Genomic DNA, 45,438 nt, shown 5'->3' on the forward strand with positions numbered 1-45,438 from the left:
AAGGCGGGCAGAGATACTGGCACGCGCCAGACAGGACTGGTCGGAACAAAGCTCACGCCGCATTCCATCACGGGTTCATATGGGCGCGATCCCACAGCATCGCCAGCCCCTGAATGGTCAGATCAGGCTCGATCGCGTCGAAAGCGTTGGTGTTGCGCTCGAACAGCGTCGCGAGGCCACCGGTTGCAATCACCGTCGCAGGTCTGCCGATCTCGACCTTCATCCGGCCGACCAGCCCCTCGATCATCGCAACATAGCCCCAGTAGATACCGATGTGCATCTGGCTGACGGTGTCCCGCCCGATCACGCTCGGTGACGGTGGCGCCTCGATCGCGATGCGTGGCAGCTTCGCCGCGGCGGTGACGAGCGCGTCGAGCGAGAGATTGATGCCCGGCGCGATGATGCCGCCTTTATACGCGCCGCGATAATCCGCCACATCGAACGTGGTCGCGGTACCGAAATCGATGATGATGAGATCGCCGGGGTGACGCGCGTGCGCCGCCATCACGTTCAACGCACGGTCGGCACCCACCGACTGCGGCTCCTCGACGTCAAGCGGGATTGGCCACGCCGCCTTGCCTTGCCCCGCGATCAGCGGATCGGAGCCGAAATACTTTTGCGCGAGCACCTGGAGATTGTGGAGCGCGCGCGGCACCACGGTGGCGATGATGACACCACCGACGTGGCTGCGCTCATATCCCTCGAGAACAAGCAACTGGCTCAGCCAAACCGCATATTCATCGGCGGTGCGGCGCGCATCGGTGGCGATCCGCCAGCGCGCGCGGATCGTGCCTGAATCGAGCAGTGCAAAAACGACATTGGTGTTGCCAGCGTCAATCGCGAGCAGCATTGGCGTCCCCCTTCATCTTCGCGGACCGACACCCTAGCTTCACAGCAGGAGCCTCACAGCAGGAAAATATCCGCCGCGTGAATGACACGTCGACTGCCGTCCGCCAAGCGCAGCACGAGCGCGCCGCTACTGTCGAGGCCGTCGAACAATCCCTCGACGGTGCTGTCGTCGGGCAAACGCGCGGTCAACGCAGTACCAATGGGATGGGCCCGATCAAGCCAGCGCGCGCGCACCGGCCCCAGCCCCTGCCCCCGCCAAACCCCAAGCCAGCGCGTGAACGTGTCCGCCAACGTCTCAAGGAAGCGCGCTGGATCGACCGTGGCGCCATGAGCCGCTAGGCTGGTCGTCGCCCGTTCGAGACTTTCGGGATGGTGCGCGAGATTGATGCCGATCCCCACCACCACCGCGTCGCCTGCCCGCTCAAGCAAGATACCCGACAGCTTGGCACCATTAACCAGCAAATCGTTCGGCCACTTGAGAACTGCAGTAGCTGCGGTGCTCAGATAGACCCGCACCACGTCCTCGACCGCCACGGCAGCGACCAGCGCGAGCGATGCTGCCTCAGGATCGCTGGGACGCAGTCTCACCAGCGTACTCGCATACAGATTGCCCGGCGGCGAGACCCACGCCCGCCCTTGCCGGCCGCGCCCGCCGGTTTGCTGCTCCGCCCGCAGCCACACCCCGTCCGGCCCGCCGTTCCGCGCCAAGACGAGCAGATCGGCATTGGTGGAACCGGTTTCCGCAACGGTGCGGATCGTCACTGACCGGCACCGTCGCGGCGATTGAGGTACGGAGTGGGGCGAACGTCCATGGCCGGGCTTGGTAGACCGAATAAACGCGGACGTAAGCGCCTAAGAGTGGCGCGCTCTAGGCTCCATAATCGGGTTGGGCCGGACACAGATCGTGCGGCGACCAAACCGCAGATGCTCAGAACAGCGCCTTTGCCGCTGCCATGGTCGCCAGCCCGAGCGGCGCAAGCAGCACCCACCCAACGGGTGACACGAACACCGCCGCCGCCGTTATAAGGCCGCCTTCGACGACGTCGCCGCTCTTGCCAAAGCCGTCGCCGACCGGCTCATCGAAATACATGACCTTGATGACGCGCAGATAGTAATATGCGCCAATCACCGAAGCCACGAAGCCGACCACCGCGAGCGGGTAAAGACCCGCCTGTACCGCGGCGTTGAAGACCGCAAGCTTCGCGTTGAAGCCGAGCAGCGGCGGAATACCCGCGAGACTGAACATGAAGATAGCCATCGCCAGCGCCAAACCCGGCCGCGTGCGCGACATGCCCGACAGGCTGCTGATCGTCTCTACCGGCTGCCCATCCGCACCGCGCATCTGCAGCACGACCAGAAAGCCACCAAGCGTCATGACGACATACACTGTCAGATAGAACAACACCGCCGCGACACCCGCCTGCGTCCCCGCAGCAAGGCCGACCAGCACAAAGCCGACGTTGTTGATCGACGAATAGGCCAGCAGCCGCTTGATGTTCGACTGACCGATCGCCGCGACCGCGCCGAAGATGATCGATGCGAGGCTCGCAAAGATTACGATCTGCCGCCACTGATCGACCGCCGGACCCATCGCCTCGACGGCGACACGCACTGCCAGCCCCATTGCGGCGACTTTCGGCGCGGACGCAAAGAACGCGGTTACCGGGGTCGGCGCACCTTCGTACACGTCCGGCGTCCACATATGGAACGGCACCGCACTCATCTTGAACGCCAGCCCTGCGAACACAAAGACGAGACCGAACATCAGCCCGTAATTGTGCGTGCCCGGCACGATCCCGGCATAGGCCTCGGCGATCCCGGAGAACAGCGTCGTGCCGCTGAAGCCATAAACGAGGCTGATGCCGTACAGCAGGATGCCGCTCGCCAGCGCGCCGAGCACAAAATATTTGAGGCCAGCCTCTGCCGAACGCGTGTCCCGCCGCATGAAGCTTGCCAGCACATAAGCGGCCAGGCTCTGCAATTCGAGGCCGACGTACAGCACCAGCAGGTCGCCCGCCGAAACCATCATGCCCATGCCGCACGCGGACAACAGGATCAGCACCGGATATTCAGGCCGCAGATTGTCGCCACTCGTCTGCTGGAAGAACCGCGGCGCCATCAGGATTGCCACCGCGCTCGCGCCGTAGATCAACACTTTAGAGAATGCAGCAAAAGCGTCGGCGCGGAACAGCCCGTCAAACGCAACCCCGCCGCTCGACGCCGGGCCCAGCAACGCGATCGATGCGCCAGCCAGTACCGCCACCGAAACCCATGAAATCAGCCGCGTAGAGCCCTGTCCACCCCAGGCTGCTACCAGCATCAGCACGATCGAACCTATCGACAGCACCTCCTCCGGCATCACCATCATGAGCGAGGCGCTCGGAAGCGACGGGTGCACCACGGTCATCGCGGCAGCGAGCATCATCGACGGGCTCATTGATGCGCCTCCACCTGCGAGGACGCCAAGGCCGCATGCCCGGTCACCGGCTGCGAATCCCCTACAGGCGCAGCACGATCGACCCGTGCAACCAACGTACCGACATCCTTTCGCATCGGAGCAAGGAAGCTTTCCGGATAAACACCCATCCACAGCGCAACCGCCGCGACTGGCGCCAGCAATGCAATTTCACGAACCGATAGATCGGGCATCACCCGGACATCATCCTTGGTCAAATCACCGAACACGACCCGGCGATAGAGGTAAAGCATGTAAGCGGCGCCGAGGATGATACCGGTCGTGCACACCGCAGTCGCCACGGTCGACACCTGATACGCGCCGTCGAGGCTGAGGAACTCGGCGACGAAACCGCTCGTGCCGGGCAGACCAATCGATGCCATGGTAAAGAACAGAAACAGCACCGCATATTTCGGCATATTGATGGCGAGACCGCCGTAGCGACTGATCTCACGGGTATGCAGGCGATCGTAGATCACGCCCACGCACAGGAACAGCGCGCCAGACACGAGCCCGTGGCTCAGCATCATGATCATCGCGCCCTCGAGCCCTTGCCGGTTGAAGGCGAACAATCCGATCGTCACGATCGCCATATGCGCGACCGATGAATAAGCGATGAGCTTCTTCATATCCGACTGCACCAAGGCAACCAGGCTGGTGTAAACCACCGCGATCCCGGACAGCGCAAGGATCAGCCATGTCAGTTGCGAAGACGCTTCCGGGAACATCGGCACCGAGAAGCGGAGGAACCCATAGCCGCCAAGCTTGAGGAGGACGCCGGCCAGGATCACCGAACCTGCCGTCGGCGCCTGCACGTGCGCATCCGGGAGCCAGGTATGGACCGGCCACATCGGCATCTTGACCGCGAAGGAGGCGAAGAAGGCCAGCCACAACCATGTCTGAGCAGTGCGCGGGAAGTCGGTCTTCAGCAACGTCGGGATGTCAGTCGTTCCGGTGTAATGGATCATCCACAGCATCGCGACCAGCATGAGCAGCGAGCCGAGCAAGGTGTACAGGAAGAATTTGTACGACGCGTAGATCCGGTTCGCCCCACCCCAAATGCCGATGATCAGATACATCGGGATCAGGCCGGCTTCAAAGAAGATGTAGAACAGCAGGAGATCCTGCGCCGCAAAGGTGCCGATCATCAGCACCTCCGTGAACAGGAACAGCGCCATATATTCCTGAACGCGCTTTTCGATCGCGACCCAGCTGGCCCCGATGCAGATCGGCATGAGGAATACGCTCAGCATGATGAGCATCAGCGCGAAACCGTCGATGCCAAGCTTCCAGTCGAATACGCCGATGCTGCCGGCGTTCTCGACGAACTGCCACTGGGCGCCGCCGATGTCGAAATTCGCCCAGAGCGCGATCCCGAGTATGAAATCGACCAGGGTTGCAGCCAGCGCGAGCCAACGGGCGCCGGCCGGGCTGAGGAACAGACACCCGATTGCGGCGAGTGCCGGTACTGCAAGCATCAGGGAAAGAATGGGGAAACCGCTCATCGTGTGATCGCCCAGGTCATCGCTGTGGTCAGCCCGATAAGCATGACGAACGCATAGGTGTAGAGATAGCCGGTCTGAAGGCGTCCTGCCGCGCGGCTGCTGAGCGAGACGAGCCAGGCCGAGCCGTCAGGCCCAAACCGGTTGATCGTCTTCTCGTCGCCACGGTGCCAGAACCAACGACCGATCGCGAACGCGGGCCTGACGAAGATCAGGTCGTACAGCTCGTCGAAATACCACTTGTGCAGCAGGAAATCGTATAGGACGCTGAACTGTTTGGCCATTGCGGAGGGCAGGCCCGGCTTTGCGATATAGGCGTACCAGGCGCTGACCAACCCGATCAACATAGCGATCGAAGCCGAAAGTTTGACCAGGGTCGGCAGTTCCTCGACCGCTTCGGAGAGTTCGGCGTGGAACGCGACTGCCCCGTGCCAATAGCTGTTGCCCGCGCCAGCATCCGAAAAGAACGGATGGAACACATAACCCGCGAACACCGCGCCCACCGATAGCAGGATCAGCGGGATCAGCATCGGGAACGGGCTTTCGTGGGGATGGTACCCACCCGTGCCTGCCGGCAATTCATGTGCCCCCGGCGCATGCGGATCCGGAGACGACCCCTGCCCCTCCTCGGCATCCCCACCGTGGTGAGCATGCGCCGCCTGCGTGCCGTGATCATCGTGGCCATGCGCATGATCGTCATGGCCGTGACCGTGCGCATCATGGACGGCATGCTGAATATGCTCGGACGCTGCCCAGCGCGGTTTGCCCCAGAAGGTCAGGAACATGAGACGCCAGGAGTAGAAACTGGTCAGCAACGCGACGATGATGCCGACGATCGAAGCGCCCTGCTGGTTGGCAGCCCAGGCCGAGAGGATGATCGCGTCCTTCGAATAGAAGCCTGCGAACCCGAACACGCCTTCGATACCGACGCCGGTGATCGCGAGCGTGCCCGCCATCATCGCCCAGAAGGTGATCGGGATACTTTTCCGCAGCCCACCATAATAGCGCATGTCCTGCTCGTGATGCATCGCATGGATCACCGAGCCGGCACCAAGGAATAGCAGCGCTTTAAAGAAGGCATGCGTGAACAGATGGAACATCGCGGCGCCATAAGCACCACAACCCGCCGCGAAGAACATGTAACCGAGCTGCGAACAGGTCGAATAGGCGATCACACGCTTGATGTCGGTTTGGACGAGACCACAGGTCGCCGCGAAGAAGCACGTGGCCGCACCGACCGTCATCACGACGTGCATCGCGAACGGCGACATCTCGAACATCGGCGACAGACGGCACACCATGAACACGCCGGCCGTAACCATCGTCGCCGCATGGATCAGCGCCGATACCGGAGTGGGGCCTTCCATCGCGTCCGGCAACCAAGTGTGCAGGCCGAGTTGCGCGGACTTGCCGCACGCGCCGACGAACAGCAGCAGGCAGAGGACTGTCATCGTATCTAAACGATAGCCGAAAAAGCCGATCGTCGACCCTGCCATGTGCGGCGCGGCCGCGAGGATCTCCGGGATCGAAACCGTCTTGAAGACTAGGAACGTGCCGAAGATGCCGAGCATGAAGCCAAGGTCACCGACGCGGTTGACGACGAACGCCTTGATCGCGGCGGCATTGGCCGACGGTTTGCGGAACCAGAATCCGATCAGCAGGTACGATGCAAGACCGACCCCCTCCCAGCCGAAGAACATCTGGACGAGGTTATCCGCCGTCACCAGCATCAGCATGGCGAACGTGAACAGCGACAAATAGGCGAAGAAGCGCGGCTGGTCGGGATCTTCCGACATATAGCCCCAGCTATAAAGGTGAACCAGCGCGGAGACGCTCGTCACCACCACCAGCATGACCGCCGTAAGCGCATCGACGCGCAACGACCACGAAACGTGCATGTCGCCGGATTCGATGAACTTCAGCACCGGCGTAATGACAGGCTCGCCGCCGCCGAGATAATGAATGAACACCGGCCAGGACAGTGCGCAAGCCAGGAACAAGGCGCCTGTCGTCACCGCCTTGGGGAAGGCTGCGCCGAACGACTTGTTCGAGAAGCCCGCGAGGATAGCCGCCGCGAGCGGCAAGAAAACGATGAAGAGGATCGAAGTCACGCCGGTGTTACCCCTTCATCCGGTTGACGTCGTCGACCGCGATCGTACCCCGGCCACGGAAATAGATGACGAGGATCGCCAGACCGATCGCCGCCTCGCCCGCCGCCACCGTCAACACGAACATCGCAAAGATCTGACCAACCAGATCATGCAGGAACGCTGAGAAGGCGACGAGATTGAGGTTCACCGCAAGCAGGATCAGCTCGATAGCCATCAGCATGACGATCAGGTTCTTGCGGTTGGCGATCAGGCCAAGCACGCCGAGCGCGAACAGGATCGCCGCGACGACGAGATAATGCGTAAGGCCGATCACAGTTCGATCCCCTGTCCTACGGTCGGCCGCGTGTTGCGCGTCGCATCCTGTGGACGGCGTGCGTTCTGGCGGCTGATGTTCTGCGGGCGGACACCACTGCGCTCACGGTGCGTCAAGACAATCGCGCCGATCATCGCGACGAGCAGCACCAGACCGGCACCCTCGAACACGAACAGATACCGTGAATACAGCAGCAACCCGAGCGCCTCGATGTTCGGCACGGCCGCGGAGGTTGGTGCAGCGCGACGCGCAAGTTCGATCGTCCCCGCGCTCCAGGCGCCGAAAGCGATCATGATCTCGGCCGCCAGCGCGACGGCAAAGGCCAGTCCGATCAGCGCGTAACGAACGAAACCGGCCCGCACTTCGGCGAAATCGATGTTGAGCATCATCACCACGAAGAGGAACAGCACAGCGACCGCACCCACGTACACAATGACAAGCAGCATCGCGATGAACTCAGCGCCGACAAGCACCATCAGCCCAGCGGCATTGAAAAAGGCGAGGATCAGCCACAACACGGCGTGTACCGGGTTGCGCGCAGTGATCGTCAGCACGGCTGACGCAATCACGATGACCGCGAAAAGATAGAAGGCGAAGGCCTGGATCACGATGTTACTTCGAACCCCCGTTCGCCTGAGTTTGGGTTATGGCCGTTGCAGCGCCTGGTGGCGTCTGCGCGTGCGGGCACACGAGCGGCGTTGAATCGATGTGGCTGCGCATTAACGGTACGGCGCGTCGGCGGCAAGGTTCGCTGCGACCGCACTTTCCCAACGATCGCCGTTTTCCAGCAATTTCGCCTTATCGTAGATCAGCTCCTCGCGCGTTTCCGTCGCGAACTCGAGGTTCGGCCCTTCGACGATCGCGTCGACCGGACACGCCTCCTGACAGAAACCGCAATAGATGCACTTGGTCATGTCGATATCGTAGCGAGTCGTACGACGGCTGCCGTCGTCGCGTGGTTCGGCCTCGATCGTGATCGCCTGGGCGGGGCATACCGCCTCGCAAAGCTTGCACGCGATACACCGCTCCTCACCATTCGGATAACGCCGCAACACATGCTCGCCGCGGAAGCGGGGCGAGAGCGGATTCTTCTCGAACGGATAGTTGATCGTCGCTTTGGCCTTGAAGAAATACTTCAAGGTCAGCGCATGCGCCTTCACGAACTCCCACAAGGTGTAGGATTTGATAAGCTGGCCGATGGTCATGCCGGTACTCCAACCCGCACGAGCATGAGGTAGCCCGACACGAGGAAAACGAAGATCAGCGACAGCGGCAGGAAAATCTTCCAGCCCAGCCGCATCAACTGGTCATAACGGTAACGCGGCACCGTCGCCTTGACCCAGCTGAACAGGAAGAAGAACCCGGCCATCTTGAGCAGCAGCCAGATGATGCCCGGCACCATGTAGAGGAACCCAATGTTCAGCGGCGGCAGATACCCACCCCAGAACAACGTCGCGTTCAGCGCGCACATCAGAATGACGTTGGCGTATTCGCCCAGCCAGAACAATGCGAAGCTCATCGAGGAATATTCGGTCTGGTAGCCGGCGACGAGTTCGCTCTCCGCCTCGGTCAGATCGAACGGCGCACGCTGCGTCTCGGCAAGCGATGAGATGAAGAACACCACCGCCATCGGGAACAGCAGCGGGTTGATCCAGTTGCCGTTGACCCAACCGAACAGATAGCCTTTTTGTGCCTCGACGATCGTGCCGAGGTTGAAGCTGCCCGCCCACAACACGACCGAGATCAGCACAAAACCGATCGCGACCTCGTAACTCACCATCTGCGCCGCCGCGCGGATCGCCGAGTAGAACGGGTATTTTGAGTTGGACGACCAGCCCGCGAGGATGATGCCGTACACGCCTAGCGATGACGCCGCGAGGACATAGAGCAACGCCACGTTGATGTTGGCGACCGACGCATTCTCGGCGAACGGTACCACCGCCCACACGATGAGCGCGACGGTGAAGGTGATGATCGGTGCGAGCAGGAACAGCGTCTTGTTCGCCGCGATCGGGATGATCGTCTCTTGCAGGAAAACCTTAAGACCGTCTGCGAACGACTGGAGCAAGCCGAATGGGCCGACCACGTTCGGGCCACGGCGCAGCGCCATCGACGCCCAGATCTTGCGGTCGACGTAGATGATCATCGCGACCGCAAGCATCAGCGGCAGCGCGATGATAAGGATATCGATCAACGTGGCGACGAACCACGATATGCCGAAGCCCCAGCCAAAACGATAGGTGAAAAACGAGGTCATTCCGCCGCCTCCGCGAAGTCCTGGCCATGCAGGATTTCCGACGAACAGCGCTGCATTGTCGGGCTGGCCCGGCAGATCGCGTTGGTCAAGTAGAAGTCCTTGATCGGATAAGCGACTTCGCCCTGCCCTGCCGCGTCGAGCGACGGCGGGTTCCAGGCGAAGGTCTTGAGGCCAAGCGTCGCGAGTTCGGGCGTATCCACGGCCATCGCCGCGCGCAGTTCGTCAAGCGTGTCGAACGGCAGCGTGTACCCAAGCACGGCCGACAGCGCGCGCAGGATCGTCCAATCCTCTCGAGCGTCGCCCGGCGGGAACACCGCGCGGTCGCCACGTTGCACGCGCCCTTCGAGGTTCACATAGGTGCCCGACTTTTCGGCATAGCTTGCGCCCGGCAGCACGACGTCGGCCGCCGCAGCGCCCTTATCGCCATGGTGGCCGATATACACTTTGAACGTGCCGGCGAATGCGGAGAAATCAACCTCGTCCGCACCAAGGAAGAACGCCAGCTTCGGTGTGGCCGCCGCGATATCGGCGATGCCACCCTTCTGCGCATAGCCGAGCATCAGCCCGCCGTTGCGCGCCGCCGCCGCGTGCAGCACGTTGTAGCCGTTCCAGCCTTCGCGCACCAGATTGAGCGTCTTGGCGAGCGCCAGCGTCGCGCCATGGCCGCCCTTCAGCGCCGCACCACCAACGATCACCATCGGTCGCGCCGCGCCCTCGAACGCCGACAGCACGGCGTCCGGCAGCTTGCCGAGCAGCGAAAGATCGTTGCCGAGCCACTCGACCTTATAGGTCAGGTCGAGTTCCGGCCCGATCGCAAACACCTTCGCGCCGCGCTTGATCGCCTTGCGGATGCGCGTGTTCACCAGCGGCGCTTCCCAGCGCAGATTGGTGCCGACCAGCAGGATCGCATCAGCCATTTCTGCGCCGGCGATCGTGGTGTTGAACGTCACCGCCGCGAGGCTAGACGTATCATAGTCCATGCCGGTCTGACGACCTTCGAGCAGGCTAGACCCCATGGCCGTGACCAGCGCCTTGGCGGCGTACATCGTCTCGCAGTCGACGAGATCGCCGTGAATTGCCGCTACGCTCGACCCGGCGTTCACCGCCTTGATCGTCGCAAACGCCTCGTCCCATTCGACCGCGACCAGCTTGTCGTTCTTACGTACGTACGGCCGATCGAGCCGGCGCCGCACCAGGCCATCGACGACATAGCGCGTCTTGTCCGACGCCCACTCCTCGTTGACGTCTTCGTTGATGACGGGAAGCGAACGCAGCACCTGGCGGCCGCGCGAATCGAGCCGGATGTTGGTGCCGACCGCGTCCGTCACGTCGATCGACAGCGTCTTGCGCAACTCCCACGGGCGCGCTTCGAAGGCATACGGCTTCGAGGTAAGCGCCCCGACCGGGCAAAGATCGATAACGTTGCCCGACAGCTCGCTCGACACGGCGTTTTCAAGATACGAGGTGATCTGCATGTTCTCGCCGCGGTACAGCGCGCCGATCTCTTCCACGCCGGCGACTTCCTCGGCGAAACGGATGCAGCGCGTGCACTGGATGCACCGCGTCATCACCGTCTTGACGATCGGCCCCATGTACTTTTCGGTAACCGCGCGCTTGTTTTCATCGTAGCGCGAGTGACCGCGCCCATAAGCGAGGCTCTGGTCCTGCAAGTCGCACTCGCCACCCTGATCGCAGATCGGGCAATCAAGCGGATGGTTGATGAGCAGGAACTCCATCACGCCTTCGCGCGCGTTCTTCACCATGGGGGAATTGGTGAAAATTTCCTGCTTATCCGCAGCCGGCAACGCGCACGACGCCTGCGGCTTGGGCGGGCCGGGCTTTACCTCGACCAGGCACATCCGGCAGTTGCCGGCGATGCTGAGGCGCTCATGATAACAGAAACGCGGGATTTCCTTGCCCGCGATTTCGCACGCCTGAAGCACGGTCGCGCCCTGCGGCACCTCTACTTCGACGCCATCGACTTTGACTATCGGCATTATTCGGCAGCTTCCATCATCGGCGCCTCGCCGCCGCCGTTCTTGGCGACGATGCGGCGCTCCATCTCGGGGCGGAAATGCTTGATGAGACCCTGGATCGGCCACGCGGCGGCATCACCGAGCGCGCAGATCGTGTGCCCCTCGACCTGTTTGGTGACCTGATACAGCGTATCGATCTCGGAGATATCGGCATCGCCGGTACGCATCCGCTCCATCACGCGCCACATCCAACCGGTGCCTTCGCGACACGGCGTGCACTGACCGCAGCTCTCATGCTTGTAGAAATAGGACAGCCGGCTGATCGCGCGGACGATGTCGGTCGACTTGTCCATGACGATGATAGCAGCGGTGCCGAGGCCCGAACCGACCTTCTTCAGCCCGTCGAAATCCATCGGGCAATCCATGATCTCGGCGGCCGGCACAAGCGGGACCGACGAACCGCCCGGGATCACCGCAAGGAGGTTATCCCAACCGCCGCGAATGCCGCCGCAATGTTCGTCGATGAGCTGGCGGAACGGGATGCTCATCGCCTCCTCGACCACGCAGGGCTTGTTCACATGGCCGCTGATCTGGAACAGCTTGGTGCCCTTGTTACCTTCGGCGCCGAAGCTGGAGAACCACGCCGCGCCACGCCGCAGGATCGTCGGCGCGACCGCGATGGACTCGACGTTGTTGACCGTGGTCGGACAGCCATACAGCCCCGCACCCGCCGGGAACGGCGGCTTGAGGCGCGGCTGGCCCTTCTTACCCTCAAGGCTTTCGAGCATCGCGGTCTCTTCGCCGCAGATGTACGCGCCCGCGCCGCGGTGCACGAACACGTCGAAATCGTAGCCCGAGCCGCTCGCGTTCTTGCCGATCAAGCCCTTGTCATAGGCCTCCGCAACGGCGGCGAACAGCACTTCGGCCTCGCGGATATACTCGCCGCGAATGTAGATATATGCGGCCCGCGCGCGCATCGCATAACCCGCGACCAGCGCGCCCTCGATCAGCTTATGCGGATCGTGGCGGATGATCTCGCGGTCCTTGCAGCTACCCGGCTCGGACTCGTCGGCATTGATGACGAGGAAGTTCGGCCGACCGTCCTTCGACTCCTTGGGCATGAAGCTCCACTTCATGCCGGTCGGGAAGCCAGCGCCGCCGCGCCCGCGCAGGCCCGACGCCTTGATGATGTCGATGATGGCATCCTGCCCCAGCGCCATCAGGTCCTTGGTATTGTCCCAATCGCCGCGCATGATCGCGGCGTCTAGGTTCCACGGCTGAAAACCGTAGACGTTGGTAAAGATCCGGTCCTTGTCGGCGAGCATCAGGCCCACTCCCCGCGATAATCGTGGTTTTCATCGACCATCGCGACAAGACTGGTCGGGCCGCCTGCCGGACAGGAATCGCGACGGCCGGTCTGTGAACCCGGCGTCAGCGGCCTGCCCTCGGCGAGCGCCTCCAGAATCGCAGTGGTCTTGTCGTAATCGAGATCTTCGAAATTGTCGTCGTTGATCTGCACCATCGGTGCATTCGCGCATGCCCCGAGGCATTCGACCTCGGTCAACGTGAACAGACCGTCCGGCGTGGTATGACCCTTGGACAAGCCCTTGTTCTTGCACGCCGCCAGCACGTCGTCCGACCCGCCAAGCAGGCACGGCGTCGTGCCGCAGACCTGCACGTGATACTTGCCGACCGGAGCAAGATTGAACATCGTGTAGAAGGTCGCGACTTCATACACGCGCATGTACGGCACGCCGATCTGGCGCGCGACGTACTCGATCACCGGCACCGGCAACCAGCCTTGCGTGTTCGTGTCCGCACCGACCTGACGCTGCGCGAGATCCAGAAACGGGATCGAAGCGGATTGCTCGCGCCCTTTCGGATACCTGCCCAGGATCTCATCGGCCTTCGCCTGATTCTCTGGCGTCCACGCAAACGCGCCCCAGCGCGCACGGGTCTCGGCTTCGTCTGGGATCTTCGGGGCGTCGGCCATTAGCGGATGAACTCCACGCGGTCGACCTTGTCGCCCACGAACGAATAGATGGACATGACTTCAAACGTCTCGCCGTCTGGCGCGCGCGAAACGTCCTCATGCAACACGACGGCTTCGCCGAGCACGTAGGATCGCAGGATCTCGGCCTTGTTCTGCGGGAACTGCGCGAACATCGCCTTCAGCCCCGAGCGCACACCTTCCTTGCCGTCCCGTATCACCGCACCACGGTAGGTCGCCTCGCAAGCAGCATCGGTCATATGTTCGCCATAACCGTCCGCGTCCTGCGCGTTGTAGAGCGCGATCATGCGATGCGAGGTTTTCAGACGGTCACCGCTCAACGGTCGCACTCACCGAACACGATATCCATCGCGCCGAGGATCGCGGTGGTGTCGGCAAGCATATGACCTTTCGAAATGAAATCCGCCGCCTGAAGATGCGAGAACGCGGTCGGGCGGATCTTGCACCGATACGGCTTGTTGGTGCCGTCTGCGACCAAATACACGCCGAACTCGCCCTTAGGGCTCTCGGTTGCCACGTACACGTCGCCTGCCGGCACGTGGAAGCCCTCGGTGTACAGCTTGAAGTGATGGATCAGCGCTTCCATCGACCGCTTCATCTCACCACGCTTGGGCGGCACGACCTTACGATCGAAGCTCGCGATCGGGCCATCCGGCATCTCGTTGAGACACTGGCGCATGATCCGCGCCGACTGCCGAACTTCCTCGACGCGCACCATGAACCGGTCATAGCAGTCGCCGCGCGTGCCGACCGGCACGTCGAAGTCCATCATAGCGTACGCGTCATACGGCTGCGACTTGCGCAGATCCCACGCCAAACCCGAACCACGGATCATCGGGCCGGAAAAGCCCCACTTGATCGCGTCTTCACGGCTGACCGTGGCGATGTCGACGTTACGCTGCTTGAAGATGCGGTTGTCCGCAACCAGGCTGATCGCGTCCTCAAACAGACGCGGCAGACGCGTGTCGAGCCACTCACCGATATCGGCGAGCAATTTCAGCGGCACGTCCTGATGCACACCACCGGGTCGGAAGTAGGCCGCATGCATACGCGCGCCCGATGCCCGCTCGAAGAAGCCCATGCAGTCTTCGCGGATCTCGAACAACCACAGGTTCGGCGTCATCGCGCCGACGTCCATGATATGCGAACCGAGGTTAAGCATATGGTTCGAGATACGGGTCAATTCGGCGAAGAACGTCCGCAGATACTGCGCGCGGATCGGCACTTCCAGATCGAGCAGCTTCTCGACCGCGAGCACGTAAGTGTGCTCCATGCACATCGGCGAGCAGTAATCGAGCCGGTCGAAATACGGCAGCGCCTGCATGTAGGTCTTGTGCTCGATCAGCTTTTCGGTGCCGCGATGGAGCAGACCGACGTGCGGATCGACCCGCTCGATGATCTCGCCGTCAAGCTCCAGCACCAGCCGCAACACGCCGTGCGCAGCCGGATGCTGCGGCCCGAAGTTGATCGTGTAGTTCTGGATGTCGATGTCGCCAACCGTCGGATCGGCGGCGTCCGTCACACCTTCGAGTTCCTGGAGGTAATCACTCATTGGTTCTGCCCCTCGCCCGGCGTGGGAACCACCGCCGGGTTCTGCGGCTTCGGCACCGCGTCTGGCTCGCTCTTGCCGGCGCCGGTTTGCGCCGGGCCTTCCGTGGTCTTCGCCTCGGTCGGCGCGACCTTGGCGGATTGCGCGGCATCAGCTTTTTGGATCTCGTCCGCCTTCAGTGGCGTCGGCGCACCTTTGGCTTCCGGCAACGCCGCCTTCTCGTCACCCGGCAAGATGTATTCGGCACCCTCCCACGGACTCATGAAGTCGAAATTGCGGAAATCCTGCGCCAGCTGAACCGGCTCATACACGACGCGCTTGGCCTCTTCCGAATAGCGCATCTCGACATAGCCGGTCAGCGGGAAGTCCTTGCGCTGCGGGTGACCGCGAAAACCATAGTCGGTCAGGATACGGCGCAGATCAGAGTTACCCGAGAACAGCACGCCGTACATGTCGTACACCTCGCGCTCAAGCCAACCGGCGACCGGCCAGATCCCCGTGACCGACGGCACCGGCTGCGTATCGTCGCTGCGGACATGAACGCGGATGCGGTGATTGCGCGTCAGCGACAACAGGCAATACACCACCTCGAAGCGTTCGACACCGCGATCCGGATAATCGACACCCGCGATTTCCATCAGCTGCTGGTATTCGAGACCCGGCGTGTCGCGCAGCGCGATCATCGTCTCCACCAAACTGTCGCGCGCAACATGCAGCGACACCTCACCGACCAGATCGGTCGCGAGATCGAGCTTGCCGCCGAGCACAGCAGTAGCCGCGTCGATCACGCCATCGTTGGCGCTATAAGCGGGTGCGGGCGCCCTCACCGTTCCACCGTTCCCGAGCGGCGAATCTTCCGCTGCAACTGCATAATCCCGTACAGCAACGCCTCGGCAGTCGGCGGACAGCCAGGCACATAGATATCGACCGGCACGACCCGATCACAGCCGCGCACGACCGAATAGCTATAGTGATAATAGCCACCGCCATTGGCGCACGAACCCATCGAGATCACGTATTTGGGCTCGCTCATCTGGTCGTAAACACGACGCAGCGCCGGAGCCATCTTGTTGCACAACGTGCCCGCCACGATCATCACGTCCGACTGGCGCGGCGAGGCGCGCGGCGCCGCGCCGAAGCGCTCAAGATCGTAGCGCGGCATGTTGACGTGAATCATCTCGACCGCGCAGCAGGCGAGACCAAACGTCATCCACCACAGCGAACCGGTGCGCGCCCACTGGAACAGCTCTTCGGTCGAGGTGACAAGAAAGCCCTTGTCGGTCAGCTCGCCATTCAGCCCGTCGAAGAACGTCTGATCGGGCTGCACGACCGGATTCGGTCCAGCGTCGCGGGTGAGTTCTACTCCCATTCGAGAGCTCCCTTCTTCCAGGCATAGACGAGGCCGAGCGCGAGTTCGCCGATGAACAACATCATCGCGAACCATGCCGTCCAGCCCAGCGTGAAAACGCTGACCGCCCAGGGGTAAATGAATGCCGCCTCCAGATCGAAGACGATGAACAGGATCGCAACCAGGTAGAAGCGCACGTCGAACTGACTGCGCGGGTCCTCGAAGGCGGGGAAGCCGCACTCATATTCGCTGAGCTTTTCCGGGCTCGGCTTGTGCGTTCCCGTCAGCCGCCCGACGATGATGGGCAACACGACGAAGGCAGTGGAAAGCGCCAGAGCCACGCCGAGGAACAACAGGATCGGCAGATATTGCAGCGGATCGAACAATGGGTTTCTCGCAAGTGCGAAGTGGGATGCCTTGGGCTTTAGGCCGATGGTCCGCATCGGGCAAGGGTCGAGCGCTTGAGAATGAATCGCAACTTAACGGAAATCAGCCACTTTTTCCCACAAATAGAAGGGCCGCACCGGGCGCAAAGCCTGATGCGGACATGCCCTCCGGAAGCGGCGATGCCGGCCGATACCGATCAGCGCAGCGCGCCGGCAATCAGCTTGTGGAGGCGGGATTGCAGCGCGTCGTTGGCGGCGAGGAACTCGTTACGTTCCATCATCTTGTCGCCACCACGGAAGTCGGTGACGAAGCCGCCCGCTTCCTTGACCAGCAACAGCCCTGCCGCCACATCCCACGGCTTCAGGCTCGATTCCCAGAAACCGTCGAACCGGCCTGCCGCCACCCAGGCAAGGTCGAGTGCGGCGGAGCCGAGCCGGCGGATGCCGGCCACTTCAGGCGCGACCGCACCGAAGATACGGCTCCACTGCACGAAGTCGCCATGACCGAGGAAGGGAATGCCGGTCGCGATCACCGAGTCGGCGAGATCACGCCGCGCCGAGACCCGCAGCCGCTGCTCCTGCACCCAGGCGCCGCGCCCCTTCTCCGCCCAGAAACTCTCGTCGGTGAGCGGCTGATAGACGATCCCCGATGTCACCTCGCGCTTACCGTTCGCGAGCGGCTCCTCGACGGCGATGGAGATCGAGAAATGCGGGATCCCGTGCAGGAAGTTGGTCGTACCATCGAGCGGATCGACGATGAAGCGCGGCTTGGACGGGTCGCCCGCGATCTCGCCGCGCTCCTCCATCAGGAAGCCCCAGTCCGGCCGCGCCTTGCTCAGCTCCTCGTAGATCGTCTGCTCGGCACGCTGATCCGCCATCGAGACGAAGTCGGCCGGACCCTTGCGGCTGACCTGAAGATGCTGGACCTCGTTGAAGTCCCGACGGAGCCGCGGCGCGGCTTTCCGCGCGGCGCGGTCCATGACGGTAAGGAGTCCGGAATGGGATGGCATGGTGGTTCCTTTAACAACGCAACGCGAGCAAAGAGTATCAGGTCGATCATGCCCTCGGCATGATCTGCGAGATGCGGGGCATCTCGCACCTGCTACTCGTCGTCGGCCGAACTGCGTTCGCCGGCCGAGCGGCAGCCTGGCGAATAGCTACGCTATCCGACTCAATCTGCGCGCTTGACGTAAGTCTGCTCGTACACGTCGACAACGATCCGCGTGCCCGCGCCGATATGTGGCGGCACCATGACGCGTACGCCATTGTCGAGCACGGCCGGCTTGTAGCTTGACGAGGCGGTCTGCCCCTTCACCACTGCGTCCGCCTCGACGATGGTCGCTTCGATCTGCGACGGCAGCTCGACCGAGATCGGGCGCTCGTCGTAGAGCTCCATCACCACGTCCATGCCGTCCTGAAGGAAGGCCGCGGCATCGCCGAGGATGCCGGCATCGAGCGTGATCTGCTCGTAATTGTCCTTGTCCATGAAGGTCAGCGCATCGCCGTCGCGGAACAGGAACTGGAAATCCTTGGTATCGAGCCGGATCCGCTCCACCGTTTCCGCCGAGCGGAAGCGCACGTTGTTCTTGCGGCCGTCGATGAGGTTCTTCATCTCGACCTGCATGTACGCGCCACCCTTGCCGGGCTGGGTGTGCTGAATCTTGACGGCTTTCCAGATGCCGCCTTCATATTCGATGATGTTGCCGGGACGAATGTCCACGCCGCTGATCTTCATGCCATGTACCTGTGGAAAGAGCGAAGGCGCGGTCTTTAGCCTCCACCGCCCGATCCGGCAACCCGCAGGCCGGTCAGATAGGGGAACGCGTTGACATCGGTGCCCTCGTACCAGTGTTGATCCGGCGTTGTACGGGTCAGGCCGAAGTGGAGGTGATAGTTGCCCGCCCCCGCATCGCCGGTATCGCCGACATAGCCGAGTGGATCGCCAGTATGCACCACCTGCCCCTCGTGCAACCCCGGCGCGTAGCCAGACAGATGCGCGTAATAGAATGTCCATTTGCGCGCTGGCGAGCGGACGTAGATGGTCATGCCTCCCTTGTCGCTTTGGAACAGCTTCTCGACCGTTCCCGGCGCGGCGGCGGTTACCAGCGTACCGGCAGCGGCGGGGATGTCGGTGCCGTGATGTTCGCGCACACCATTCTCGCGCGGATCACCCCACGTATCCGTGATCGCATCACGGGTCACACCCGCCACCGGAACGGCAAGCAGCCCGGACGCTCCACCCTGACGCGGACGCGGCATCCGCGTTTCCGAGACCACCTCGACCACTTGGGTCGTCGGCTTCCGGGTCGGAGCAGACCTGTGCGGAGCGTCGGGGAGGTTGAGCAACGCCAACCACCCCGCCACCGCCAAGGCTACCAGCAGGATCAGGATCAGCCAGGCCGTCCGCATGTTATTCCTGGAAGATCGCCGGCGTCCCCGGCTTGACCATCATTGCCAGCCGCGCGACGTTCCAGTTGGCAAGGCGGATGCAGCCATGGCTTTCCGCACGGCCGATTGTGGTCGGCTCGGGCGTGCCGTGAATACCGTAATGCTCCTTGGACAGATCAAGCCATACCACCCCGACCGGGCCGTTGGGGCCGGGCGGCAGCGTCGCCTTCTTCTCCCCCTTCTTGGCGTCCCAGAACAGCTTGGGATTGTAGTGGAACGGCGGGTTGTAAGCCGGGCCAAGAATTTTCCAGGTGCCGATCGGCAGCGGATCGTGCTTGCTGCCCATCGTCGCCTGGAATTGCGCGATGAGTTTGCCGTTGGCATCGTACGCGCGCAGCACCGAGTCCGACTTGTCGACGACAACCTTGGCGGCCTGCGGCTGCTGCGCGTCAACATTGAGGGTGCTCAGCGTCTGCCGCCATTTTTCTGGCAGTTTCGGATCGTAGTTGCGATTCACGGCCACCACCGCCGGCACGGTGATCTTCACCCCCGGCGTGAGCCTGGTATCGCCGCTGTTGAGCGCGACGAGAACCGCCGGCGTGGTGTGGAACATCTCACCCATCTTCTCCATCGCATTGCGATAGCCGAGTTGGGGCAGCTTCGCCTGTTCCGCCGGCTGCTTCGGCAATGGGTTGGTGAACGGACCGCCAAGAATTGCCGGCGTCAACGTGATCGTCTGCGTCGCGGGCATGTTGGCATACTGCTTGAGGGCCGCTTGCGTCGGCTTGTCCAACTTGCCGCTCGCGCTCAATCCGCGCGATTGCTGAAACCCCTTCAACGCTGCGGTAAGCGACATGCCGGGCTTGCCGTCGAGCACGCCGGGCGAAAAACCGAGACGGTCGAGGATCACCTGTACGTGCAGAACCGCCTGATCCAGAGCGGACGGAGCTTGCGGCTGAGCCGGAGCCGCCACGAGCGGAGAGGAAGCGCCAAATGCGAGGCAAGCTGCCAGCAAGATCGATTTGCGTGTCATTCGAGCGTCCTGAATCGTTATCAGCGTAACAACGACGAACAGCGCTGTTGTTTCCGCGCCGCAACGATTGCTGCCGCCCGAGCTTCACTGACGAGCCATGCACGCCTGGAGCCATCAGGCTGCATCTGCGCGGTTGTCACACTCCCGAATAAATACGTCTGATCAGCGCCAGCGGGTCGTTTCGTGCAAACAACGATCGCTATTTTCGATATGACAAGATAACGAAGCTTGAGCTGCATCGATCGCAGTGCAAGTGCCGCGATGCGGCGGCGGAACTGGCAGCGAAATGATTGCGTTTTAATTCCATGACAGAAGGCACGGCCAGGTATGAAGTGCTGTTCGCGCTCGATTCTGTTGCCTCCTCCGAACCGCGTGGCACCTTCCGGTGGTCCTGGGTACAGATTCGCACGGATGGGTTGGTGGCCGTGCGCGGGAAGGACTACCCGTCGTTAAGCGCAGCGTTGGACGCGGCGGCACAATTTAGACGTTCGCACGGTGGCGGTCCGATCCAGGTCAACATTCAAGAGACACATCATCGGGATGCGAACGACGCCATCCACCTGTCTTGACGCAGACTGACCGCGCCTCAGCCCCGTAGGATTACCCCAGCAGCGCGGCGAACGCCTTGACCGCAGCATCCTCGTCCCCGCCCCACACCGCGCCGGATACCGCTAGGAAATCCGCCCCGGCCGCCACCAGCGGAGCCGCGTTGGCAGGCGTGATGCCGCCGATGGCGACACAGGGCACTTCGAACATCGTTGCCCACCAGCTCAGGATGATCGGCTCGGCATGGTGTTTCACAACTTTGGTCGTGGTCGGATAGAAGCTGCCGAACGCGACGTAATCGGCACCCGCCTCGCCAGCCTCCATCGCAAGATGACGACTGTCATGGCAGGTCACGCCGATCTGCGCGGTGGGGCCGAGCACACGGCGCGCCTCCTGCGGATCACCATCCTCCTGCCCCAGATGCACGCCATCGGCACCGATGCGCTTCGCGAGCGAAATGCTGTCGTTGACGATAAACGCAACTTCGCGATCCGCGCAGATCCGCAGCAGCGGCTCCGCCAGTCGCGCAGCCTCGTGCTGATCCATGTCCTTCACCCGGAACTGAAATGCCGCGACCGGGCCGGCATCGAGCGCACGTGCAAGCCGGTCCGCGAATACACCCGCCACGTCCAGCGGCGAGATAAGATACAGCTGGCAAGGTGGGCGCCGGTCATCGCGACGGAACTGCTTTGCGAAATCGGGGTCGAGCGGGCCGAGCGGATCGTCTTCTGTCATACCGGCGCCCTAGCGCGGTTGATCCTGCTTCGCCAGTTCCGCTTCGATCGCCGCAACCAGCGCGGGATCGTCGGGAGCGGTCGACGGAGCGAACCGTGCCGCGACCGTCCCATCGCGGGCGATGAGGAACTTCTCAAAATTCCACAGCACTTCAGGTGCTTCGGTCGGTTGCATGCCATAACCTCGCAAGCGCTGACGGAACGCCGCGGGGTCACCCGCCGCCTCCGGCGCGGCGGCGATCAGCGCGGCGTAGAGCGGGTGTTTGCCCGGGCCGGACACGATGATCTTCGCAAACATCGGGAAGTCGACATCATAGGTGGAAGTGCAGAAATCCGCGATTTCAGCGTCACCACCAGGCTCTTGCCCGCCGAAATCATTGGCGGGAAAGCCCAGCACCTTGAAACCATGATCGCGATACTGCCGGTAAAGCGCCTCCAAAGCTTCGTATTGCGGGGTCAGTCCGCATTTGGAAGCGACGTTGACGACCAGCAGAACGTCGCCAGTATAGTCGGCTAGGCTGGTGTGGCGGCCGTCGATCGTTCTGACTGGAGTGTCGAGCAACGTGGTCATCGGGCTTCCCTCATGGCGTAATCACACGATGCCGACGCGCGCTATCAGGCGGGGAGCGGGCGGCAACGCGCCCTCCCCGCCTCGCTGACGTCAGGCTACAACCGGCTGCGCGACTTTATGAACCGACGCTTCGTAGATCTCATCGATCGCGGCGGACAACGCGGCGTCAAATTCAGCGTCGCTCATCTGGTGGCGCAGGTCCGACAGCAGCGCGCGGCTGAAGCTGGCGATCATGCCGGGATTCTTGGCAAGCTCCGCGCACGCCTCGGTACGGGCATAGCCGCCCGACAGCGCGACAACGCGCAACACGCGGGGGTGATCGACCAGCGCGCCGTACAGACCGGCCTGCTCGGGCAGCGACAGCTTGAGCATCACCTTATCCTCGCCCGGGAACGCATCGAGCGCTTTCAGCAGTTCCTCGACCAGCATCACCTCGGCCTCGGCGCGCTCCGGGCTCTTGATGTTGAGTTCGGGTTCGAGGATCGGCATCAGCCCGCCGGCGATGACCTGCGCGCCGATCTCGAACTGCTGCTTGACGATCGCGGCGATGCCCTTGCGGTTGGCGAGGTTCACCACCGAGCGCTCCTTGGTGCCGAACACGTTCAGCGCCTTGGATCGCGCCAGCAGCGCGTCGAGATCGGGCATCGGCTTCATCAACTGCACGCCGTTGGCCTCGTCCTCAAGCCCCTTGTCGATCTTGATGAAGGGGACGATGCCGCGTTCGATCAGCGCGGCGGGCGCGGTCTTGCCGTCGATCTGGCCGTCCATCGTGCGTTCGAACAGGATCGCGCCGATCACCTTGTCGCCGGTGAAGCTCGGCGCGGTGATGATGCGGCTGCGCATGTCGTGGATCAGCGCGTACATCGCGTCATCGCCGGAATACGACCCCTCGGCGATGCCGTAGCCGGCGAGCGCCTTGGGCGTTGACCCGCCGCTCTGGTCAAGGGCGGCGAGGAAGCCGTGGCCGGCGGCGATCTTGGCGGTCATGTCGGCGGTGTTCATGGCTGTTCCACTCCCAGTTCGTATTGCAGCGCACCGGCGCCGGATAAGTCGGTCGCGTCAGCGCGCGAGCGCGGCGACGCCGGGCAGATCCTTGCCTTCCATCCATTCCAGGAAGGCGCCGCCGGCGGTCGAGACGAAGGTGAAATCATCGCCTGCCCCGGCCTGGTTGAGCGCAGCGACGGTATCGCCGCCGCCCGCCACCGAGACGAGCGAGCCGCCAACCGTTAGCGCCGCCGCCGTCTTGGCGAGTGCGACCGTGGCGGCATCGAATGGCGGCGTCTCGAACGCGCCGAGCGGGCCGTTCCACACCAGTGTCCGGCAATTCTTGAGCACATCGGCGAGCGCCTCGACCGCCGCCGGGCCGATGTCGAGGATCATCTCGTCGGCGGCGACTTCGTGGACGTTGCAGGTCCGCAAGCTTGGCGGGTTGGCGGCGAACTCCTTCGACACCACCACGTCGTAGGGCAAATGGATCGTGCAGTTCGCGCCCTCGGCGGTTGCGAAGATCTCCTCGGCGGTGCCGACCAGGTCGTGCTCGCACAGCGACTTGCCGACATCGACTCCGCGCGCGGCGAGGAAGGTGTTGGCCATGCCGCCGCCGATGATGAGATGATCGACCTGGGTGACGAGGTGCTTGAGCACGTCAAGCTTGGACGACACCTTGGCGCCGCCGACCACCGCCGCGACCGGATGCTCAGGCGAGCCGAGCGCCTTGTCGAGCGCGTCGAGTTCGGCCTCCATCGCGCGACCGGCGAACGCGGGCAGCACATGCGCCAGCCCCTCGGTCGAGGCGTGCGCGCGGTGCGCGGCGGAGAAGGCGTCATTGACGTAGACATCGCCGAGCTTGGCGATCATCGCGACGGTTTGCGCGTCATTCTTTTCCTCACCTGCGAAGAAGCGGGTGTTCTCCAGCACCGCGATATCGCCGGGCTGCATCATCGCGACCGCATCTTCCGCGCCGTCCCAGTCGACGAAACGCACCGGACGGCCGAGCACCTGCGAATAGGGCCGCACCACCATCGCCAGCGACATGTCCGGGTTGCGCTGCCCTTTGGGGCGGCCGAAATGCGCAAGGATGAGGACGATGGCGCCCTTGTCCGCCAGTTCGCTGACCGTCGCGAGCGTTGCGCGCAGGCGGGTATCGTCGGTGACGGCACCATCCGCCATCGGCACGTTGAGATCCTCGCGCACCAGCACGCGCTTGCCGTGCACGTCGCCGATATCGTCGAGCGTCTTGAAGTTTCTCGCCATTATCGCACCACCTCGATTGTATCGCCTATCGTGATCCGCCCCTCGGCGACGACGCGGGCGCAGACGCCGCCGCGCCAGTCGGGCAGCAGCGCCGCCTTCAATCCGGGGGCCAAAGCTTCCATCCGTTCGCACGGGTCGGTCTCGCGCGTGATCTCCAGCACCACGTCGGCGCCGATCCTGAGCAACGTACCCGGCACCTGCGGCAGATCGAGATCGTCGACCAGCAGGTTGGAGCGCCGCGCCGTCCAGTCGTGGCTGTGATCGACCTCGGCCATTGCCGCCGCCCAGTCGATCCGCTCGATCAGCGTGACCTGCCGCCGGTAGGGCTTGCCCTTCATCGCGCCGCGAAAATCGCCGACGATGCCGCCCGCCAGCGTGACGTCGGCATGGTCGATCGCCTCCATCGCGCCCTTTGGAAAGGCATGGCGGGCGATCCCGGCGAGCGTACCCGTCGCCCCGATGGCGACCGTAGACACCATCGGGGCGACGCGGCTCATCAGATGAACTTCGCCATCGCGCCAGCGGTGTCGATCATCCGGTTCGAGAAGCCCCATTCGTTATCGTACCAGCTCACCACACGGACGAGCTTGCCGTCCATCACCGTCGTCTCCAGGCTGTCGATGGTCGACGAATACGGCGTGTGGACGATATCGATCGACACCAACGGCTCGTCCGAGAAGGCGAGGATGCCCTTGAGCGGGCCGTTCTCCGACGCGTCCTTGAGGATCTGGTTGATCTCCTCCTTCGTCGTGTCACGGCTCGGCATGAAGCTGAGGTCGACGAGGCTGCCGTCCGGCACCGGCACGCGGATCGCCGAACCGTCGAGCTTGCCCTTCAGTTCGGGGAGAACCTCGCCCACCGCGCGGGCGGCGCCGGTGGTGGTGGGGATCATCGACATCGCGGCGGCGCGGGCGCGGCGCAAATCGGGGTGGATCTGGTCGAGGATCTTCTGGTCGTTGGTATAGGCGTGGACCGTCGTCATCAGGCCGCGCTCGATACCGACCGTGTCGTTGAGCACCTTGGCGACCGGGGCGAGGCAGTTGGTGGTGCACGATGCGTTCGAGACGATGGTGTGGCCCGCCTCCAGCTTGTCGTGGTTGACGCCGTAGACGACCGTCAGGTCGACGTTCTTGCCAGGTGCGGAGATCAGCACCTTCTTCGCGCCCGCATCGATGTGCTTCTGGCAGCTTGCCTTGTCGGTGAAGAAGCCGGTGCATTCGAGCACGATGTCGACGCCCAACTCGGCGTGCGGCAGGTTGGCGGGGTCACGCTCGGCCGTCACGCGGATGTGCTTGCCGTCGATGATGATGTCGTTGCCCTGCGCCTCGACCGAGCCGGGGTATTTGCCGTGCACGCTGTCGCGGCTGAACAGCCACGCGTTTGACTTGGCATCGGCGAGATCGTTGATCGCGACGAGTTCGAGCCCGGTGTCGGCACGTTCCATCAAAGCGCGCGCCACGAGGCGGCCGATCCGCCCGAAACCGTTGATCGCAACCTTAACCGTCATAGCCGTGCTCCTCGTCGCCGGGGCGGAGGCGTCCTGCCAGTGCAGCAGGCGGTCGCGCCCGATTCCCGTGTTTCGCGGCGGTCTTTGCGGTGGGCGGAGGCTGGCGTCAACCGGGGCGCGGCAATTCCAATATTGTCCGACCGGCCATGCGTGCTATCGCCGCCCCATGGCAGATGAAACCACCCCTGCCGCGATCGAACGGATCGAACGCGCCATCGCCCGTATCGAAACCGCGGTCTCGGATCGCGAACGCGCAAACGCCGCGCTCGCCGAACGTCACGAAGCGCTGCGTGAGCGCATCGAGAACGCGATTCGTGATCTCGATGCGGTGATCGCGGGCGAATCCGTCCTCGATGAGTCGAGCGTCGACGACGATGCCGCTCACGAGAACACGGTAGACTGATGGCGGAGGTTTCGCTGTCGATCGGCGGTCGCAACCACATCGTCGCATGCCGCGAGGGCGAGGAAGCGCACCTGCGCAAGCTGGGCGCATTGCTGGATTCACAATGGCCCGACGCATCACGCGCGTCGGGCGGGATGAGCAACGAGCGTACCATGATGTTCGTGGCACTCCTGCTCGCCGACGCGCTGGATGAGGCGGAACGGCGGCCGCCGGCGGGGTTCACCGAATCGCAAGCGCTGACCGGCGTCGCCGAATGGCTTGAGGAGCTTGCCGATGCTCTTGAGAAACCCGCGCGGAACGCCTAAATTGCTTCGTGGCGGGCACTGCCCGGTACGAGCCTTACCGAACATCCCTGAGGCGATTATACTTCCTAGGGGGTTGTCCCTGCGCTGGCCCTGGCCTGTCGTACATGATCCCCACCTGATGCTAACGGCGTCAGAGGATATTCAGGCAAACGGCCACGGCGGTCCCGCCACCTTCCGCCCGGTTTGCCCATGACGCTCGAGAAGCGCGCGCTGCGGGCGCGGATGCGGTCTGCGCGGGATGCGTTCTTCGCCACCTCGCCGCCCCGGATCGAACCCGGCGAGGCGTTCACCGCCCTGCTCTCCCATGCCGCCACCGTCGCTTCCTATGTGCCGATCGGTAGCGAGGCCGACCCGATGTTTCTCGCGCGCGCCGCCGTTGAGCGGGGCTGCGCGATCGTACTGCCGCACGTCACCACCCGCGCCGAGCCGATGCGGTTCCTCGCTTACGATGCGGAGGACGATCTCGCGCCCGGCCCGTTCGGGTTGCATCAGCCGCACCACGCCTCCCCCGCACTGGCGCCCGACATCGTGCTGACGCCGCTGGTCGCGTTCGACCGCGCCCTCAACCGGCTCGGCCAGGGCGCGGGCTATTACGATCGCGCTTTTGCCGCGTTTCCGCACGCGGTGCGAATCGGCGTGGCGTGGAGCGTCCAGCAAGTCGATGTGCTGCCCGCCGACCCGTGGGACATGCCGCTTCACGCGGTCGCCACCGAACAGGAATGGATCACACGATGACACCGACGTGGCGCAAACCCTTCGGCATGTTCGTGATCCTGGCGCTGATCCTGGTGTGGGTGGTGATCGTTGCGAGTTTCTCGGGCGTGGTGGCGCGGTGGAACCCGCTGCTCCAGCTGGGCTTCTACGGCGTGACGGGGATGATCTGGATCGCGCCCTTGAAGCCACTGCTCGCGTGGATGGAAACCGGACGCTGGCGCTAGTCGCAGCGCCGTTCGAGCGTGCGCAAGAACGATCGCGAAAGAGGCTAATTGCGGCGATTACGAGACCCCGCTTCGATGCGCCATCCCTGATACATCAAAGGGATGGCGCGAGTGACGGGGCTCGAACCCGCGACCTCCGGCGTGACAGGCCGGCGCTCTAACCAACTGAGCTACACCCGCTTGAGAAGCGTGAGGCGCGCCAACTAGGTCAGCGCTTCGGGGCTGTCAACCGACTTTCCCATGACTTTCTTCGTCAGCGTCTTTTTTGTTGTTCGGCGCATGCGCCATCGCGCCGTGTTCGAACAGGAAACCAGCGATATCCGGCTTGCCGACCGCGCCCAGCACGGTCTGCAGGATGATGAGCAGCGGCACCGCCAGCAGCGCGCCCGGCGTGCCCCACACCCAGCTCCAGAAACTGATCGAGATGAGGATCAGGATCGGGCTGATCGTCAGCCGCCGCCCGACGATCATCGGCGTGATCGCATTCGCCTCGACGAGATGGCAGCCCAGCATCAGGATCGCGGGGAACACCGCCGCCCAGATATCGCGAAACGTCATCAAGCCGCCCAGCCCGAGCAGCAGCACCGCCGCGATCGGCCCGAAATATGGCACATAATTGAGCAAGGCGACGATGCCGCCCCACATCAGCGGGTACGGCATGCCCATCACCCACAACACGCCGGACACGACCAGCCCGAGCGTTAGGTTGATGAGCGTGATCGTGCCGAGATAGGCGGCGGTATCGTCGACGACATGCTGGATCACCCGTGCGGTCGCCATCGCGCCGCCGAAGCTGGTGCGGCTGGTGATCGTGCGCCGCCGCAGCCGGGTCCAGCCCGCCAAGAAGAAAAAGATCACCAGGATGCCGAAGAACACCTGCACGATCGCACCCGGCGCGGAGGTGGCGGCGAATTCGAGGATCGAGCTCGGCGGGGTCACCGCGGCGGTCTGCGCGGTACGCACCGGCCCCGGCGCGGCGAGATGCCGCACGGCGCGGTTGAGGTAGCTCTCCAGGCTCGAATACAGGTCGATCAGCGGCGCGATGTTCATCTGAATGCGGTCGATCCGCTCGGGCAGCTTGCGGAAGAACTCCACCGCCGGCACCACGATCGCCGCCAGCGCGATATTGGCGGCGAGCACGAACAACACGATGCAGATCAGCGCCGCCACCGCCGAGGGCATGCGGCGCCGCTCCAGCCATTCCAGCACCGGCACCAGCGCGATGGCAATCACCAGCGCGGCGGTGGTCGGCAGGAAGAACTCCGCCCCTGCCTTCAACGCAAACGGCAGCGACACTGCAAGACCGATGCCGGCGAACAAGGTCAGCGTGGCGAGGATGCGGTCACGCCGCATCGCCAGCACCAGCATCATCTCGTCCGGATCGGAGACGGCGGGTATCGGTGAGAAGCCGCCAACCGGCAGCGACACGCGCGGCTCGTTAGCTGACAGATCCACGCCCGTGTCGTTCACCCGCAAAGCTCCTGTACCGAGAAGAGCGGACCCTAGCGGCATTCCCCCTGCTTGCAATCGGCGCTACGGGGCGAAATGGCCGATTACACCGAAGCGATGCTCCTGCCCTGCGCTGACGCACCCCGCGCTGTCGGCGTGCGTGGCTGATGTCGCTGCGGCATCGTCTCGTTCGCCCTGCCAACTGGCTGCGACGGCGGCTGCGGGCGAGCGAGGCGGCATTCGTGGTGCTCGCCATCGGCATCGGCGGCGCGGCCGGCGCGCTGAGCGTTGTGCAAGGCGCGATCGCGCGGACGCTGCAACACTGGTTTTTCGCGCTCCCCGGCACGTCGCGGCTCAGCGCGCAACCCGGCCTGTCGCTCGGCACGCTGATCGTGCTGCCGATCGGCGGTGCGGTGCTGGCGCTGTTCACGCTAGCGACAAGGGCGCGCAGGCGGGCGATGGTCGATACGGTGGAAGCGAACGCGTTGCACGGCGGGCGGATGGGAATCGCCGATAGTTTCGTGATCTCCGGCCAGACGATCCTGTCCAACGGTTTCGGGGCGTCGGTTGGGCTGGAGGCGGCCTATGCGCAGCTTGGCGGCGCTGTCGCCTCAATGACCGGCGGATTGCTCAATCTGCGGCGGCCGGACCTGCGCAATCTGGTCGGCGCGGGCGCGGGCGCGGCGATCGCGGCGGCGTTCGGCGCGCCGCTTGCCGGTGCGTTCTACGCGTTCGAAATCGTGATCGGTGCCTACACCCCGTCCGCGATCGCGCCAATCGCGGCGGCGACCTTGTCGGCGGTGCTCGTGTCGCAGACGCTCGGCGCCCATCCTTACGTCGTCGAGGCGGCATCGGGCGCCGCAACCGAGACGCATCACTACATCGCATATGCCGCGCTCGGCGCCACCTGTGCGGGGATCGGCATTGCGCTGATGCGCTCGGTCGCGTCGCTGGAACAGGGCGTGCGGCGGCTGCGCATCCCCGATTGGGCGCGGCCCGCGATCGGCGGCGCGCTGCTGGTGCCGATCGCGCTGATCTCGCCGCAGGTGCTGTCGGCCGGACACGGCGCGCTGCACAACGATCTGATGGCGTGCACCAGCATCCGGTTCATCGCGATGATCTTCATCTGCAAATGCCTCGCCTCGATCGTGTCGCTTGGCTTCGGATTCCGCGGCGGGCTGTTCTTCGCCTCGCTGTTCCTCGGCACGCTCGCCGGTACGCTGTTCGCGACCGCGCTGACGGCGGTGGCCGGGTACCAGATCATCGACCCGCACAATGCCGCGATCGTCGGGATGGCGGCGTTAGGCGTCGCGGTGATCGGCGGACCGATGACGATGGCGATGCTGGTACTGGAGGCGACGCACGATTTCGGGCTGACCGGCGCCGCCATCGCCGCGTCGCTAGTCTCCTCCACGATCGTGCGCGAACTGTTCGGCTATTCGTTCTCGACGTGGCGGCTCCACCTGCGCGGTGAGACGATCAAGAGCGCGCGCGACGTCGGCTGGGTCAAGACGCTCACCGCCGGACGGATGATGCGCGGCGAAACGCGCGAGACGCCCACCACCACGACCATCGCCGAGTTCCGCCGCCGCTTTCCACTGGGATCGGCGAGCAAGGTGGTGCTGATCGACGGGAAGACGCACTACGCCGGCATTGTGCGCACACCTGACGCATATGGCGAGGCGCTCGACCCGGCGGCGTGCGTGGCAAGCGTGGCGGTCAACACCGATGCTGCGCTGAAACCCGACATGGACATCAAGCAGGTGATGACCGCGTTTGACGCAAGCGGCGCGGACGAACTCGCCGTGCTGGCGGCGGACCGCACCGTACTGGGCGTGCTGTCGGAGACCTACGTGCGGCGGCGCTACGCAGAGGAGCTGGAGAAAGCGCAGCGCGAGCTGTTCGGCGAGCGGTGATGAGGCGATGTCGGGTGAAAGTGGCTGGTTCTCGGCCCGGTTTAAGCGCAATGCGTTATGTAGCTGCCGGCGGCGGCGGGGGCGCAAATGGATGTCGAACGCAGAACCAGCTCGGACACCCTCCGATCTCGTAATTAACAGAAATGATGGCCCTGCTACTTCCGGAAACGCCAGGCCGTAAACGAACGGCCTCAGCAAGTTTCATCGCGATAGCTAAACCACGGCTTGCTCCATAAGGCTCATCTACGACGCGGCAGGATTTGAGCCGCGTGCGCGACACGACGCAATCCAATGTCACGCCCCAGTCGGTTTCAGTTTTCTCGGCGCGTTCGAAAACGCCATGACTAGACCTTTGTGAAAATAGCAATGCCGCCTCGAGATGGCGCGGAGTTGCTTTGCAACCGTCACCACCGCAAAGCCATCCCGTTACCGGGAAGCTGCTGTCCTGAAGAGATTCAAATCCCTCCGGTACTTGAGACGGAACGGCTATCAAGAGCGCAAGTGCTGGCAGACTCAACAAGGTTTGCACTCCTCCAAAGCTGTCAGACACGCTGAACGAAGCGCTGCTTTCCAGCAAGCATGCAAAATCAGTAACGGGCGCGAACTTGGCGACAGCAGACAAACATAATGCGCACATCGCGTAAGCCACAGCGATTTGGCCTATCGCGCGTGAGGCTGTAGAGGCGCCACGATGATCCGTCTCTCCGGCCTGTACCTTCCGCTCGACCACGCACCCGAGGCGATCGCGCCGGCGATCTGTGCACGGCTCGGCATCGCGGCCGCCGATCTGCGTGGCTATACGCTGTACCGGCGTGGCAACGATGCGCGGCGGCGGAATGCCGTGCAGCTTGTCTACACGTTCGACGTTGACCTCGATGGCGAGGACGCGGTGCTGGCGCGGCTGGTCGGCGACAAGGACGTGCGGCCGACGCCGGACATGGCCTATCGCCCGCCCGTCACCGCGCCGGTGGCGTGGAGCGGCACGCGGCCGGTGGTGATCGGCGCGGGGCCGTGCGGGCTGTTCGCCGGCCTGATCCTCGCGCAGGCCGGGTTTCGCCCGATCATCCTCGATCGCGGAAAACCGGTGCGCGAACGCACCAAGGATACCTGGGGCCTCTGGCGGCGCGGGCAGCTCGACCCCGATTCCAACGTCCAGTTCGGCGAGGGCGGCGCCGGCACTTTTTCCGACGGCAAATTGTATTGCCGGGTGAAGGATCCGCGCTTTCTTGGGCGAAAAGTGCTGGAGGAGTTCGTCGCCGCCGGCGCGCCCGACGATATCCTGTGGGAAGCGCACCCGCATATCGGCACCTTCCGCCTCGTCACAATGGTGGAGAGCATGCGGCGGCAGATCGAGGCGCTGGGCGGCGAATATCGCTGGCAGACGCGCGTCGACAGGCTGGAGGTGGAACGCACCAGCGACACGCACCAGCGCATCCGTGGCCTGCACCTCCATGACGGCAGCTTTCTGGAGGCGGATCATGTCGTGCTCGCGGTCGGCCACAGCGCGCGGCCGACGTTCGAGATGCTGCACACCAGCGGCGTGCATATCGAGGCCAAGCCGTTCTCGATCGGCGTGCGGATCGAGCATCCGCAAAGCTGGATCGACCGGGCGCGGTTCGGCGCGTGCGCAGGCCACCCGGACCTTGGCGCGGCCGCGTACAGCCTGTCGCACCACTGCGCCAACGGGCGTACCGTCTACAGCTTCTGCATGTGTCCGGGCGGGCGCGTGGTGGCCGCGACATCCGAGGAAGGCCGCGTCGTCACCAACGGCATGAGCCAATATTCGCGTGCCGAGTTCAACGCCAATTCCGGCCTCGTCGTCGCGATCGACCCAGCGCGCGATTACCCTGGCGGTCCGCTCGCCGGGATAGACTTCCAGCGGCACTGGGAGTCGCTCGCCTATGTGGCGGGCGGATCATCGTACCATGCGCCGGGGCAGCGCGTCGGCGATTTCCTCGCCAAGCGCGCTTCAACCGCGTTGGGTACGGTAACACCCTCCTATCAGCCGGGCGTGACGCCGACCGATCTCGCCGCCTGCCTGCCCGATTACGCGATCGAGGCGATGCGCGAGGCGCTGCCGGTATTCGGCCGCCAGATCGCGCGCTATGACGACCCCGATGCGGTGATGACCGGGGTGGAGACGCGCACTTCCTCGCCGATCCGCATCACGCGCGGCAAGGATTTCCAGAGCATCAACACCGAGCGGCTGTATCCAGCCGGCGAAGGTGCCGGTTATGCCGGCGGCATCCTGTCGGCGGCGATCGATGGTATCAAGGTGGCGGAAGCGGTCGCGGCGAGCATCGCGGCGGGTTAAGCGCTTAGGTGCGTAGATTGGCGAGAGCGGCGACAGTGGTCGAAAACTGACACAGCCCCCCCCAAAAAATCCTCAAAGAGAGACAGTTAAGACCGTGTCCCAAAGTCATCACTGATGTCTGTAAGCAAACAACACTAATAGAGGGCGAACACCACTGCCGCGCGACAGCTATCATCCTGATATTTCATGATTCTTAAAATCCCGCGCGAGTCTAATTACTGAACGACCGCATAGCCGATTACATTACCGCCGTTGAACATCAGCGCCAGCTCCCTTCCACCCGGGCCGTAGAAAGCTCCTTCGAAGGTTCCGGTCACGTTCTGGTTAAGCGTTCCATACACCCGCCCGGTCAGCGGATCGATTGTCCCAGTGAAGCCAATCATCATGGTGCCATAGTCGCCAGATATCGATGTCGTTCCCTCGACAGTGTGACGATCGAAGTCAATAGTAAAAGTAGTGGCTTTCCCCGAGTCGGAGGTGCTTAATGCTGCTTTGCTGGCACCAAGATAGTACACTGTCGACAATCCCGAACGCGTAGCTTTACCGGATGTCTGCAGATCACTTTGGATAGTTCGTGCCCCGAACAAATAATAATGAACAAAACCTCGTGTGTTATTGGAAGTATAAGAGAATTTTTTCCAGAGGGCAAAACCTGAGTAAACTGACGGCACGTAATTACCACTGCTGTTAATACTAACGCGCAACGGAGATCGATCAAATGAAGAGTTTGTCGAGTATACGGCCGTGCCGTTAGCGTCGTAGGATATCGGGATCAATCCGCCTTGGTAGGAGCCGTCATCCCAATGATCGTAAACAAAAGGATCCGTCTTCTGAACGGCAGGTTGTGCCGTTAATAAGCTACCATTGTATCTGACTTTGTAGCCTCTGTCAGCAGAAGTGTACTCAAACCCAACTGACGAATTTTCCTGCTGGGGAGAGTCGACGGTGAAGACGGCTCCACCGACTGAATAGGTCTGCGTCATGCCAATCGCGTCGAAGCTGCGATCCCGGCTAAAGTCAGAGGCAGCGGTGTAAGCCACAGTTGATGTAGGCGTGGGCGTGGGCGTGGGCATGGGCGTGGGCGTGGGCGTGGGCGTGGGCGTGGGCGTTACCACCGCAGTTGGAGCGCCCGCGTCTGACAAAGAACTATCGCCACCGCATGATGCCAACGCCATCAACGGGATGATCAAGGAGTCTTGCAGTCGTAAACCTAGGCCGTGTTGACATAGTCTGTTATCCAGAGCTTGGCGGCCGCGAGCGAGAGGAAGCCGAGGAAGGATGAGGCGGTCTTATCGTAGCGGGTGGCGATACGCCGGGATTGCTTCAGTCGGTTGAAGAGGCGCTCAGCCTGGTTGCGATCGCGGTAGCGCCGGAAGTCGCAGGCGGCGGGTTCGCGGCGGTTCGCCTTGGGCGGGATGATTGGCAGGATGCCGCGCCAGAGCAGGTCTTCGCGCACGGCGTCCCCGTCGTATCCTTTGTCGGCGAGCAGGGCCTTGGGCTTGGCCACAGGCATGTTGAGCAGCGCGGGCACGGCCCGGTAATCCGACACCTCGCCGCCTGTCAGGACGAAGCCAAGAGGGCGTCCCTGACCGTCACAGCGGGCGTGGATTTTGCTCGTAAAGCCGCCGCGGCTTCGACCAAAGCCTTCCTTACAGGTCCCCCTTTAGCGCCCGCTGCCTGAGAATGGCCACGGACGATCGTGCTGTCGATCATGTGCTGCCAGTCATCGGTCAGCCCGAGATCGACCAGCGTGGCGAGCATCGCGTCCCACACACCATGCTCGGCCCAACGCCGGAAGCGGACGTAGACCGAGTTCCACTTCCCGTAGCGCTCATGCATGTCGCGCCAGGGGCAACCGACGCGCAACACATGCAGCATGCCGTTCAAGAACCGGCGGTTGTCGTGCGATGGGCGGGCTTTGCGACCGCGCTCTGAGGGCAGCAGCACCCCAATGATTGCCCACTCCTCGTCCGACACGTCCCCTCGATCCACCGCCGCCTCCAAAAGGCAGTCTTGAATCAGAGATCACGCCGTTTGGGAATCCACTATGTCAACACGGCCTAAAACTCGTTGCATGGCCTGCCCCATTGTTGCTCAATAGTAAAACATGACCTTGGCGAGTTAAATGCAGCATTTCAAGTTACTGTTTCACGTTCCTTGATGGACCTGCTGGGCAAAAGCGTCCATCCGCCTAAGCAACATTTACGCTAGGCATCTTCCAGTCACGCCGCAGCAGCAGCGCGATCGACCAGCCTGCCAGCAGGATCAGGAACGGCATCGCTGGGTAATGATAGCGAACCTGCCCGGTGAAGCCGAATGCGGTGAGCGTCACGAACGCCGGCATACAACCGAGCAGCAGCAGCGGCGCGCGCGCATCGCCGCGCCGCCACAACGCCGGCGCCGCGAAAGCGAGTGCACCGAAGCCGAACAGCAGCAGCCCCATGTAATAGAGCTGGTTCACGGCCTGCGCGGCGGTGAAGGCGAGCCCCATTCGCGGGTAGCTCGAGTCGATCCCCCACAGCCCGTCGCTGTCCTTGCGCCACAGCAGCATCACCTTGCGCCCGCCCAGCGCAAGCCAGCGCGCGGGATGATCGATGATCCAATTCTTGGCGAGCGCCTTGAAACGCTGATCGAGTTCGACCTGGCGAACGAGGTGCTCGCGATAGGGGATGCCGACGCCGGTCTGGTCCCAGATCGGCGTGCGTTCCCATTCGTACCAGTCGCCGGTCGCGCGGTCGTTGGCACCGTAATACAGCGCGATGCCACCATTGGTGGAGACCGGGATGAAGCTGCCCATCTGGACGGTATTACGAATACTCCACGGCAGCACCACCGCCGCCAGCGCGAGATACACCGGCAGCACAGCCCGCACCGCACCGCGCCAGCCGAAATCCTTGAGGCACAGCGCCATCGCGATAAGCGCGCCGACCGGGAACAGCATCGCCTGCGCGCGCATCAGCGTGGTCAACCCGAACAGTGCGCCCGCGCCGGCGAGGCTCCACCAGCGCCCCCGCCCCGCGATCAACGCGGCGAAGGCGGCCATCAGCAGCGCGGTCGACACCGTCTCCGAAAAAGGCTGGCCGGTATAGGCGATATGTGCCGGGTACAGCGCGTAGAGCAACGCGGCGATCCGCACGCCAAACCCACCCATACCGAGCAACGCGCCAAAATGGAACATGAGGGCGAGGATCGCGGCGGCACCGGCGAGGTTCAGCGCGATCGGTCCGAACGTGCCCGGCCCCACCACCAACATGCTGCCGGCGAGCGCGGCGGGATACCCCACCGGCCAGAAGGCGGTCGGCCGGCCACCTTCCTGAAAGCCCATACCACGCGCCATTTCACCGGCACGGTCCATGTACCACAATCCGTCCGACATCGGCTGTTGCGGCACCAGCACGAGTAGGAGGAGGCGCAAAACGAGCGCGAGCGCAAAAATCGCCGGCACCACCCACGCCGCCCCTTCTACCGTTGCGATCCAGCCGCGTCGTGCCGGTACCGCCATCGTGCTTCTGCCCCCCGCCCGGTCCATTGCCGCCCCCGCTTCGCCATCCGCACGCCAGCAACCAGAGCCGTGCGCGTCCGCAAAGCCCGCAGCGTAGCGAAACAGCGTTAATGGAACGCAATGATCTCAACCGGAGGTTAGCATTGCTGACGCCCGTCCGGTTTCGGCACGCACGATGACAACCGTGGCGTCGTGGCGATCGGCCCGATATACGCGTCGCTCCCGCTGTGTCCCGAGGTCCGCCATGATGAACAAGTCGACAATCGGGCGCGATACCACGCTATGCATGTCGCTGGCGGCGCGGCCCGGCACGTTCGGTTCGCGCTTTCACAACCGACTGTATGAACTGCTCGGGCTGGATTACGTCTACAAGGCGTTCACCACCACGGACCTCCCCGGCGTGATCGGCGGCATCCGCGCGCTCGGCATCCGCGGCAGTGCCATTTCGATGCCATTCAAAGAGGCGGTGATCCCGTTGCTCGACGGGTTGGACGCATCCGCCGCAGCGATCGACAGCGTCAACACCATCGTCAACGATGGTGGTCGGCTGACCGGCTTCAACACCGATTACAGCGCGGTGCGGACGTTGCTGGGCGACAGCGGCCTTGCGCCGATGCCGTTCGTGCTGCGCGGGTCGGGAGGGATGGCGAAGGCGGTTGCGGCCGCGTTGCGCGATGCCGGCTTCACCACCGGCACGATCGTCGCGCGCAATATCGTCGCGGGTCAGGCGATCGCGCGGACCTACGGATTCGACTGGCGCGCGGAGCTTGGCGATACCGGTGCCGACCTGCTCGTCAACGTCACGCCGCTCGGCATGGCCGGTGCGGACGCGGATGCGCTCGCCTTTCCGCAGACGATGATCGCTGCCGCACAGGCGGTGATCGACGTGGTGGCGCTGCCGGCGGAGACGCCGCTTTTGAAGGCCGCGCGGGCGGCGGGCAAGCCGTGCATCACCGGCGATGCGATCGGGATGCTGCAGGCGCTTGAGCAGTTCGTGCTCTACACCGGCATCACGCCGACGGCCGAGCAGGTCGACACCGCCGCCGCCTTCGCGCGCGGCGGCTGACGGTTTACGCCACGCCGGTGCCGCCGTTCGCGCTGAACAGGCTGCCAGTGGTGTAGCTGGTGCTGCCATCGGCCAGCGTGACGTACAGCCCGGCGAGTTCCGCCGGCTGGCCGGCGCGGCCGAGCGGCGTGTCCTGCCCGAACTTGTCCATCTCGCCCGGCAACTGCCCGCCGGCGACCTGAAGCGGCGTCCAGATCGGCCCCGGCGCGACCGCGTTGACGCGGATGCCCTTCGACGCGAGTTGCTTGGCGAGCGCTTTGGTGAAGATCAGGATGCCGCCCTTGGTGGTCGCGTAATCGAGCAGTTCCTTCTCCGGACTGACCGAATTGACCGAGGCGGTGTTGATGATGCACGCACCCGGTTTCATCATCGGGATCGCCGCCTTGCAGATGTGGAACATCGCATAGAGGTTGGTCTTCATCGTGCGGTCGAACTGTTCGAAGCTAATCTCGTCGATCGACGCCTTGGACTGCTGATAGGCGGCGTTGTTGACGACGATGTCGAGCCCGCCGAGCGCCTTCGCCGCGCGGCCGGGCAGCGCGTCGCAGAATGCGGCGTCGGTCAGGTCGCCGGGGATCAGCTCGATCTTGTGGCCTTCGCCGCGCAGCAGTTTGGCGACATCCTGCGCGTCCGGCTCCTCGGTCGGGAAATAGTTGATCGCGACGGCCGCGCCCTCGCGAGCGAAGGCGATCACCGCGCCGCGCCCGATCCCGGAATCGCCGCCGGTCACCAGCGCCTTGCGCCCGGCGAGCCGCCCGCTGCCGCGATAGCTCGTTTCGCCGCAATCGGGTACCGGGTGCATGTTGCGCTGAAGCGCGGGCCAGGGCTGTTTCTGTTCCGCGAACGGCTCGGTCGGGAAACGGTTGACCGGGTTGGGCGCGGGTCTGGCACCCTGAGCGGCACCGGCAAGCGCGGGGGCAGCGGCAAGGCCGGCACCGGCGACGGCGGCGCCCTTCAGCATGTCGCGGCGGGTGGTGCTGTCTGTCATGATTGCTTCCTTGGCAGGCACGGGCAGCGAGCGGGTGGCGCCTGCCGCCTCCCCACCTGAAAGTCTCGCGGTTCAACGGCTTGGCCAGCGCGGCGTTCCTGCATTTGCGCGCCGCCTGATCTCGATCAAAACGATTTGCGGCGGGCGATCCGGTGCTAAGGAGCCGTCATGACGCATGACGCTACGACCAAACCCAAACCGCTCGGCCAGACACTCACGCTGGCGATGGCGGTGGCAGCCGGCGTGGGCGTGGCCAACATCTACTATAACCAGCCGATGCTCGGCATCATGGAGCGCGACATGCCCGGCACGGCAACCGCGCTGGTGCCGACCGCGACGCAGGCGGGTTATGCCGCCGGACTGTTCCTGCTGGTCCCGCTCGGCGATCTGGTCGAGCGCAAACGGCTGATCCTGTTGCAGTTCCTCGCACTTGCCGCCGCGCTGGCGCTGACCGCGATCGCGCCGAACGCAGCCTTGGTAGTCGCCGCGTCGCTGCTGGTCGGCGTCGCGGCGACGGTCGCGCAACAGATCGTGCCGCTCGCCGCGCACCTTGCCGCGCCCGAACGGCGCGGGGCGACCGTGGGTACGGTGATGGCCGGGCTGCTGTGCGGCATCCTGCTCAGCCGGACGCTCGCCGGGTTCGTGGCAACGCACGCCGGCTGGCGGGAGATGTTCTGGCTGGGCGTGCCGATGGTGCTGGCGGCAGCGGGTGCGATGTGGGCGATGCTACCGCGCAGCATGCCCGACGCGACGCTCGGCTACGGCGCGCTGTTGCGGTCGCTGGGTGGGCTGTGGCGTGAATATGGAGCGCTACGGCGTGCGACGATCACGCAGGCGCTGCTGTTCGGTGGGTTCAGCGCGTTCTGGACCATCCTGGCGCTGCGGCTCCAGCAACCCGCCTTTCATCTCGGCGCGGATGTGGCGGGGCTGTTCGGCGTGATCGGCGCGGTTGGCGTGCTGGCCGCGCCGCTCGCCGGACGTGTGGCCGACAAGCGCGGACCCAAGCCCGTGGTGGCGATGGGGGCGGTGCTGGCGCTGGTCGCGTGGGGCTTGATCGGGCTGTGGAACAGCGTGGCAGGGATGGTGGCGGGCGTGATCCTGCTCGATTTCGCGGTGCAGTGCGCGATCGTCTCCAACCAGCACCTCGTCTACGCGCTGAACCCGGAGGCGCGGGCTCGGCTCAACACGATCTTCATGGGCGGAATGTTCATCGGTGGCGCGATCGGATCGGCGGCGGCGAGCGTGGCGTGGCATGCCGCCGGCTGGCCGGCGGTGGCAGCGATCGGCGCGGGCTTCGCGCTGATCGCGGTGGTGATCCAGTTGGCCGGGCTGGCGCGGCGCTAGACGCGGCGGGTGGCGGACAGCGCGCTGCCGGCGGCGGCGGTGATGATGCACAGGATCGCGCACCATTGCAGCGGGCTCAGCACCTCGTCCAGCACGACGAACCCGGCGAGTGCGGCCACGGCGGGCGACGCGCTGACGAGGATGCCGAACACGGCGGCGGGGACGCGGCGCATCGCCTCCATCTCCAGCGAATAGGGCAGCGCGCTCGACAGTGCGGCGATGGCGAGGCCGGTCGCCAGCACCGACGGGCTGAGCATCGCGGTGCCCGAGGCGGCAAGCCCGACCGGCAGCGTGAAGGTGACCGACACCAGCATTCCCCACGCCACCGCATCGCGGCCGAGCGTGGCGGAGACGCGCTTGCCGTAGATGATGTACAGCGCCCAGCATCCCGCCGCGCCGAGCGCGCAGGCGATCCCGACGGGGTCGAGCCGGTCGTGCGCGCGCAGCGGCAGGAGCAGCAGCAACCCGCAGACCGCGGCGGCGAGCCAAACGAAATCCGCCCTGCGCCGCGATGCCGCCAGCACGAGGCCGAGCGGCCCGATCACCTCGATCCCGGTGGCGATGCCGAGCGGAATGCGCGCGAACGCCTGATAGATTAGCAGGTTCATCAACCCGAGCATTGCGCCATACGCGATCAGCGCGGGCAGCAGCGCACGCGGCACGCGCCGCCGCCATGGCTGGCGCAGCGCCATCAGCAGCACCGCCGCAAGGGCAACGCGCAGCGCCGTCACGCCGAACGCGCCGACCACGGGGAACAGGTGCTTGGCGACGCTTGCGCCAAGGTTCATCGACGCTTGTGACCCGAAGGCGGCGGCGATGCCGATCAGCGTGGCGTTACGATCGGGTGCAGGCATAGTGCGCGCCATAGCCTGCGCACGTCGCCTTTGCCCGTGCTTTTACCGTTCCGCCGTCAGCGTAACCAGCCCGATCAGGCCGAACGCACGCGGCGGTGCATCCGGTGCGAAGAGCCGCTGCGCTCCGCACTCTCGCCCCGTGTGCTTATCGCGCGGTGATGCCGCACGCCACATCCAGCCGCCCGCCAAACCGCGCCACGACCCGATCCCCGACAGCGACCGGATGCACCCCGGTCACCGCACCGGTCGAGATCCACTGCCCCGCCGCGACCGGAATGCCCCGCGCCGCAAGCAGTTCGAACAGGAAGCGCGCCGCGCCGAACGGGCCGTCCAGCATCGTCGCGGTCGTCGCCCTGCCAATCAGCGTGTCGTTGATCCACAGCTCCACGGGCCAGACATCAAGGTCGAGATCGCGCCAGCCTTCGATGGCAGCGCCGACGATCAGCCCGTTGTTGTTGCCGAAATCCGACACGGTGACGGTCGGGCCATGATCGTTGATGCCCGGGAACGGCGAACTGGCGATCTCGATCCCGACATGCACGGCATCGATCAGGGCAGCCGCCTCCGCATGGCTATAGCGGGTTTTGAACGGATCGGGCGCAGTTCCGATCCGCAACAGGAACTCCGCCTCCGCCGCGCCGAACCCGTCGGCGAAGATCGGCATTGCCACATCATCGCCCGCGTCCACGACGTGATCGGAAAAGATCGGCCCGGCGAGCCGGTCTGTTCCGTCGAACGGGGGGCTGATCTTGCCAACCTTCCAGCCGGCGATGCGCGCGTCGGATAACGCGATCGCACGATCCTGCACGCCATACGCCTGCCCGAGCGATTCGGGGATCCGGCCAGGAAAGTCGGGCAGCGCGAGCCCGGCGCGGCGCGCGTCCGTAAAGGCCCGGGCAATCAGTTCCACATTGGATTCCGGCGACACTTTTAGCCTTTCGGTAAAGCTCATGTGTCGCGCCCGTATCGGAAACCGGTGTCAAGGACAACCATCCCGCCGAGGCTGGCTCGCGCCCGTTTCCGCGACTATGCTGGGCCATGGAGAAGACCGGACAACCAACGATCAACGACGTCGCGCGGGTCGCCGGCGTCTCAAAGAAAACCGTCAGCCGCGTCATCAACCGGTCCCCGCTGCTCAACGAGGATACACGCCGGCGCGTCGAGGAGGTGATCGGCGACCTCGGCTACATCCCCAACCCGCAGGCGCGCGCGCTCGCGCTGGGGCGCAATTTCCTGATCGGCCTGGTCCACGACAACCCCAATGCGCAAACCGTCATGAACGTGCAGCAGGGCATGCTGGAGGCCGTGTACGATACCGAGTTCGAGATGGTGGTACGCCCGCTCAATCGCGGTTCGGCGACGATGTTACAGGACTTGCGGCACTTTCTGGAGCGGCAGCGGCTGTTCGGCGTGCTGTTGATGCCGCCGATCAGCGAGAACGACGCGATCGCACAAATCTGCACCGACATCGGCTGTCGCTATGTGCGGATGGGATCGGCCGAACTTGATACCGACGACCACATGGTCGCCTCCAACGATCGCGACGCGGTGCGGGAGGCGACCAAGTACCTGATTGCGGAAGGGCATCGTCGCATCGGCCTGATCGCCGGCCCGCACGGCTTTCGCTCCGCGCGGGAGCGACGGCTGGGGTTCGAGGATGCTTTGCGCGATGCCGGCATCGCCCTTCCCCGCAGCATGATCGCGGACGGCAATTACCAGTTCGACTCCGGTCTGGTCGCGGCCGACCGGCTGCTCGATTTGGTACCGCGACCAACCGCGATCTTCTCCTGCAACGATGAGATGGCGGCGGGCGTGATCCACGCGGCGTGCCAACGCGGCCTCAGCGTGCCGCGCGACCTTTCGGTAATCGGGTTCGACGACACGCCGATCGCCGCGCATATGTGGCCGCCGCTGACGACAGTGCGCTGGCCGATCGCGACGATGGCGCGATCCGCCGCGCTGAAGCTGATCGCTGGCGTGACCGAGCAGACCTCCGACGATCAGGTGCGCGAACCATCGTTGTTCCGCTCGACGTTGATCCGTCGCGGATCGGTCGCGGGGCCGGCTGCGGATTGACGGCGCATGCCCGTGCGACATGACACCGTATCGTCGACGCCGTCGATATTATGGCCCTCGCAGCGGCCAGACCGCCGGATGTGACATCGGCTCAGGCAGCCTTAAGGGCCGGTGTTTACTGGTGCACCAACGGCTCCCCGGCGCAGCGCCGTGCCGACTACCGTAAGTACGGATCGCAGGCGATCGAGGCGATTGCACTTCGGCGAACTTCGCCTAGGGCGCCGCACCACGTGGGCAGGTGTCTAGCGTAGATTGTCCTTGTCGCGCGTCACCAACCACGACGCGACCGACAGCATCGCCAGCAGCGCCGGATACAGCACTTTGCCGCGCAGCGCGTGGCGGAACCCAGCCGGCTCGGGCCGCCGCGCGGGATGGAAACCCACCGGTCGAAAACCCGGCGATTGATCGTGCACGCGGAGGCCCGGCAAGACGGGGGCGACAGGTGACTCGACGTTTGACATAGGGTTTCTCCGCGACGTCGCCATCCTATAACACTCGCCCTTTGCGCTTCCGTTAACATGCGGCGCAATCCACCGAAATGGATCTTACCACACGCATTTCACGGAAGGCAAAGTTTCGCCTACGGAAGGGTATTCGTGACACGCCGACGGTAAGCCGGGAATTCGGCACCGACGACCTGCATCCTTGTCAGAGTATGGACTTTGCCCACGCGCGAAGGTCGCCGCCCATGGTGGCATCGCGGCAGGCCAGCGCGAAATTGGCCTGTGCGAAGCCGAGCTTTGATCCGCAATCATAGCGTTCGCCCGCGAAGGTGACGCCGTGGAACGGCTGCTGGCCGATCAGCTTCGCCATCGAATCGGTCAACTGCACCTCGCCACCGGCGCCGGCCTCTTGCGTGGCGAGATATCCCATGATTTCGGGCTGGAGGATGTAGCGTCCGGCCACGATCAGGTTGGACGGCGCAGTGCCCGCCTTCGGCTTCTCGACAAGCCCGCGCACCTCGGTGAGCGCCCCGTCGCGTGCGCCGGGATCGAGCACACCGTAGCTCGGCGTCTCCGCCATCGGCACTTCCAGCGCGCAGATCAGATTGCCGCCGACCTCTTCGTAGGCGTCGACCATCTGCTTGAGGCAACCGGGGCTGCCGACCATGAACTCATCCGGAAGGATGATCGCGAACGGTTCGTCACCGATCACGTGACGCGCGCACCAGATCGCGTGGCCGAGTCCGCGCGGCTCCTGCTGACGGACGAACACCGCATCCCCCGGCGTGAGCCGCGAGCCTTCCAGCGCCACCATCGACTTGCCGCGATCGGCCTGGGTGCGTTCGAGTTCGTAGGCCATGTCGAAATGGTCCTCGATCGCCGCCTTGCCGCGACCGTTGACGAACACCATGGTCTCGATTCCCGCCTCGATCGCCTCATCGACGGCATATTGGATGAGCGGGCGATCGACCACCGGCAGCATCTCCTTGGGCACCGCCTTGGTGGCGGGGAGGAAGCGCGTGCCCAGCCCGGCGACAGGAAAGACGGCCTTGCGGATCTTCATGCCGGCACCTTGTAGAAGTCGCGATACCAGTCGGCGAACCGCTTGAGGCCATCCTCGAGCATCACCTCGGGATGATAGCCTGTGATCGCGCGCAGCTTCGACACGTCGGCATAGGTGGCGGTGACGTCACCCGGTTGCATCGGCCGCATGATCTTCTCGGCAGTCTTACCGAGTGCGGATTCCAGCGCCTCGATCATCTCCATCAGGCCTACGGGCCTGCTGTCGCCGATGTTGAGGACGCGATGCTCCTTGCGTTCCGGCGGATGGTCGAGCGAGCCGATGATGCCGTCGACGATGTCGTCGATATAGGTGAAGTCGCGCGCCATCTTGCCTTCGCCGTAGACCTCGATCGGGTCACCGCGCAGGATCTTCTGGGTGAAGCCGAAATACGCCATGTCTGGCCGTCCCCACGGTCCATAGACGGTGAAGAACCGCAAGCCGGTCTGCGGGAAGCCGTACAGCTTGGAGTAGCTGTGGCTCATCAGTTCGCACGCACGCTTGGTGGCGGCGTAGAGCGACACAGGGCTGGTCGCCGGCTCATCCTCTGTGAAGCCCGCTCCGCCCATCGGCTTGTCGCCGTACACCGACGAGGACGATGCGTAGACGAGATGTTCGAAATCGGCCGCGTGGCGGCTGGCTTCGAGCAGCGAGAGATGGCCGGCGAGATTGGAGCGTTCGTAAGCGAACGGGTTCTCGAGGCTGTAGCGCACCCCCGCCTGCGCGGCGAGGTGGACGATGCGCTTCACCCCGTTGTCGCGCACCAGCGCGGCGATGGCGGGCGCATCGGCGATGTCGAGTTTGTGGAAGGTGAAGCCCTCCACCCCCTCGAACGTCGCCAGCCGCGCCGCCTTCAGCGCCGGGTCGTAATAATCGTTGACGATATCGACGCCGATCACCCGTTCCCCGCGGGCGAGCAGCTTATGCGCCGTCGCATGACCAATGAAGCCGGCGGCGCCGGTGACGAGGACGGGATCGGCCCGTTGCGCGC

48 protein-coding genes and 1 tRNA gene are annotated in these 45,438 nt (G+C 64.1%); 9 read left to right on the forward strand and 40 right to left on the reverse strand.

The window, feature by feature from the left end; genetic code table 11:
- Positions 1-67 precede the first annotated feature (67 nt).
- The 27 genes from L8F97_RS14670 to gap form a co-directional block, all read right to left on the reverse strand.
- On the reverse strand, positions 68-850 hold the full coding sequence (locus L8F97_RS14670; RefSeq protein ID WP_242151645.1) for a type III pantothenate kinase: 783 nt from the start codon (positions 848-850) through the stop codon (positions 68-70).
- A 53-nt stretch (positions 851-903) separates the two neighbouring features.
- Entirely contained in the window at positions 904-1,611 is a 708-nt protein-coding gene (locus L8F97_RS14675) for a biotin--[acetyl-CoA-carboxylase] ligase (RefSeq protein ID WP_313932003.1), read from the reverse strand.
- 166 nt (positions 1,612-1,777) lie between these two features.
- Positions 1,778-3,274 carry an NADH-quinone oxidoreductase subunit NuoN gene (nuoN, locus tag L8F97_RS14680; protein WP_242151647.1) on the reverse strand — a complete coding sequence of 499 codons (1,497 nt, stop codon included), beginning with the start codon at positions 3,272-3,274 and terminating at the stop codon, positions 1,778-1,780.
- Between the two features lie 8 nt (positions 3,275-3,282).
- Positions 3,283-4,809 carry an NADH-quinone oxidoreductase subunit M gene (locus L8F97_RS14685; protein ID WP_242151650.1) on the reverse strand — a complete coding sequence of 509 codons (1,527 nt, stop codon included), beginning with the start codon at positions 4,807-4,809 and terminating at the stop codon, positions 3,283-3,285.
- Positions 4,806-6,917: an NADH-quinone oxidoreductase subunit L gene (nuoL, locus tag L8F97_RS14690; protein ID WP_242151653.1), complete on the reverse strand. Its 2,112-nt coding sequence runs from the start codon at positions 6,915-6,917 to the stop codon at positions 4,806-4,808. Before nuoL ends, L8F97_RS14685 begins: the two co-directional genes overlap by 4 nt.
- 7 nt (positions 6,918-6,924) lie before the next feature.
- Entirely contained in the window at positions 6,925-7,230 is a 306-nt protein-coding gene (gene nuoK / locus L8F97_RS14695; RefSeq protein ID WP_130156446.1) for an NADH-quinone oxidoreductase subunit NuoK, read from the reverse strand.
- Entirely contained in the window at positions 7,227-7,838 is a 612-nt protein-coding gene (locus L8F97_RS14700) for an NADH-quinone oxidoreductase subunit J (RefSeq protein ID WP_242151655.1), read from the reverse strand. The genes nuoK and L8F97_RS14700 overlap by 4 nt, the downstream gene beginning before the upstream one ends.
- Positions 7,839-7,949: 111 nt before the next feature.
- Positions 7,950-8,435: an NADH-quinone oxidoreductase subunit NuoI gene (nuoI, locus tag L8F97_RS14705; protein WP_242151658.1), complete on the reverse strand. Its 486-nt coding sequence runs from the start codon at positions 8,433-8,435 to the stop codon at positions 7,950-7,952.
- On the reverse strand, positions 8,432-9,487 hold the full coding sequence (gene nuoH / locus L8F97_RS14710; RefSeq protein ID WP_242151661.1) for an NADH-quinone oxidoreductase subunit NuoH: 1,056 nt from the start codon (positions 9,485-9,487) through the stop codon (positions 8,432-8,434). The genes nuoI and nuoH overlap by 4 nt, the downstream gene beginning before the upstream one ends.
- Positions 9,484-11,484 carry an NADH-quinone oxidoreductase subunit NuoG gene (gene nuoG / locus L8F97_RS14715; protein WP_242151664.1) on the reverse strand — a complete coding sequence of 667 codons (2,001 nt, stop codon included), beginning with the start codon at positions 11,482-11,484 and terminating at the stop codon, positions 9,484-9,486. Before nuoG ends, nuoH begins: the two co-directional genes overlap by 4 nt.
- Positions 11,484-12,788, reverse strand: a complete 1,305-nt coding sequence (gene nuoF, locus L8F97_RS14720) for an NADH-quinone oxidoreductase subunit NuoF (protein WP_242151667.1) — start codon at positions 12,786-12,788, stop codon at positions 11,484-11,486. The genes nuoG and nuoF overlap by 1 nt, the downstream gene beginning before the upstream one ends.
- Positions 12,788-13,456, reverse strand: a complete 669-nt coding sequence (locus tag L8F97_RS14725) for a complex I 24 kDa subunit family protein (protein ID WP_242151670.1) — start codon at positions 13,454-13,456, stop codon at positions 12,788-12,790. Before L8F97_RS14725 ends, nuoF begins: the two co-directional genes overlap by 1 nt.
- On the reverse strand, positions 13,456-13,761 hold the full coding sequence (locus L8F97_RS14730; RefSeq protein WP_242151673.1) for a nuclear transport factor 2 family protein: 306 nt from the start codon (positions 13,759-13,761) through the stop codon (positions 13,456-13,458). Before L8F97_RS14730 ends, L8F97_RS14725 begins: the two co-directional genes overlap by 1 nt.
- Positions 13,762-13,790: 29 nt before the next feature.
- Positions 13,791-15,026, reverse strand: a complete 1,236-nt coding sequence (locus L8F97_RS14735; protein WP_242151676.1) for an NADH-quinone oxidoreductase subunit D — start codon at positions 15,024-15,026, stop codon at positions 13,791-13,793.
- Positions 15,023-15,850: an NADH-quinone oxidoreductase subunit C gene (locus tag L8F97_RS14740; RefSeq protein ID WP_242151679.1), complete on the reverse strand. Its 828-nt coding sequence runs from the start codon at positions 15,848-15,850 to the stop codon at positions 15,023-15,025. The genes L8F97_RS14735 and L8F97_RS14740 overlap by 4 nt, the downstream gene beginning before the upstream one ends.
- Positions 15,847-16,392, reverse strand: a complete 546-nt coding sequence (locus L8F97_RS14745; protein ID WP_242151682.1) for a NuoB/complex I 20 kDa subunit family protein — start codon at positions 16,390-16,392, stop codon at positions 15,847-15,849. The genes L8F97_RS14740 and L8F97_RS14745 overlap by 4 nt, the downstream gene beginning before the upstream one ends.
- Positions 16,383-16,757 carry an NADH-quinone oxidoreductase subunit A gene (gene ndhC / locus L8F97_RS14750; RefSeq protein ID WP_242151685.1) on the reverse strand — a complete coding sequence of 125 codons (375 nt, stop codon included), beginning with the start codon at positions 16,755-16,757 and terminating at the stop codon, positions 16,383-16,385. The genes L8F97_RS14745 and ndhC overlap by 10 nt, the downstream gene beginning before the upstream one ends.
- Before the next feature lie 197 nt (positions 16,758-16,954).
- Positions 16,955-17,767: an inositol monophosphatase family protein gene (locus tag L8F97_RS14755; RefSeq protein ID WP_242151689.1), complete on the reverse strand. Its 813-nt coding sequence runs from the start codon at positions 17,765-17,767 to the stop codon at positions 16,955-16,957.
- A gap of 161 nt (positions 17,768-17,928) precedes the next feature.
- On the reverse strand, positions 17,929-18,492 hold the full coding sequence (gene efp / locus L8F97_RS14760; RefSeq protein ID WP_093220932.1) for an elongation factor P: 564 nt from the start codon (positions 18,490-18,492) through the stop codon (positions 17,929-17,931).
- Between the two features lie 35 nt (positions 18,493-18,527).
- Positions 18,528-19,166, reverse strand: a complete 639-nt coding sequence (locus tag L8F97_RS14765) for a M23 family metallopeptidase (protein ID WP_242151692.1) — start codon at positions 19,164-19,166, stop codon at positions 18,528-18,530.
- A 1-nt stretch (position 19,167) separates the two neighbouring features.
- Entirely contained in the window at positions 19,168-20,178 is a 1,011-nt protein-coding gene (locus tag L8F97_RS14770; protein WP_242151695.1) for a L,D-transpeptidase, read from the reverse strand.
- A gap of 600 nt (positions 20,179-20,778) precedes the next feature.
- Positions 20,779-21,459, reverse strand: coding sequence for a thiamine phosphate synthase (thiE, locus tag L8F97_RS14775; RefSeq protein ID WP_242151698.1), 681 nt, complete (start codon positions 21,457-21,459; stop codon positions 20,779-20,781).
- Between the two features lie 9 nt (positions 21,460-21,468).
- Positions 21,469-22,029 carry a glutathione peroxidase gene (locus L8F97_RS14780; RefSeq protein ID WP_242151701.1) on the reverse strand — a complete coding sequence of 187 codons (561 nt, stop codon included), beginning with the start codon at positions 22,027-22,029 and terminating at the stop codon, positions 21,469-21,471.
- 90 nt (positions 22,030-22,119) lie between these two features.
- Positions 22,120-23,031, reverse strand: a complete 912-nt coding sequence (locus L8F97_RS14785; RefSeq protein ID WP_242151704.1) for a fructose bisphosphate aldolase — start codon at positions 23,029-23,031, stop codon at positions 22,120-22,122.
- Positions 23,032-23,088: 57 nt separating this feature from the next.
- Positions 23,089-24,282, reverse strand: coding sequence for a phosphoglycerate kinase (locus tag L8F97_RS14790; protein ID WP_242151707.1), 1,194 nt, complete (start codon positions 24,280-24,282; stop codon positions 23,089-23,091).
- The gene (locus tag L8F97_RS14795) at positions 24,282-24,779 is read right to left on the reverse strand and encodes an MOSC domain-containing protein (protein ID WP_242151711.1); all 498 of its coding nucleotides are present in this window, start codon (positions 24,777-24,779) and stop codon (positions 24,282-24,284) included. Before L8F97_RS14795 ends, L8F97_RS14790 begins: the two co-directional genes overlap by 1 nt.
- Positions 24,779-25,789 carry a type I glyceraldehyde-3-phosphate dehydrogenase gene (gene gap, locus L8F97_RS14800; protein ID WP_242151714.1) on the reverse strand — a complete coding sequence of 337 codons (1,011 nt, stop codon included), beginning with the start codon at positions 25,787-25,789 and terminating at the stop codon, positions 24,779-24,781. Before gap ends, L8F97_RS14795 begins: the two co-directional genes overlap by 1 nt.
- 166 nt (positions 25,790-25,955) lie before the next feature.
- Here gap and L8F97_RS14805 point away from each other — a divergent pair, with 166 nt between their 5' ends.
- The 4 genes from L8F97_RS14805 to L8F97_RS14820 all read left to right on the forward strand — a co-directional run bounded on the left by L8F97_RS14805 (position 25,956) and on the right by L8F97_RS14820 (position 27,435).
- Positions 25,956-26,192 (forward strand): hypothetical protein, encoded by a 237-nt coding sequence (locus L8F97_RS14805; RefSeq protein ID WP_242151717.1) that lies wholly within the window; start codon positions 25,956-25,958, stop codon positions 26,190-26,192.
- Positions 26,192-26,497, forward strand: coding sequence for a cell division protein ZapA (locus L8F97_RS14810; protein WP_242151720.1), 306 nt, complete (start codon positions 26,192-26,194; stop codon positions 26,495-26,497). Before L8F97_RS14805 ends, L8F97_RS14810 begins: the two co-directional genes overlap by 1 nt.
- Before the next feature lie 189 nt (positions 26,498-26,686).
- Complete coding sequence (locus L8F97_RS14815) at positions 26,687-27,232, forward strand: 5-formyltetrahydrofolate cyclo-ligase (protein ID WP_242151723.1); 546 nt, start codon at positions 26,687-26,689, stop codon at positions 27,230-27,232.
- Entirely contained in the window at positions 27,229-27,435 is a 207-nt protein-coding gene (locus L8F97_RS14820) for a DUF2842 domain-containing protein (protein ID WP_242151727.1), read from the forward strand. Before L8F97_RS14815 ends, L8F97_RS14820 begins: the two co-directional genes overlap by 4 nt.
- A 103-nt stretch (positions 27,436-27,538) precedes the next feature.
- Here the strand turns inward: L8F97_RS14820 and L8F97_RS14825 are convergent.
- A tRNA-Asp gene (locus tag L8F97_RS14825) sits at positions 27,539-27,615 on the reverse strand.
- A 45-nt stretch (positions 27,616-27,660) separates the two neighbouring features.
- Complete coding sequence (locus L8F97_RS14830) at positions 27,661-28,833, reverse strand: AI-2E family transporter (protein ID WP_242151780.1); 1,173 nt, start codon at positions 28,831-28,833, stop codon at positions 27,661-27,663.
- Positions 28,834-29,051: 218 nt separating this feature from the next.
- Between L8F97_RS14830 and L8F97_RS14835 the strand changes: the two genes are divergently transcribed.
- Complete coding sequence (locus L8F97_RS14835; protein ID WP_242151730.1) at positions 29,052-30,800, forward strand: chloride channel protein; 1,749 nt, start codon at positions 29,052-29,054, stop codon at positions 30,798-30,800.
- A gap of 55 nt (positions 30,801-30,855) precedes the next feature.
- Here the strand turns inward: L8F97_RS14835 and L8F97_RS14840 are convergent, their stop codons facing one another.
- Positions 30,856-31,449 carry a hypothetical protein gene (locus L8F97_RS14840; protein ID WP_242151732.1) on the reverse strand — a complete coding sequence of 198 codons (594 nt, stop codon included), beginning with the start codon at positions 31,447-31,449 and terminating at the stop codon, positions 30,856-30,858.
- A 42-nt stretch (positions 31,450-31,491) separates the two neighbouring features.
- On the opposite strand from L8F97_RS14840, the gene L8F97_RS14845 reads away from it, so the two are divergent.
- Positions 31,492-33,114 carry an NAD(P)/FAD-dependent oxidoreductase gene (locus L8F97_RS14845; RefSeq protein WP_242151735.1) on the forward strand — a complete coding sequence of 541 codons (1,623 nt, stop codon included), beginning with the start codon at positions 31,492-31,494 and terminating at the stop codon, positions 33,112-33,114.
- 215 nt (positions 33,115-33,329) lie between these two features.
- Here the strand turns inward: L8F97_RS14845 and L8F97_RS14850 are convergent, their stop codons facing one another.
- The 4 genes from L8F97_RS14850 to L8F97_RS14860 form a co-directional block, all read right to left on the reverse strand.
- Positions 33,330-34,097 carry a transferrin-binding protein-like solute binding protein gene (locus tag L8F97_RS14850; protein ID WP_242151738.1) on the reverse strand — a complete coding sequence of 256 codons (768 nt, stop codon included), beginning with the start codon at positions 34,095-34,097 and terminating at the stop codon, positions 33,330-33,332.
- Positions 34,098-34,324: 227 nt separating this feature from the next.
- Positions 34,325-34,723, reverse strand: a complete 399-nt coding sequence (locus L8F97_RS22645) for an IS5 family transposase (RefSeq protein ID WP_313932006.1) — start codon at positions 34,721-34,723, stop codon at positions 34,325-34,327.
- Positions 34,675-35,091 carry an IS5 family transposase gene (locus L8F97_RS22650; protein ID WP_313932005.1) on the reverse strand — a complete coding sequence of 139 codons (417 nt, stop codon included), beginning with the start codon at positions 35,089-35,091 and terminating at the stop codon, positions 34,675-34,677. Before L8F97_RS22650 ends, L8F97_RS22645 begins: the two co-directional genes overlap by 49 nt.
- A gap of 214 nt (positions 35,092-35,305) precedes the next feature.
- Positions 35,306-36,616, reverse strand: coding sequence for a hypothetical protein (locus tag L8F97_RS14860; protein WP_242151741.1), 1,311 nt, complete (start codon positions 36,614-36,616; stop codon positions 35,306-35,308).
- Between the two features lie 244 nt (positions 36,617-36,860).
- Here L8F97_RS14860 and L8F97_RS14865 point away from each other — a divergent pair, with 244 nt between their 5' ends.
- Positions 36,861-37,682, forward strand: coding sequence for a shikimate 5-dehydrogenase (locus L8F97_RS14865; RefSeq protein WP_409929048.1), 822 nt, complete (start codon positions 36,861-36,863; stop codon positions 37,680-37,682).
- Between the two features lie 4 nt (positions 37,683-37,686).
- On the opposite strand, the gene L8F97_RS14870 is transcribed toward L8F97_RS14865, so the two are convergent.
- Positions 37,687-38,670, reverse strand: a complete 984-nt coding sequence (locus tag L8F97_RS14870; protein WP_242151744.1) for an SDR family oxidoreductase — start codon at positions 38,668-38,670, stop codon at positions 37,687-37,689.
- 168 nt (positions 38,671-38,838) lie between these two features.
- Here L8F97_RS14870 and L8F97_RS14875 point away from each other — a divergent pair, with 168 nt between their 5' ends.
- The gene (locus L8F97_RS14875) at positions 38,839-40,014 is read left to right on the forward strand and encodes an MFS transporter (RefSeq protein WP_242151745.1); all 1,176 of its coding nucleotides are present in this window, start codon (positions 38,839-38,841) and stop codon (positions 40,012-40,014) included.
- On the opposite strand, the gene L8F97_RS14880 is transcribed toward L8F97_RS14875, so the two are convergent.
- A complete protein-coding gene (locus L8F97_RS14880) occupies positions 40,011-40,868 on the reverse strand; it encodes an EamA family transporter (protein ID WP_242151748.1) in 858 nt (285 codons plus the stop codon). The two genes, L8F97_RS14875 and L8F97_RS14880, sit on opposite strands and share 4 nt — an antisense overlap.
- Before the next feature lie 145 nt (positions 40,869-41,013).
- Positions 41,014-41,820, reverse strand: a complete 807-nt coding sequence (locus L8F97_RS14885) for a 2-keto-4-pentenoate hydratase (RefSeq protein WP_242151751.1) — start codon at positions 41,818-41,820, stop codon at positions 41,014-41,016.
- Between the two features lie 86 nt (positions 41,821-41,906).
- Between L8F97_RS14885 and L8F97_RS14890 the strand changes: the two genes are divergently transcribed.
- Complete coding sequence (locus tag L8F97_RS14890) at positions 41,907-42,944, forward strand: LacI family DNA-binding transcriptional regulator (RefSeq protein ID WP_242151754.1); 1,038 nt, start codon at positions 41,907-41,909, stop codon at positions 42,942-42,944.
- Between the two features lie 242 nt (positions 42,945-43,186).
- Here L8F97_RS14890 and L8F97_RS14895 read toward each other — a convergent pair whose 3' ends face one another.
- The 3 genes from L8F97_RS14895 to L8F97_RS14905 all read right to left on the reverse strand — a co-directional run.
- Entirely contained in the window at positions 43,187-43,405 is a 219-nt protein-coding gene (locus L8F97_RS14895; protein WP_242151757.1) for a hypothetical protein, read from the reverse strand.
- Between the two features lie 187 nt (positions 43,406-43,592).
- Positions 43,593-44,450, reverse strand: coding sequence for a UTP--glucose-1-phosphate uridylyltransferase (locus L8F97_RS14900; RefSeq protein WP_242151760.1), 858 nt, complete (start codon positions 44,448-44,450; stop codon positions 43,593-43,595).
- On the reverse strand, positions 44,447-45,438 hold a 992-nt coding region (locus L8F97_RS14905), incomplete at its 5' end, for an NAD-dependent epimerase/dehydratase family protein (RefSeq protein ID WP_242151763.1). The genes L8F97_RS14900 and L8F97_RS14905, both read right to left, overlap by 4 nt.

This window comes from Sphingomonas sp. BAUL-RG-20F-R05-02, from assembly GCF_022662305.1.
In the GTDB taxonomy this organism is placed as follows: Bacteria; Pseudomonadota; Alphaproteobacteria; order Sphingomonadales; family Sphingomonadaceae; genus Sphingomonas.

Excerpts from the sequence above, each read along its gene's own strand:
- L8F97_RS14785 (WP_242151704.1), bottom strand. The coding sequence starts at position 23,031 with ATGAACACCGCCGACATGACCGCCAAGATCGCCGCCGGCCACGGCTTC.
- nuoG (WP_242151664.1), bottom strand. The coding sequence starts at position 11,484 with ATGCCGATAGTCAAAGTCGATGGCGTCGAAGTAGAGGTGCCGCAGGGC.
- L8F97_RS14685 (WP_242151650.1), bottom strand. The coding sequence starts at position 4,809 with ATGAGCGGTTTCCCCATTCTTTCCCTGATGCTTGCAGTACCGGCACTC.
- L8F97_RS14795 (WP_242151711.1), bottom strand. The coding sequence starts at position 24,779 with ATGAGCCGCGTCGCCCCGATGGTGTCTACGGTCGCCATCGGGGCGACG.
- thiE (WP_242151698.1), bottom strand. The coding sequence starts at position 21,459 with ATGACAGAAGACGATCCGCTCGGCCCGCTCGACCCCGATTTCGCAAAG.
- nuoI (WP_242151658.1), bottom strand. The coding sequence starts at position 8,435 with ATGACCATCGGCCAGCTTATCAAATCCTACACCTTGTGGGAGTTCGTG.
- L8F97_RS14770 (WP_242151695.1), bottom strand. The coding sequence starts at position 20,178 with ATGACACGCAAATCGATCTTGCTGGCAGCTTGCCTCGCATTTGGCGCT.
- L8F97_RS14880 (WP_242151748.1), bottom strand. The coding sequence starts at position 40,868 with ATGCCTGCACCCGATCGTAACGCCACGCTGATCGGCATCGCCGCCGCC.
- L8F97_RS14820 (WP_242151727.1), top strand. The coding sequence starts at position 27,229 with ATGACACCGACGTGGCGCAAACCCTTCGGCATGTTCGTGATCCTGGCG.
- L8F97_RS14850 (WP_242151738.1), bottom strand. The coding sequence starts at position 34,097 with ATGACGCAGACCTATTCAGTCGGTGGAGCCGTCTTCACCGTCGACTCT.
- L8F97_RS14730 (WP_242151673.1), bottom strand. The coding sequence starts at position 13,761 with ATGATCGCGCTCTACAACGCGCAGGACGCGGACGGTTATGGCGAACAT.
- L8F97_RS14670 (WP_242151645.1), bottom strand. The coding sequence starts at position 850 with ATGCTGCTCGCGATTGACGCTGGCAACACCAATGTCGTTTTTGCACTG.
- L8F97_RS14860 (WP_242151741.1), bottom strand. The coding sequence starts at position 36,616 with ATGGCGGTACCGGCACGACGCGGCTGGATCGCAACGGTAGAAGGGGCG.
- L8F97_RS14900 (WP_242151760.1), bottom strand. The coding sequence starts at position 44,450 with ATGAAGATCCGCAAGGCCGTCTTTCCTGTCGCCGGGCTGGGCACGCGC.
- L8F97_RS14805 (WP_242151717.1), top strand. The coding sequence starts at position 25,956 with ATGGCAGATGAAACCACCCCTGCCGCGATCGAACGGATCGAACGCGCC.
- L8F97_RS14810 (WP_242151720.1), top strand. The coding sequence starts at position 26,192 with ATGGCGGAGGTTTCGCTGTCGATCGGCGGTCGCAACCACATCGTCGCA.
- L8F97_RS14765 (WP_242151692.1), bottom strand. The coding sequence starts at position 19,166 with ATGCGGACGGCCTGGCTGATCCTGATCCTGCTGGTAGCCTTGGCGGTG.
- L8F97_RS14755 (WP_242151689.1), bottom strand. The coding sequence starts at position 17,767 with ATGCCATCCCATTCCGGACTCCTTACCGTCATGGACCGCGCCGCGCGG.
- nuoN (WP_242151647.1), bottom strand. The coding sequence starts at position 3,274 with ATGATGCTCGCTGCCGCGATGACCGTGGTGCACCCGTCGCTTCCGAGC.
- L8F97_RS14725 (WP_242151670.1), bottom strand. The coding sequence starts at position 13,456 with ATGGCCGACGCCCCGAAGATCCCAGACGAAGCCGAGACCCGTGCGCGC.
- nuoH (WP_242151661.1), bottom strand. The coding sequence starts at position 9,487 with ATGACCTCGTTTTTCACCTATCGTTTTGGCTGGGGCTTCGGCATATCG.
- L8F97_RS14885 (WP_242151751.1), bottom strand. The coding sequence starts at position 41,820 with ATGAGCTTTACCGAAAGGCTAAAAGTGTCGCCGGAATCCAATGTGGAA.
- L8F97_RS14815 (WP_242151723.1), top strand. The coding sequence starts at position 26,687 with ATGACGCTCGAGAAGCGCGCGCTGCGGGCGCGGATGCGGTCTGCGCGG.
- L8F97_RS14895 (WP_242151757.1), bottom strand. The coding sequence starts at position 43,405 with ATGTCAAACGTCGAGTCACCTGTCGCCCCCGTCTTGCCGGGCCTCCGC.
- L8F97_RS14875 (WP_242151745.1), top strand. The coding sequence starts at position 38,839 with ATGACGCATGACGCTACGACCAAACCCAAACCGCTCGGCCAGACACTC.
- L8F97_RS14735 (WP_242151676.1), bottom strand. The coding sequence starts at position 15,026 with ATGAGTGATTACCTCCAGGAACTCGAAGGTGTGACGGACGCCGCCGAT.
- L8F97_RS14780 (WP_242151701.1), bottom strand. The coding sequence starts at position 22,029 with ATGACCACGTTGCTCGACACTCCAGTCAGAACGATCGACGGCCGCCAC.
- L8F97_RS14890 (WP_242151754.1), top strand. The coding sequence starts at position 41,907 with ATGGAGAAGACCGGACAACCAACGATCAACGACGTCGCGCGGGTCGCC.
- efp (WP_093220932.1), bottom strand. The coding sequence starts at position 18,492 with ATGAAGATCAGCGGCGTGGACATTCGTCCCGGCAACATCATCGAATAT.
- L8F97_RS14835 (WP_242151730.1), top strand. The coding sequence starts at position 29,052 with ATGTCGCTGCGGCATCGTCTCGTTCGCCCTGCCAACTGGCTGCGACGG.
- gap (WP_242151714.1), bottom strand. The coding sequence starts at position 25,789 with ATGACGGTTAAGGTTGCGATCAACGGTTTCGGGCGGATCGGCCGCCTC.
- L8F97_RS14845 (WP_242151735.1), top strand. The coding sequence starts at position 31,492 with ATGATCCGTCTCTCCGGCCTGTACCTTCCGCTCGACCACGCACCCGAG.
- L8F97_RS14790 (WP_242151707.1), bottom strand. The coding sequence starts at position 24,282 with ATGGCGAGAAACTTCAAGACGCTCGACGATATCGGCGACGTGCACGGC.
- L8F97_RS14865 (WP_409929048.1), top strand. The coding sequence starts at position 36,861 with ATGATGAACAAGTCGACAATCGGGCGCGATACCACGCTATGCATGTCG.
- L8F97_RS14745 (WP_242151682.1), bottom strand. The coding sequence starts at position 16,392 with ATGGGAGTAGAACTCACCCGCGACGCTGGACCGAATCCGGTCGTGCAG.
- nuoF (WP_242151667.1), bottom strand. The coding sequence starts at position 12,788 with ATGCTCGCCGACAAGGACCGGATCTTTACCAACGTCTACGGTTTTCAG.
- L8F97_RS14870 (WP_242151744.1), bottom strand. The coding sequence starts at position 38,670 with ATGACAGACAGCACCACCCGCCGCGACATGCTGAAGGGCGCCGCCGTC.